The organism is Actinomycetota bacterium (genome assembly GCA_005888325.1).
Classification (GTDB): domain Bacteria; phylum Actinomycetota; class Acidimicrobiia; order Acidimicrobiales; family AC-14; genus AC-14.
In genome coordinates this window covers 43,955-101,625 of the sequence record VAWU01000062.1, presented here as the reverse complement: position 1 = coordinate 101,625, position 57,671 = coordinate 43,955, and the positions used below count along the sequence as shown (strand labels likewise).

Here is a 57,671-nt window from a genome sequence, read left to right as displayed (position 1 = left end):
CGTCGGGCTGGTAGCCGTGCTCTTTGTCGGCGGTCGCGAGGTGATCGCGGGCCGGATCACGGTCGGCGCACTCATCGCCTTCAACTTCTACATCCTCCAACTGGGCTTCCCGCTGCGAATGACGTCGTTCGTGGTGGCGCAGCTGTCGCGCGCCTCCGCGGCGGCCGCTCGCGTGTACGAGATCCTCGCGACCGAGCCCGAGATCTTGGAGCCCGCGGACGCGCAGCCGCTGCCGCCCGGCGGAGGCGAGATCCGGTTCGAGGGGGTCAGCTTCGGCTACCGACCCGACCTGCCCGTGCTGCACGGTCTCGACCTCGTCGTGCGACCGGGCGAGTCGGTGGCGCTCGTCGGGCCCACCGGGTCGGGTAAGTCCACCGTCGCTCGCCTCGTGCCGCGGTTCTACGACGTCGACGCCGGACGCGTCCTGATCGATGGGGCGGACGTGCGCGATCTCAAGCTCGGCGACCTGCGCGACGCGGTTGCGATCGTGTTCGAGGACACCTTCCTGTTCACCGACACCGTCCGCGCGAACATCGCCTTCGCCGACGACGGTTCGTCCGCGGCGGAGATCGAGCGCGCCGCGCGCCTGGCGGGCGGGCACGAGTTCGTGACCGAGCTGCCCGCGGGCTACGAGACCCTCCTCGGGGAGCACGGCTTCTCGCTCTCCGGGGGTCAGCGCCAGCGGGTGGCGATCGCGCGGGCCATCCTCGCCGACCCCCGCGTGCTCATCCTCGACGACGCCACCTCGTCGGTCGACGCCACCAAGGAGCACGAGATCAGGGCCGCGCTCGACGAGGTGATGCGGGGGCGGACGACGATCATCATCGCCCACCGTCCCGCCACCATCGCGCTCGCGGACCGCGTGGTCCTGCTCGACGAGGGCCGCGTCGTGGCCGAGGGCAGCCACGACGAGCTGTTGCGCACCAGCGAGCGTTACCGCGAGGTGCTGGCCCACGTGTCGGACGCCGCCGGCCACGACCGGACCGCCCCCGACGCGGAGGTCGTCCCGTGAGGGTGCAACAGGTCACCGATCTGCGCCTGAGCGCGGCAGAGAGGCGACACGTCGTCCGGCGCACGTGGCGGTTCCTCCGCCCGGTTCGACTGCGCCTGCTCCTCGCCGTAGCCTGCGTCCTCCTCCAGGCGGCCGCCACGCTCGCCGGCCCCGCGATCGTGCGCTACGGGATCGACCACGGTGTGCAACCGCGCGATGTCGGCGCCCTCGACCGCGCCACCATCGCCTTCGTCGTCTCCGTCATCCTCGTCTACGTCTTCGGTCGGCTGACCATCACGGCCGTCGCCCGGATCGGAGAGGGCTTCCTCCGCGAGCTGCGCCAACGCGTCTTCGCCCACCTCATGCGGTTGTCGCTCGAGTTCTACGATCGCACGCGCACGGGCGCCCTCGTCGCTCGCATGACCGCGGACTGAACATCTTGGTGTTCGCGGGCGCCGTGGTCGTGATGGTCGGCATGAGTTGGGAGCTCGCGCTCGGGGTGCTCTTCGTGGTGCCGGTGCTCGTCATGGCGACGAGGTGGTTCCGGCGCGAGTCGAACGCCGCCTACCTGACGCTGCGAGACCGCGTCGGCGGCACGTTGACGTCGTTCCAGGAGGGTCTCGCGGGTGTCCGCGTCGTTCAGGCGTTCAACCGGGCCGACGCGTTTCGGCGCCGGTTCCGCGAGACGAACGAGCAGCAGTTCCGCACGCACCTGCGGGCCGAGACCATCACGGCGAGGTACACGACGGTGATCGAGCTGACCCAGGGCACGGCCATCGCGGTGACGCTCTTCTACGGCGGCTGGCTCACCGGCCGCGGCGTCGTGACCGTCGGTACCCTCGCCGCGTTCGTCCTGTACCTCCAAAACCTGTTCGAGCCCATGCAGCAGATGAGCCAGCTCTTCAACACCCTGCAGGCCGCGGGCGCGGCGCTCCACAAGCTCTACGGGCTCTTGGACGAAGACGTCGGGATCGACGAGCGATCGGGCGCGGTCGATCTTCCGCCCATCGGGTCGCTCTCCGTCGATCAGGTGTCGTTCCGCTACGACGACGGTGCCCTTGTGCTGGAGGGCGCGTCGCTGCTGGTCGAGCCGGGACAGCGGCTCGCACTGGTCGGGCCCACCGGGGCGGGCAAGTCCACCCTGGCCAAGTTGATGGTGCGCTTCTACGATCCGGCCTCCGGTTCGGTGCGCTACGGCGGCGTCGACCTGCGGGACGCCACGCTCGCCTCGCTGCGCCGGCGCATCGTGGTCGTGGCCCAAGAGGGCTTCCTGTTCGGCGGCACCATCCGCGACAACCTGTTGATCGCACAACCGGGAGCAACCGACGCCGAGCTCTGGGCCGCGATCGAGGCGCTCGATCTCGTGCCTCGTTTCGCCGGCTTCGCGGAGGGGCTCGGCACCGAGGTGCGCGAGCGGGGCGCCAACCTCTCGGGCGGCGAGCGTCAGCTGATCTCGCTCGTGCGCGCCGCGCTCGCCGATCCCGCGGTCGTGGTGCTCGACGAGGCGACCTCCAGCCTCGACCCGGGCACCGAGCGGCTGATCGAGCTCGCGCTCGAACGGCTCATGGAGGGCCGCACCGTGGTCGTGATCGCCCATCGCCTCTCGACCGCGGCGCGCGCGGACATCGTCGCGGTCGTCGAGAGCGGGCACGTGGTGGAGGTGGGCAGCCACCGCGAGCTCATCGGCCGCGACGGTCCCTACGCCGGGCTCTACGCGTCGTGGTCGGGCCGGCGCTGACCTCTACTCGGGTGAGGCCGGCTACTCGCCGCCTTCGTACTTGAACGACAGCTTCACCTTGGCGCGGTAGGCCCGCACCTGGCCGCCCTCGATCTGGAGGTCGAGCTCGGAGACCTCGGCGATCCGCAGCTCACGGAGGGACTGCGACGCGAGGGCGACGGCAGCGGCGGCCGCCTTCTCCCACGACTCGGTGCTGGTGCCAACGAGCTCGATGATCTTGTAGACGCTCTCGGCCATGGGGTGGCTCCCTTCCGCTGACGGTCCCGGCGACCGACGCCGCCAGTCTTCTACAGCTGCGCCGGCGCGTCGTCGGTATCGAAGGTGGCCGACGATGGCGTCGACGATCACGCGTTGCCTCGACGGAGCTCTCACGCGAACGCGCCGTTGTCGATGCCGGCCCGACCAACTACGATTCGACGAACATACGTTTGCACCCACGACGCCCTACACAACGGAGGTTCCGATGGCAAAGGTGAAGCCGATCCCCGACGGTTATCCGCGGGTCATCCCCTACCTGCACATCAACGGCGCCGCCGACGCGATCGAGTTCTACGGCGAGGTCTTCGAGGCCAAGGAGCGGATGCGCATGGCCGGGCCCGACGGCAAGGTCGGCCACGCCGAGCTGGAGCTCGGCGACTCGGTGATCATGCTGTCCGACGAGTTCCCGGAGATGGGCGCGTCGAGCCCGAAGACCGTCGGCGGCACGCCCGTGACGGTGATGGTCTACGTCGACGACGTCGACACCGTCTTCGATCGCGCGGTCAAGGCCGGCGCCACGTCGCTTCGCCCGGTCGAGGACAAGTTCTACGGCGACCGCGGGGGCGAGTTCGAGGACCGCTGGGGGCACCGGTGGAGCATCGCCACCCACATCGAGGACGTGCCACCCGACGAGATGGCCAGGCGCGTCGCCGCGCTGGAGGGCTGACGGCCCGTCCGTCCGCGCCACACTCACTGATGTAGACGGCTTCCGGTCGACGTTCGAGCTCATATCCGACGAGACGTGGAGGGCCGTTGAACGCGCGCTACGGATGGATACTCGTGATTGCCGTGGTCGTCGGATGGGACGTCGTTGCCGTGCTCACCGACGGGCAGAGCCTCACCAGTGCCTTCCGGCACTTCGCACACGCGCACCCCGCGCTGCGCTGGCTGCTGATGTCGGTGGCGCTCTTCCTGGTCGTGCACCTGTTCGAGCCCGTGTCGTGGCAGCGCTATGACCCCGTCGACCGGCTCTACCTACGGTTGTACAAGCTCCAGCACCCCGCGTCCCGATCCAGGGTCGACGACTCGGTGACGATGCGGGAACCCGGCCGGAGCCACGACGACTGACGCTCGGGCCGTCACTGCCACAGCGCCGCCAGCTCGCCGGCCACGGGGTCGTCCTCCACGACGGCCTCGCCGACGCTCGTGGCGTCGAAGGTGGCGACCGCCGGCGCCAGGAAGCGACTCGGCTGGCCGTAGCTGTGGGCGTCGTCGAGCGGGTTGCGCCGGAAGTAGTAACGGAGCGGGTACGACACCACGAGCGTGTCGCGCGCTCGGGTCAGGGCCACGTAGAACAGCCGGCGCTCCTCCTCGACCTCCTCGGCCGAGCCGATGGCCATGTCGGAGGGGATATTGCCGTCGGACGCGTGGATGACGTGGACCACCTGCCACTCGCCACCCTTGGCCGAGTGGATGGTGGAGAGGACGAGGTAGTCGTCGTCGAGGTGGGCCGGGCCGGCCATGTCGCCGGTGCTCGACGGCGGGTCGAGGGTGAGCTCGGCCAGGAAGCGGCTGCGGCTGCGGTAGTCGGTGGCCAGCGAGCGCAGGTGCTCGAGGTCGGCGAGCCGCACCGACGCCGTGCTCGGGTACCGGCGGGCGAAGAGCGGCGCGCACGCGCCGGCCAGTCGCTCGATCTGGATGGCGGGCGCCAGGTCGCCCGACGCGCACTCGCCCAGCGCGTCGCGCAGGCCCTCGAGCCCGGCGGCCGCGGCGGCTGGGAACCGGGGATGGTCGTCGGCGAGGAGCCGGGCGAGCGCCGTCCCCCCGGCCACGCCGAGCTCGTCGATCAGCCGGCGGGTGCCGGCCGGGCCGACGCCGTCGAGGAGGCCGAGCACCCGGTGCCAGGCCAGCTCGTCGCGCGGGTTCTCGAGGATGCGGAGGATGCACAGCAGGTCTTTGACGTGCGCGCTCTCGAGGAACTTCAGACCGCCGTACTTGACGAAGGGGATGTTGCGCCGGGCCAGCTCGAGCTCGAGCCCGTCGCTGTGGTGACCGGTGCGGAACAACACCGCCTGCTCGTGCAACGCGACGCCGCGTTCGCGGTGCTCGAGCACGCTCTCGCACACGAACGCGGACTGGGCCAGCTCGTCGACACACGTGGCGAGCGCCGGGCGACTCCCCGGCGGCCTCGTCGACCGGAGCTGCTTGCTGTAGCCCCCGTGCGCGTCCTTCATGACGGCGTTGGCGCTGGCCAGGATCGCCGGCGTCGAGCGGTAGTTGCGGTCGAGGGTGACGATGGTGGCCCCCGCGAAGCGCTCGGGGAACTCGATCATGTGACGGGCCGACCCCGACCGGAACCCGTAGATCGCCTGCGCGTCGTCGCCCACGGCCGCCACGCACACACCCGGTCCGGCCATGGCGGCGACGATGTCGGCCTGCACGACGTTGGTGTCCTGGAACTCGTCGACGAGGATGTGGTCGAAGCCCGTTCGCAACAACGGACCGACGTTGGGCGATGTCGCCAACGCCCGCCAGTAGAGGAGCAGGTCGTCGTAGTCGACCACGTTGCGGGCCCGCTTGCGCTCGACGTAGCCGGCGAAGACGGCCTTGATCCCGTCGATGTCGTCGCGACACCACGGGTATGCGCGGTCGACGACGTCGGCCAATTTCTCCTGGGCGTTGACGACCCTGGAGTAGACGGCCGCCAGTGTGTCCTTCTTCGGAAAGCGCCGGCCCCGCTCGCCCAGCCCGAGCTCGTGGCGCACGAGGCCGAGCAGGTCGGCATTGTCGCCCTGGTCGAGCACGGTGAAGCCGGAGCGGAGGCCGACTGCCGCGCCGTGCCGGCGCAACAGCCGGTTGGCGACCGAGTGGAACGTGCCACCCCAGACCCGGCGGGCACCTTCCGCCTCGGCGAGCTGGGCCGCTCGCGTGAGCATGTCGCGCGCCGCTCGCCGCGAGAAGGTCAGCAGCAGGATCCGCTCGGGGCGGGCGCCGCCGGCCAGGAGGCGCGCGACCCGGCAGGCCAGCGTCCGCGTCTTGCCGCTGCCGGCTCCCGCAACGATCAGCAGGTGGCCGTCGTCGTGGAGCACCGCCCGGCGCTGCTCGGGGTTCAAGTCGTCGAGCCAGCCAAACACCTGTTCGATGATAGTGCCCTCGACACGTCGTCGGCGTGGACCGCTCGGTCCCGCCGAGGGGTCAGGCCCAGCCGAGCTCGTCGAGCCGCTCGTCCGAGATGCCGAAGTGGTGGGCGACCTCGTGGATCACCGTCGTCTGCACGAGGTCGACCAGCTCGGCCTCGTCGGCGGCTCGCTCGCTGATCGGGCCCTGGAAGATCGTGATGCGGTCGGGCATGGCGCCGCTGTAGGACAACGGCGAGCGATTCGTGAGCGCGACGCCCTCGTAGAGCCCCAGGAGGGTCCCGCGCCTGCCCCCGAGCTGCTCCGACGTCGGCCATTGCTCGACGATGACCGCCACGTTCTCCATCACCGCGGCGAGCTCGGCCGGGAGCCGGTCGAGTGCCTCGGCGACCAGCTGCTCGAACGCATCAGGGCTCACACGCACGCCGCGATTGTCCCGTGCAACCCCGTTCTTGTCGTACTGAACCGCCGCGACGGCGGTTACGTGCGCCAAGAAGCGGCGCTTCGTCCCAGCGGTCAGCGGATCCAGGCCCCGGGCTCGGAGGTGCGGTAGCCGAGCGCGCGGTAGGTGGCGTCGACGATCGGCTGACCCCGGTCGTTCAGCAGCGTGCCGAGCCCGTGCTTGTTCATCGCGTAACCGAACGACAGGCGACAGGCGGGGTCGGCGAAGCCGATCGATCCCCCCATGCCCGGGTGACCGAAGGCCTCTTCACCGAGCGTGCAGACGCCGTTGGGGCCGAGCTCGCCGACCGTCTTGAAGAAGCCGAGGGTGAACCGCGACGGCGCGAGCATCACCGCGTCGACGCCGGCCGAGCTGACCGCAGCCATGCGCGCGATCGTCTCCGGACGCACGAGCGGAGCGCCGCCGTTCGCCAAAGGCCGGTACATCCCCGCCAGGCCGCGTGCGTTGGTGACACCACCGGCCGCTCCGAGCTCGGCCGCGCGCACCGCGCGGCTGTTCGGGTCGGCCATGAGCCCGCCGTTGTTCAACAGCACCAGTCCGGGCACCGACTGCGGAGCCAACAGGGCGGCCTCGAAGAACGGGGGCAACGGCTGGTCCGCCGCAGGGATGGCAGCGATGGCCGAGGCCACGCGCGGCTCGTGCGCCTCGGGCAGGCCGATCCAGAAGTCGAGGCCGAGGGGGCGGGCCACGTGCTCGGCGAAGAACTGCCCGAGCGACTGCCCAGAGACCCGGCGCACGACCTCGCCGACCAACCACCCGAAGGTGAGGGCGTGGTAGCCGTGGCGGGTGCCCGGTTCCCAGAACGGCTCCTCGGCCGCCAGCGTCTCGACCATCAGGTCCCAGTCGGCGAAAGCTCCGTTGGGCAGGAACTCCCGCACGGCCGGGAGGCCGACCTGGTGGTTGAGGAGCATCCGCACGGGGACGTCGGCCTTTCCGTTCTTAGCGAACTCGGGCCAGTAGCGCGCCACGGGGGCCTCGAGGTCGAGCTCTCCCCTGTCGGCGAGGAGGTGGGCACACAGCGAGGTAGCCCCCTTGGTGCACGACCACACCACAGACACGGTGTCGGCGTCCCACGGTCGACCGGTGGCGACGTCGGCCGTGCCGCCCCAGAGGTCGACGACGACCTCGCCGTCGACGGTCACGCACAGGCTGCCACCGACCTCGCCCCGCTCGGCGAAGTTGCGCTCGAACTCCTCGCCGACCTGGGCGAAGCGGCTCTCGCACGAACCCTGGACCGCCACCGCCACCTCCGTTCCGCTCCGGCTCTCGGCCGTCCCCCTGGACGCCCGCATTGATCGAACCACCGGGCGGTGAGCCGGTCCAGTAGGGAGTTCCTCGACCGCTACCGTGGCCGGGCGATGCCAGGCGCGCTGTCGCCGGCGCGGGGGTGGTTGCCGACGGCGGTGGTGTCGTCTTCCGCGCCGCGCGCGTCGCCGGCCGTCATCTCCGCCAGCACGGCTGCCGCGTCCTCGAGGCTCGCCCTGATCGCATCGAGATTGAGCGAGCGTTCGTCGTTCTGCATCTCGACGCTGCTGCCCATGGTCGCTCCCTTCGCGAGTGCCATGGACACCAGTCTTGCGTCCGTCACGCGGCTGAACGCGGATGATCGGCTCGCACTCACGCGCGCACGCGATCCGCGACCTCGCTCTCCGCGCGAGCCAGCATGCTGGGATCGACCGGCCGACCACGAGGGTCACGCACCGCGGTTCCGTGACACGGCGTGTGCGGAAGGTTCAGCGTGTGCTCAGGCGCGACACCCCACAATGCCCCTTGAGGGGAGAGCGTGAAGGCGCGAGACGGGACAACGCACCGAAATCGGGTGCGGCCCGACATCTCGTGCACCTCGCGCCCGGGACCATCTGTCATTCGGTTGACGCGTTTTCACCCACGTGGCCTCGGCACGACACACACAGGTCGCAGGGCGCTGAGGTGTGCGCGGGAGGGGTAGAGAGCGCGGCCCTCGGAGGAGAGGAAAGGCATTGGCCCTCACGGAGTACGAGGAACGGGTGATCGCGGAGCTCGAAGCGCAGCTCCGACCCGATGACGCAGCCGCGGATGACTCAGTGTGGTTCGCGCACTTCGATGCGTCCGGTTCCCGGTTGCCGCGCCGAAGCCGCGGACGGCTCGCGCTGCTCGTTGCATGCTTCCTCGGAGGGATCGCGCTCCTGGTGGCGGTACGTCACGCCTGGTTCGCGGTTGAGATGTCGAACGTGTCCGGCCTTTCGACCGCATCGATCACGAGCGCGCTCGGCGTCGTCGGATGCGCGACCGCGCTTGCGTCAGCGCTGATGCTCTGGCAGCTGGTTCGCGTTCCTCACCACCCGCGGTAGACGCGCGTCGATCTCCTCGGTCACGATGCCGGGAGGACACGCTCCTGCTTGCGACTCCCCCGCTTGCCGAATCGCAGGTAGAGCGAGGGGACGATGAACAGGTTGAGCAACGTCGTCGTCAACAGCCCGCCCAGGATGACGACGGCCATCGGGTGCTCGATCTCGTTCCCGGGGATCGTGCCGACGACCGCCAGCGGCACCAGGGCTAGTCCGGTGGCCAACGCGGTCATCAGGATCGGTGAGAGCCGCTCCCGTGCCCCGCGCAGGACGAGCTCAGGACCGAACGTCTCGCCTTCGTGCTCCTCGAGATGTTGATAGTGGTTGATCAACATGATCTTGTTGCGCGCCGCGATGCCGAAGATCGTGAAGAAGCCGACGAGCGAGCCGAGCGAGAGGATGGCGTGGCTGAAGAAGTACGCCGCCAGCACGCCGCCCACCAGCGCGGACGGCAGGGTGAGGAAGCCGAGAGCCGCCAGGCGGAAGCTCCGGAACGACACGAGCAGGAGGAGGAAGACTCCGATGAGGGCGGCGATGCTGAAGCCGACCAAGCGGCTCTGCGTGGCCTGTCGCTCCTTGAACTCTCCCAGAAACTCCGCGTGGTACTGGAGTGGGAAGTCGACCTTCTTGACCGCGCTCTCGATGTCGCGGGCGACGGAGCCCAGGTCACGTCCCTCCACGTCCGCGCCGATGTCGATGCTCCTGGAAGCCGACTCTCGATGGATGACGTTCGGCGTCGGCTTGATGGCCACATCGGCCACCTCGTCGAGACGCACGTGACCGCCGCCCGGCGTGTCGATCGGGAGCGCCCGGATGTCGGTGAGGCTGTTGCGCGTCGCAGGCGTGGACCAGACCTGGACGTCGTAGGCCTTGCCGTCCCTGAACAGGTCGCCCACCTCTTCGCCCGAAACCATCGTGGCCGCCGCCCGGCGCACGTCGCCGGGCTTGATCCCGTAGCGTTGGGCGGTTTGGAGGTTCACCTCGACCTCGATCTGCGGCACATCTTCGACGAGCTCGACGTGCGCGTCGACCGCGCCCGGCACCTTTGAGATGACGTCCTTCACCTGCTGCGCCTTGGTGCGGAGGATCTCGAGGTTCTGGCCGAAGACGCGCACGACGATGGGATTGCCCACTCCCGTCAGGACCTCCTCGATCCGCTCGTTGAGGTAGGTCTCGACGTTGCGGAACAGCCCGGGGTAGCCATTCACCACGTCCTCGACGCGCGCGACCGTCTTCTCGTAGTCGGCCTTGGGGTCGATGCTGATCCAGAGCTCGCCGAAGTTGACGCCGGCCACCTCCTCGGCCAGGAAGGCCTGGCCGATGTGGGCGCCGAAGTTGCGCACGCCGGGGATGCTCCGCAGCTCGCGGCTCACCCGCTGCGTCATGCGGACCTCTTCGGGGTCCGACGTGCCCGGCTTCGTGATCCAGTGGATCAGGAAGTCACGTTCCTTGAAGGTGGGGAACAGCGACTGGCCGAGCCGCGGTACCACCAGCGCGCCGACGGTGAGGAACGCAGGGCGGGGTGAGCGGATGAGCGGCCAGAGCACGCGGTCGTACGCGCGGTGCAGCGCACGCACGAGCGGCGACTCCCGGCGTTCGACGGGGGCCCTGCGCAGCAGGATCAGACCCATGGCGGGTGTCACCGTCATGGCGACGACCATCGACGCGAGCACCGCCAGCCCGTAGGAGATGGCGAGGGGCCGGAAGAACGAGCCGGACAGACCCTTCATGAACAGCACCGGCAGCAGCGTCATCACGTCGATCAGCGTGGCGTAGATGATGGCGCTGCGTACCTCGAGCGAGCCCTCGAGCACGATGCGCGCGGTCGACTTGTCGCTGCCCGTGTTCCGGGCCTCGCGCAATCGGCGCACGATGTTCTCGATGTCGATGATGGCATCGTCGACGACCACCCCCACGGCGATCACCAGGCCGGCCAGGATCATGGTGTTGATCGTCTGCCCCCGTAGGTGCAGCACGAGCAACGCGGCCATCAGCGACATCGGGATGGCCACCACGCTGATCAGCGCGCTGCGCCACGAGAAGAGGAACATCAGCAGGATCAGGACCACGAGAGCACAACCGAGGAGCAGGGCGTCGGTGAGGTTGTGGATCGCCAGGTCGATGAAGTCGGCCGACCGGAAGATGGTGGGATCGATCGTGATGCCGGTGAGGCCGGGCTTCATCTCGTTCAGCGCGGCCTCGACGTTGTGGGTGACGTCCAACGTGTTGCCCCACGGAAGCTTCATGACGACGAGCATGAGGCCGCGGTTGTCGTTGATGACCGCGTCGCCGAAGAGCGGCTGATGATCCTCGACCAGGTTGGCCACGTCGTTGAGCACGAGCGGCCTGCCATCGGGCCGCGTGCCCACGGATATCTGGCCCATGTCGGTGGGCGTGACGAGGGGAGCGCGGTGCTGGACCTGGACTCGCTGGTTGGCGGTCTCGATGGCGCCGCCGGTGCCGATCACACCCCCGCCCTCCGAGAACTTCAACAACCCCACGTCGAGCGCGTCGGCGGTCGCGTCCATGACCTGCTCGAGCGAGACGTTGTTCGCCTGCAGGCGCTGCGGGTCGGCCTGCACCTGCATCATCTTCAGCTGCTCGCCCCAGATGGCGACGTCGGCGACGCCGGGCACGCGCAGCAGACGCGCCCTGATCTTCCAGTAGGCGGTCATGGACATGTCCGGAAGGGACCACGTCTTGGAAGACAGTCCGATCTTCATGACGCGCGCTGTCGCGGACACGGGCTGGATCATGATGGGCGGAGCGGCCCAGGTCGGCAGCGTGGATGTGACGGTTGCCACCCGCTCCTGGACGACCTGCCGCGCCTTCAGGAGATCGGTGCCGGGCTTGAAGATGAGCTCGATCGAGGACAGCTGGGGAACCGACTTCGACCGCATGATGTCGAGACCTTCCAACCCGTTCAGCGACTGCTCCAGCGGAACGCTGACCAGGCTCTCCACCTCGGCCGCGGTCAGCCCGAGGCACGCGGTCTGAATCTCCACGCGTGGTGGCGCGAACTCGGGGAAGACGTCCACCCGGCTGTGACGCAGCTGACCGGCGCCGAAGAACATCATCGCCGCGGCGAGAGCCACCACGATGAAACGGAATCTGAGGCTCGTCTTTACGATCGAACGCATCATGGCGGCGCGGTTCCTCTATCCGTCAGTCTTCTCGGTCGGTCAGTCTTCTTTGAAGAGTCCGAACTCGGTGCCGAACAGCTCCTCGGCGCCGACCGTCACGATGGTGGTGCCGGAGGGCGGGCCGTCGACGAGGATGGCGTCGTCGCCGTCGATCCGGTCGACCGTGATCGGAGCGCGGACGAAGGTGCGGAGCCCGGGGTTGGCGTACGCCCACGTCTTGCCGTTGGCGTCATAGAGCACGGCGGCATACGGGATGACCTTCTGTGTCGCGCCGCTCTCGGCTTGTGCCTCACGAACCTTGACGGTCTGGACGTCGATCCGCTTGACCGCCTCTGCCGACAGGATCACCCGCTTGAGGTCGGGCTGTCCCTTGACCGCCTCGAGCTTGACGGTGGCGTGGCCCGTCGCCTCCGGCTCCTGGGCCGCCTTCGAGCAGGCCGAGAGCGCGAGACCGGCGACCATCGCGACGACGATCCATCGTGTGCCGCGTTGCATCGAACGTTCCCCCTATGAGTGCGTCGTCGTTGTGGATGTCGTCGTCACGTCGACCATGCCGTCGGCGTCGACCTTGCCGTCGCCGCCACCGTCGATGGCGGTGAGATCGAGGAGCTCGTGCCGCATCTGGTCAGCCTCGATGCGGGGCGCGAAGCGCAGATACAGCGCCGGTACCACGAACAGGCTGAGCAGGGTCGAGGTGACGAGGCCGCCGATGACGACGACCGCCATCGGGTGCGCGAGCTCGTAGCCGGGACCGTCGCCGAGCACGATGAACGGAAGCAGCGCGAGCGCCCCGCCTGCCGCCGTCGTGAAGATCGGCACCAGTCGTTCCCGCGTGCCGCGCAGCACGAGCTCGTCGCGCGAGATCTCGCCGCCGTGTTCCTCGAGTCGCTGGTAGTGCTCGACCATCAGGACGACACTCCGGGCCGCGATCGCGTACACCGCAAAGAAGCCCACCAGAGAACCGAGCGAGATCCGGTCGCCGTTGACGAGCGCCGCCACCAGGCTGCCGACGAGCGCGGACGGCAGGGCGAGAAACAGCACGGAAGCCAGCCGCCAGCTCCCGACGGCAGCTTGCAGCAGCAGCAGGATCCCGATCGCGGCGGCGACCCACAGCGCGATGAACCGCGTCTTCGCCGCCTGACGGGCCGCGTAGTCGCCGAGCAGCTCGGCATGGTTCTCGATCGGGAACTTGACGCTGCGAAGGGTCGCCTTGATGTCGCTCGCGATCGCGCCGACGTCCCGCCCGCTGACGTCGGCCCCGACGTCGATGCTCCGCGAGACATCCTCGTGTCGAATCACTTGCGGTACAGCCGTCACGCGCACGTCGGCAACGTCGCCCAGGGCCACGTGCTCGCCGGTGGGCGATTCGATCAGGAGGTTGCGGATGTCGGTGAGGCTGGCGCGAGTCTCCGGCGTGCCCCACACCACGACGTCGAACACCTTCTGCTCTTCGAAGAGCGAGCCGACGCCGAGGCCCGAGAGCAGCGTGGCCGCCGCCCGACGCACGTCGCCCGGCTTGATGCCGACGCGTTGTGCCTTGGCGAGGTCGACCTTCACCTCGAACGACGGCTCCACGGCGTCGCGTTGCACCGTGGTGTTGGACACGCCGTCGATCTTCGAGATCGCCCGCCGCAACTCGTTCGCCTTGCGGCGCATGACGGACAGGTCGGAGCCGAAGACGCGCACCGTGATGTCCTGCCCTGTCCGCCCGAGCACCTGCTCGATTCGTTCCTTCGGGTACGTGAGCACCGAGTGCTCGAGGCCGGGATAGCCGTTGACCACCCTCTGGATCGAGCTCACGGTCTTGCCGTAGTCGGCTGAGGGATCGATGTTCACCCAGAGCTCGCCGGAGTTGACGCTGACCACCTGGTCCGCCAGCACCGCCCGCCCGACGTGCGCGCCGACGTCGCGGACGCCCGGCAGTGATCGCAGCTCGCGGCTGACGCGAGCCGTGATGCGGTCCATCTCCGGCAACGAGGCGCCGGGTGCGCCCTCCCAGTGGACCAGCAGGTCCCTGTCCTTGAACGTGGGGATGAGCGAGTGCCCGCGTTCGAGGAACGGCAACACCGCCACGCCCACCAACGCGACGACGCCCACCGCGCCGAGCGCGAGACGAGGGCTTTCGACGAACCTCGGGAGAAAGCGATCGTGACCCCGACGGAGCCGCTGGACGACCGGCGACTCGCGGCTCGCAAGGGGCGCCTTGGCGAGGAGCAACAGGCTGAGCGCCGGCGTGACGGCGAGGGCGACCACCATCGACCCCAACACCGCCGCCGCGTATGCGAGCGCGATCGGAGGCGCGAATGCGCCGGCCTCGCCCTTCAGCACGAAGACCGGTGCCAGGGCGAGCAGGACGATGATCGTCCCGAATGCGAGCGGGCTGCGCACCTCCATCGAGGCCTCGAGCACGGTCGTTGCCGCGGATCCGTTGCCCACTTCGGCATGCTGACGCAGGCGCCGCCTGATGTTCTCCGTGTCGACGATCGAGTCGCCGACCACCACCACGACGGCGAGGACGAGTCCCGCCACGACCATCGCGTTGATCGTCGCCCCTCCCAGATGGAGCACGATCACTGCCAGGGCCAGCGACAACAGCGCGGTCACCGCTGCGATCAAGGCGGTGCGCCACTCGAACAGGAGCGCCAGGAGCAACAGGACCAGGAGCGCGAGGCCGATGAGCAGCGCCTTGGCGACGTTGTGGGTGGACTTCGCGATGTAGTTGGCCGGCCGGAAGAGTGACGAGTCGACCTGAATGCCGGCGAGACCGGGCCCCATGGCGCGGAGGGCCTCGTCGACGCCCTTCGTCACCTCCATGACGTTGGCCTCGGGGAGCTTCTCGACGACGAGCATGAGCCCGGGGCCCTTGCTGAGGACGGCGTCGCCGATGAGGGGCTGATGGTCCTCGACCACGTTCGCCACGTCACCGAGCGTCAGGGCCGGGCTCGCACCGTAGGCGCTCTCCGTTCCCTCGATGGCCACCTTGGCCAGGTCCGCCTGAGTCGTGATCGGCGACTTGTGAAAGACCCCGAGCCGCTGCTGGGGCCCGTCGACGAACCCGCCGGTGCCGGGCGTGTTCGCCTCCAGGCGACCCAGCGGCGAGAACCACAGCGCGTTCCCGGTGGTGGAGATCACCTGGTCGAGTGAGACCCCGCGCTCGTCGAGCGTCTGCGGATCGACCTGCACCTGCAGCTGCCGCTCCCGCTGTCCCCAGATGGCCACGTTCGCCACGCCGGGCACGCCCATCAAGCGGGGCCGGAGCGTCCAGCGGGCGAGCACGCCCATGTCGATGAGCGAATGCGACTTCGAGGTGAGACCGATCATCATGACCCGGCTCTCCGACGACAGTGGCTGAAGCATCTGCGGCGGCAGCGAGACGTGCGGGAGCGCGACCGCCTGCGTCAAGCGCTCGTTCACCACCAGTCGCGCCCGAGCGAGGTCCGTCCCCTTCTTGAAGATCAGCTCGATCGAGGACAGCCCCGGAACCGACTTCGAGTGGATGAGATCGAGGAAGGGCACCCCGTTCAGCAGGTCCTGCTCCAGCGGGACGGTGATGAGCTGCTCCACCTCCGGCGCGGAGAGCCCGAGCGCCTCGGTCTGGACGTTCACGGTCGGCCGCACGAACTCGGGCAGGACGTCCCTGGGCATGTCCCGGAGCTGGGTGATCCCGAGGAACAGCACGACCGCGGCGACAGCGACCACCAAGCCTCGGGATTTCAGGCTCGAGCGGACGATCCAACGCATCATGGCTGAAAACCTCCCTGCACCGGACCGGCAATACCGGATCCGCTGGTTTCGGATATGAGTCCCGCGCCGAAGCGGTCTTGGGGCCGGCAAACGAACGAGCTGGTAACGCCAAGTCGAAGGGTTTGAACGTCGTTCTTCAGCGTGGCTTCAGGAGCCGCGTCGTACGGTGCCCATGGCTCGGAAAAGAGGGGAAGGAACGTGAAGACAGACCTGGCTGCAGCGCAGAGCATCGGACTGCAGGCCGCCGGAAAGAGTCTGCCGATCACCAGCGGCAAGAACCGAAATGAGCCCGCGAGTGACGAACGCTCCCGAAATGAAGACGGACGTTGTCGCTCGCCAGGCGCGAAAGACCATCACCGCGCTCGCGGCTGCGACAGCAAAAGAGGAGACCCGAGCGCGCGAGCTATAGGCCTCCTGAGGGTCGCGAAACCAACTCGAAGGACGAAGACCCGGAGGCGAGAGCGGCTCGAACGCGAGCGCGGAGAGAGCAGCGATCAGTCATCGCGGCGCCGTTCCCCCCCTTTCCCACCAAACCGCCGAAACCCCCGCTCCAGCGGTACCCGATTCGGACGTTATGACGCAGTCGGATCGTTGTCAACCGATCTTTTCCCGACAATGACGGCGCCGTCTCTCGGGCGGGCCGGGGATGGGCGACGCGAACGGAGCCGGCCGGTCACCTGCAGGTTCGCCGTCCCCGCGCCGCCGCGGTGGTGGCCGGTCATGGTCTTCGATCCGGACCGGGCCGCTCGAGCCGTTTGACGGCAAAGCCGCGATCTCGGATTGACTACGGTTTGTAGTCATTCTGGGTCGGCGCGGCGCTGACCGCGTCAATTGCCAAGTCTTCCTTGTCCGGAGGACGTTGGACGCTTTCGCACGGGTGTGCGCCCAGGGTGATGGACGGCGGAACGTCCGCGCATCGAGGGGCGAAGAGCGGGAAGGGGGGACCTGGTGCGGCGTTCCTGCGTCGGCGTTGTCGCCGCCTCTGTCCTCGCGCTTTTGGCTTCGGCGTGCCTCGGCGGTGACAAGTCGCCGACTACGGAGAAGGACTTCTCCAAGATGAAGTTCTCCCGTTCCACGACCGTCGACAACACCTTGCTGCCGCTCGTCCCCGGGACGCAGCTCACCTACGAAGGGCGGGCGAACCGAGGGACCGGGGTTCTTCCCCATCGCATCGTCTCCGTCGTCACCGACCTGACCAAGGTGATCCACGGCATTCGCGCCGTCGTCATCTGGGAGCGCGACTTCAACGAGGGTCAAATGGTGGAGTCGGAGCTCGCCTTTCAGGCCCAGGACGACGAGGGCAACGTCTGGAACCTCGGCGAGTACCCCGAGGTGTACGAGCAGGGCAAGCTGGTCGGCGCCGAAGACACCTGGATCACCGGTCTGCAGCGGGCGCAGCCGGGCATCCTCATGCGGGCGAAGCCGAAGATCGGGTCGCCCGGCTACCTCCAGGGCTGGGCGCCCGAAATCGAGTTCCGGGACCGGGCGAAGGAGCTCAAGGCGGGCCAGCGGAGCTGCTTCTCCGGGCGTTGCTACAGCAACGTCCTCCTGACCGACGAGTGGAACCCGCTCGACCCGCCGGACGGCCATCAGCTCAAGTACTACGCGCCGGGGGTGGGCACGATTCGAGTCGAGCCCGGGGCCGGTGACCAGGACCAGGAGACCCTGGTGCTGGTGGGGAAGGTGCGCCTCGACGCCAACGCGTTGGCGGAGGCGCGCCGAGCTGCGCTCGACGAGGACGCGCGCGGCTACACGGTCAGCAATGACGTCTACGCCAAGACCCCCCGTGCGACGCACACCGCGCGCGTGGACAAGCCCCAATAGGCGTTTCGGTGAATCGAACGGTGGAGACGGCGAACGTGTGTAGCGCGATGACCGACGCAGCGCCCGCTCAGCGGGAATTCAGCGGGCTCTCCGTACATTCTGTCCAATGCTGACGGAGCCCGGTCCGGACGGGGTGGCGACCAGCCTGGCGGAGCCAGAGACCAAGCGCCACCGACTGCCTCGCGCCCCACTCCACTTCCGCCGCGAAGCCGGCCCGCGCCCGGGCGCGCGCCGCAACACCGCGCTCGCCATCGCGCTCGCGGCCGTGGTCACCGCGTCGGCCGTCGGCTGGGTCGCCGGTCGACGGATCCAATCACCGGCCGAGATCGCGTCGAGGACGGCACCGCCGCCCGCGTCGCTCATCACGGTGCCGGTCGAGCTGCGCACGCTGACATCCGACGTGGTCGCCCGGGGGACGGTGCGCTACGGCTCGCCCCAGACCGTGACGCTCCCGGCATCGCCGCTCAAGCCGGGCACGAGCATCGTGTCGATCGCGCCCGTGAAGGGGGCAGCGCTCAATGAGGGAAACGTCGCCTTCTCGGTCTCGGGCCGGCCCGTGCTCGTGCTCCAGGGCGCGCAACCCGCGTACCGCGATCTCGGGCCCGGCGCGGTGGGCGAGGACGTCCGCCAGCTCCAGGCGGGTCTGACGCGTCTCGGCTTCAACCCCGGCGCGCTCAACGGCGTGTACGGCGCTTCGACGGCCGCCGCGGTTGCGGCCTGGTACCGGGCCGCGGGCTGGACACCATTGGGGCCGACCGACGAGCAGCTGCAGTCACTGAGGGCCGCGGAGTCGGACGCGTTCGGTGCCCGCTCCGAGCGCGCCAACGCAGACGACGCCCTCACGACCGCCCGCAACAGCCGGACCACTGCGAACGCCGGCGTCCGCAAGGCCACGAGCGCCCTGAACGCGGCCAATCAGGCCAAGCGGGCGGCACAGCTCCAGCTCGACACGGCGCGCGCCGACCCCCAGACCACGTCGACGGAGCTCGCGGCGCTCCAAGGCGCCCTCATCCAGGCAACCGCTGCGGTCGACGTCGCCCAGGCCGACGTCGACGCGGCGAAGGACGAGGTCGCCAACGCGAACGCCGCGATCAAGGTGGCCGAGAGCCGGGTGGCCCTCAACGCCGGCCGCGTGAAGCAGGTGGACAGCGCGGTGAGTCAGGTCAACGGGAAGCTCGGCATCCAGCTTCCCGCCAACGAGGTGCTGTTCTTCGCCAGCCTGCCCCTTCGGATCGACGACGTGACCGTCAAGGCGGGAGACGAGTTGACGGGACCGGTCATGACGGTGAGCAACTCACTGCTGGCGGTCGATGGCGCGCTGTCGCTCAACGACGCCAAGCTCGTCCGCAAGGGCGCGGCGGTCACGATCGACGCGCCCGACTCCGACTTCCGCGCGGCAGGCACCGTGAGCGCGCTCGCCGACACGCCCGGGACGCAGGGGGTCGAGCCCCAGCGGTACTACTTCGGAGTCACGTTCACCCAGGACGCGCCCGCCGCGCTCGTGGGCGCCTCGGTGGTGGTGACGATCACCGTGAGCAGCACCGAAGGCAACGTCCTCACCGTGCCCATCGCCGCGCTCTCGGTCGCGGCCGACGGCACCTCACGGGTGCAGGTCCGCGAGCGCGGCGCAACCCGGACGGTGACGGTGAACCCCGGGCTCGCGGCGAAGGGCATGGTGCAGGTCACGCCCATCAAGGGCACGCTCGCCGCCGGTGACCTCGTCATCGCCGGCAGGGGCTCGGCCCCGGCGGCCGGCGCCGCATGACGTCGGTGGCTGACGGTCGTCGTGTCGGTCGCGTCACGGCGACCCTTCTCGTCGGTGCCTTGCTCTTGCTTGCGGGCTGCAGTGGTGGCGGTGGCTCGAAGAAGCCCTACAGGACGATCGAGGAAGAGCTCGGCCTCGAGCGCGAGGGGATCGTGCAGCGCCAGGCCACTGCCGGGAACCTCATCCGGGCGTGCATGGGGCGGGTGGGGTTCGACGGGTACACCGCGGAGCCGAAACCCCCCGGCGCGGACCTGAGCGACGAGGACTACGAGAAGCAGTACGGCTACGGCATCACGACGGTGTACGGCAAGGAAGAAGGGGCCGCCAACCAGACGTACCGCGACTCGATGAGCCCTACGGACCAGGTCGCCTACGACCGTGCGCTCTACGGCGACGATCCCACTGCGACGTTCGCCGACGCAGTCGACAACGGAGACTTCACCCGCGTCGGCGGCTGCACCAAGGAGGCGACCGACAAGGTCTTCGGCGGTGCGGCGGTGATCCAGAGCCTCCAGACCAAGCTCGACGCGCTCGACGACCGGATCCAACAGGATCCGCGCATGGTCAAGGCTGTCGGCAAGTGGAGCACGTGCATGCAGAAGGCCGGCTACGAGGACCTCGCCGCGCCCGACGAGGTCGACACCGTCCTGCACAACAAGCTCGAAGCGATCGTCGGGCCGCCCGAGAGCCCCAAGCCCGACTACGACAAGGCCGCTTTGTCCGCATTGCAGAACGAGGAGCGCGCCATCGTGGCGGCGGACGTCAAGTGCGAGGCCAAGAACATCGACGACGTCGAGCTGAAGATACGCAAGTGATCAGCAAGGTGCCTCCTCCGTGATCGACCTCTCGGGGGCGCCCGCCGACGGCCATCGCCTCGCGGGCGGCCTCGACAAGCCGGTCGTCCGGCTCTCCAAGGTCTCCCGCACCTTCGGGGCCGATCCTCCGGTCCACGCCCTGCGCGACGTCGACCTCACGATCTGGCCCGGCGAGTGGGTGTCGATCGTCGGTCCGTCCGGTTCCGGGAAGTCGACGCTGCTCAACATCGTCGGGCTCCTCGACCGCCAGACGGCCGGCATGTACCGCCTCGTCGGGGTCGACGTCGCCGCGCTCGACGACCTCGGCCGCGCCGGGCTCCGGGGACGCACGATCGGTTTCGTCTTCCAGGCCTTCCACCTGCTGCCCCATCGCACCGTGCTCGAGAACGTCATGCTCGCCGAGCTCTACGTGGGCGCTCCCCGGCACGGCCGGCAGGAGCGCGCCCGCGCCGCCCTCAACCGGGTGAGCCTCGACGACCGCGCCGACTTCCTTCCCACCAAGCTGTCCGGCGGCCAGCAGCAACGAGCCGCCATCGCGCGCGCGCTCGTCGGGGAGCCCAGCCTGCTGCTGTGCGACGAGCCCACCGGTAACCTCGACTCGCACAGCGCCGAGAGCCTGCTCGACGTGTTCGCCCAGCTCTCCCACGACGGGCTCACGCTGGCCGTCATCACCCACGACGACAAGGTTGCGAGCCGTGCCGGGCGCCAGGTGCGCATCGTCGACGGTGCGCTGGACGAGCTGACGCCGCCGAGCGCGGGCAACGGCCAGGTGCACGGGTCGTGAAGCTCCGACGTCGCGGCCGATCGGGGCCCGCCACCGCGAAGCCCCGGCTCGCGGCCAGAGATCTCTTCGAGGAGTGCCTCGCCAGCCTCCTCGCCCGTCCGGGCCGCGCCGTCTTGACCGTGCTCGGCACCGTCGTCGGTGTCGCCGCGCTGGTCGCCACCCTCGGCCTCTCGAAGACGGCCGGCAACCAGATCGTCGGCCGCTTCGACGCGCTCGCCGCCACCGACATCGTCGTCACCCCCAAGACCGGACGCACCGGCCGCGCCGTCAGGCAGAACGTGCTCCCCTGGGACGCCGAGCAGCGCGTCGGCCGGCTCAACGGCGTCGTGGCCGCCGGCACCCTGACGGATGTGAACGTGAGAGGCGAGCTGGTCCGGGCCGTGCCCGTGAACGACCCACAGGGCCAGACCCAGTTCCAGGTACCCGTGAAGGCCGCTTCCCCGGGCTTGTTCCGCGCCGTGCGAGCCAGGCTCAGCACCGGCCGTCTGCCCGACGCGGGACACTCGGCGCGTGGCGATCGGGTGGTCGTGCTCGGCCCCAACGTGGCCGCGCAGCTCCATGTGACGCGGGTCGACAACCAGCCCGCGATCTACATCGGCGATCGTCTGTACGTCGTCGTCGGCCTGCTGTCCACGGTCCAACGCCAGCCGTCGCTGCTGGGATCGATCGTGATCCCCGAGGGCACGGCCCAACGTGAGTTCGGCCTCACCGCACCGGGATCGGTGCAGGTCGAGACGCGCATCGGCGCCGCGAGCGTCATCGCCGGGCAGCTGCCGCTCGCGCTCAACCCCGCCGACCCCCGGGTCCTCAAGGTCGCCGCGCCTCCCGAGCCCCGCCGGGTCCGCGCCGGGGTGCAGCGCGACCTCAACTCGCTGTTCCTCCTCCTCGGCGGTGTGTCGCTGCTCGTCGGCGCGATCGGCATCGCCAACGTGACCCTCGTGTCGGTGCTCGAGCGGGTCGGTGAGATCGGGCTGCGACGCTCGCTCGGCGCCGCACGCCGCCACATCGCCGCGCAGTTCCTGATGGAGAGCACCACGCTCGGCCTCGTCGGCGGCGTGGTGGGTGCCGCGGTGGGCACCCTGGTCGTCGTCGGTGTGGCGGCAAGCCGCGCCTGGACACCGGTCCTGGAGGCGTGGGTGCCGCTGGGCGCTCCCCTCCTCGGGGGTGCGGTCGGCCTCTTGTCCGGTCTCTACCCTTCCGCCCGTGCCGCCGCGCTCGAACCGGTGGAGGCGCTGCGCTCCACGATGTGAGGGCGGGGGCGTGATTCCCTGCGGGATCGGTGGAGGTAGCGCGGCCTGGCGCGAAGCGGTACCGTCGGTGGCGGCTGGGGGTGGTGATGTTGTCCATCCCGGAGGGGGAGGGGGGAAGTGTCGACGATCCAAGGGCTCACTCCCGCGGTGCCGTGCCTGTTTCCCGGTTGCACTGAGACGGTGCGCTTCGATCTCGCTTCCGCCAACGGCAATGGCCCGACGCCGCGTGCGCACGCGAGATGTCCCAACGGTCACCCCCATTACGCCGAGGACACCGTGCGGTACGGGACCGACCGCGAGGCCTGAAGATCCGGTGCCCGTGTAGACGGTCGCTACCGACCGCCCGCGGACGCCCACGTCTCGACCAGCGGGTTGCGTCCGTCGAGGCTCCCTTCGGAGCCGTAAGGACGAAACCGGATGAATGCCGACTCGTGATGGAACGGCTTCCGGCGCTGCGCGGCGATTGCCACGGGATGGGCCGCCTCGCGTTGGCCATACGCATAGGCCGAGAGCGCGTCCGTCGACTGCCAGAGCGAGAAGGTGGAGACGAGCGGAGGGCGCGCCAGCCCGGTCGCCCAGATCAGACCCGGCGCACCGACGACGGCGCCCTCGGCCTTGGCGCTGGCGCGTAAGAAGCGGACGACCTGGGTGACACGGAGTCGGCCGAGCGTGAGCGCGGCCGCGGGCCCGTCGAGCTCGACGTCGTGCTTCGTCGGCACGTCGCTCGGGAGCCCCGGCCACGAGCCCGACGCCCGCAGTGGATCGAGTCGAACATGCCATCCACCTGCGAGCGTTGCGGCCATCGGGTGATCGGAGAGAAACCCGTCGAGGGCGTCGTCGTCGTCCCAGAACGCGATGAGCCCGACGCGGCTGAAGGCCGGTGAGGGGAGGACTGCGCCGCTGAGCGGCGCGGTGAGGGCCACGTTGGCGTGCCGCAGGCCAGGTGTGGAGGTCGGACGCGGGGCCCGGCGGAGCACCCTCAACGCCGATCGGACGCCGACGTCCGAGAGGTGAACCGATGCGATCATCGCATCCAGCATTCAGCGCGTCGGCGGCGAGGGTCAATCCGTGGACATCGGCAGGAGGGCAAGTGGTCCGCTCGCGTCGTTGGCGATCCTCTCGACGGACCGACACGCGCCCGAGAGACTGAACCGCGGGATGGGCGATCGCAACGAGGCGAACCGCCGCTGGGCCGACATGCTGGCCGAGTGGGCGATACCCGACGAGCTGCTGCAGGCCGCGCCCGCTTCGCCCTTCTTCTTCGATCCGACGGTGTTCATCGCGGCTGCAGACGAGGCGCTCGCGCGTGCGGGGGATTCGCCGTCGGACGCGGCGGCGCGAGAGTCCCTGCCGGAAGGCGGCGCGGTGCTGGACGTCGGTGTGGGAGCCGGTGCCGCGAGCCTGCGGCTCGCGGCACGAGCCGGGCACATCGTCGGTGTCGATCTCAGCCGTGAGCTGCTCGACGTGTTCGCAACCCGCGCGCAGGCTCTGGGCGTCGAATCGACGACGGTCGAGGGCGGGTGGCCGGACGTCGCGGCGCGAACATCACCTGCGGACGTGGTGCTGTGCCACCACGTCGTCTACAACGTGGCCGACCTGGCCGGCTTCGCGGACGCGCTGACGGCTCACGCCACGCGGCGGGTCGTGGTCGAGCTCACGACGACCCATCCCCTGGCCTGGATGGCCCCCTACTGGGAGGCCGTTCACGGACTGGGCCAACCCGATCGCCCGACAGCCGATGATGCCGTGGACGTGCTGGCCTCGCTGGGGCTCGACGTGCGGCGGCAGCGCTGGCAACGACGGCTCCAGATGATCGGCGAGTCGGATGCCGATCACGTGGCCCGCATCGCCCGGCGTCTGTGCGTTGGCCCGCACGACACGCTGAGGTCCGACGGCTCCTCGAGGAGACGCCGCCACCCGACGCGCGCGAAGTGACGACGCTCTGGTGGGAGCCCACGGGCGGCTGAGCACGTCTGGGTAGGGTGCCTCGTGGACATCGGCGCTCACCTCCCACTGATGGACTTCGGTGCTCATCCGTACACCCTGGAGCATCTCGTCGAGTACGCGCGCGCGGCGAGGGCGCTCGGCTTCAGTGCTCTCGCCGCCAACGACCACCTCGTGTTCTCCGTCCCGTGGCTGGATGGTCCAACCGCCCTCGCGGCGGTGATCGGCTGCTCCGGTGACATGACCCTGGCCACGACGGTCGCCCTGCCCGTGGTTCGGGGGCCGGTCCCGCTGGCGAAGACGCTCGGGGCGATCGACCGACTCTCGGGCGGGCGACTCATCGTGGCGGTCGCGCCCGGTTCGGCGCAGCAGGATTACCAGGCCGTCGGCATCGACTTCGAGGAACGCTGGGCGCGCCTGGACGAAGCTGTCCAGGCACTGCGCGCGCTCTGGCAGAGCGACGCGGAGCCGTTCACCGGTCGCTTCTACTCGACACGAGGGATCACCCTCGACCCTCGTCCCGCGCGTCCCGACGGCCCGCCCTTGTGGATCGGTAGCTGGGGCTCGAAGGCGGGTCTGGGTCGAGTGGCCCGCCTTGCTGATGGCTGGTTGGCATCGGCGTACAACACGACACCGGCGCTCTTCGGTGAGGGCAAGCAGTACCTCGACGGCCAACTCGCACATCACGGCAAGGACCCCGCGACCTTCCCCAACGCGCTCGCGACCATGTGGTTCTACATCACCGAAGACCGCGGCGAGGCCGACCGCGTGATGCGAGAGCGGGTGGTACCCACGATCCACCGCCCGGAGGAAGTGCTAAGGGAGCGCCTTCCCGTCGGGCCCGCTGAGCTGTTCGCCGAGAAGCTTTCGGCCTTCGCGCGCGCGGGCGTCCAACGCGTCTTCATCTGGCCGGTGGCGGACGAAGCGCGACAACTGGCGCGGTTCTGCGAGCACGTCCTCCCGACGATCTCGTGACGAGCCATACCGACGGTTGTGCCGCGCATGCCTCCTCCGGTCACGTTTGTGGTTCGATGGCGACGTGGACGGCATCCACGATCTGGGTGGGATGCAGGGATTCGGACCGGTCGACGTCGAGCCCGCCGAACCCGTCTTCCACCACCCGTGGGAAGGGCGCACCTTCGCGGTGGCCACCAGTGCGCTCGCCGCGGGGGGCTTCAACACGCCGATGTTCCGCCACGCCATCGAACGGATGGACCCCGTCCACTACCTCTCCTCGTCGTACTACGAGCACTGGCTGACCGCGCTCGCCACGCTCCTCGTGGAGGCGGGAATCGTCACGCGCCGTGAGCTGGAAGAGCGGGCCGGCGCCTATCGCCTGTCGCGACCCGCACGGGCGACGCCGGACGACGTCGATGTGTCGCCGCCGGGTGAGGCGTCACGATTCTCCGTGGGCGATCGGGTTCGAGCGCGCGACATCCATTTCGACGGGCACACGCGTTGCCCGCGCTATGTGCGAGGGCGCAGGGGCGTGATCGTCCGCGTCGATGGCGTCGCTCCCCTACCCGAGATCGAGGCCCATCGCCGGGAGCAGGTCGCCGATCACACCTATGGCGTCGGCTTCGAGCTCACCGAGCTGTGGGGCGGTGACGCCGATCCCAACGCCGCCGTCCACGTCGACCTCTACGAGCGCTATCTGGAGCCGGCATGAGGGGGGCCCCGTGAGCGACGACCACGGTCATCATCCAACCGCGCTCACCGAGATCGAACGTCGGGCGCGCGCCCTGGAGGAGCTTCTGACCGAGAAGGGCATCGTCGACTCCGCGTTCATCGACGCCGTGGTGGAGGCATACGCGCATGACATCGGGCCCATGAACGGGGCCAGGGTAGTGGCCCGAGCGTGGGTCGACCCCGACTACAAGCTGCGTCTGCTGGCCGACGGCACCGCAGCCATCGCCGAGCTGGGCTTCGGCGGCGCGGAGGGCGACCACATCGAGGTGGTGGAGAACACGCCGGCGGTGCACAACGTCGTCGTGTGCACGCTGTGCTCCTGCTATCCCTGGCCGGTGCTCGGCCTTCCCCCGAACTGGTACAAGAGCCCGCCGTACCGGGCGCGCATGGTACGAGAGCCTCGGGCTCTCCTTCGGGAGATGGGTTGCGAGGTGCCCGACGAGGTCGAGATCCGCGTGTGGGACTCGAGCGCAGAGATGCGCTACATGGTGCTTCCCCAGCGGCCCGCGGGAAACGAAGGTGCCACCGAGGAGGAGTTGGCGGCACTGGTCAGCCGCGACGCGATGATCGGCGTGCAACGGCTTTGAGCGATCCGGTCTGGCCCGAGGCTCGCCAGATGGGCGGAGTCGCCTCGCTGCCGCGCGACAACGGCGAGCTCGTGTTCGATGCGCCATGGCAGGGGCGGGTGCTGGCCATGGCCGTCGGGCTCGTTCAGCGGCTCGGTCTCAGCTGGGAGGATTTCCGCGCCCGTCTCATCGACGCGATCGCCGACCATCCGGATCGTCCCTATTACGAATCCTGGACCGCGGCACTTGAAGCGCTCGTGATCGACCTCGACGTCGCGCAAGCGCGCGACCTGTCGGAGCGAGCCCTCCACATCGAACCATGATGTGTCGCACGTGATGGCGCTACCCGCCCTCGGGCGTTACGCCCTCGTCTCCGTTGGCCGGGGGCGGTCCTTCGCCTCGCTCCGGAACGCTCGGTCGCGCGGGCACCACGAAGATGGCGAGCGCCGCCAGCACGATCCCTGAGCCGCCGAGGCCCGCAGCGGTGAGCAGCCGCACGCGAGCCTTCCGGCGACAGACGTGATTGGGGAGGCGACGGTTGGGGATCGCGGGGTTGCCGAGCTTGGTCAGGTAGCTGTCGCGATTCCACCGTTGGCGCGTCGCAGCCTGGAGGCGCCGCACAGGAGCGCCGCAGTGATAGGAGGGATTGTTCGGAACCGAGGCCCTGACGGGCACGAGTGCAACGGCCGCCGCGACGACGATGGCAGCCCCGGCGAGCACGAGAAGAATCGCCTTCATTTGACCGTTCATACTCCGAGAAGCGTTGGCTCGCTAGTGTCGCCGCGCCGCGGTGCGCCATCATGCACTGGTGATCGCCGAGGACGAGCGCATCTACCACGTCGCGTTCGACGGTGACTGGACGGAGGCCCAGAGCACTGGCGAGTACCGAGCATCGACGCGGGGTGCCCGTCTGGAGGACGTCGGCTTCATCCATGGGTCGTTCCGCAACCAGGTGGAGCGGATCGGCGCGCTGCTCTACGGCGACGTGGATGAGGAACTTGTCGTGTTGGTGATCGACCCCGCGCGCGTCCACGTCCCGATCAAGACCGAGATCCTCGAGGGCGGCGCCGAAGCGTTCCCGCACATCTACGGACCGCTGCCGGTCGACGCGGTGGTTGCGGTGCTGTCAGCCCACGCGAACAGCGACGCAACGTTCACCGTGGAAGTGATGGCGCCGGCTGGGCGATGAGGGTCTTGAACCCCCGACCTCTGAGGGAGACGAGAGTAGCGCGGGCTCCGGCGCGCGCAGCGGGGCGCGAAACGTCGACGTGAGGCCGGCGGGCAGGCGCGCGGGCTCGACGACGAACCGCATGCCCGACAACAGGACGCCCCGATGGGGGCCGGCCAGTGGCGCGAGCGCGTCGCCGTCCGGCACCTCCAGCTCGACACGCGCCAGCTGCGCCCGCCCGCGCAGGCGGCCGGGGACGACGACGGGGCCGTCGCCCCGTCGTTGCAGCGCCCGCATTGGAACCAACAGGGGCGGCGCCGGTCCCCACGGCCGCCCGCGCACGACGATGTCGCGGTCCTCCCAGACGACCTCGCGCTCGTCGCCGTGCGATCGCCAGCGCAGGGCGCCGACCTCCTTGGGGAACCCCCAGTTGAGGCGACCGCCGACGCGCGCCTCGGCGGTGGTGACGACCATCGTCGTGACGCACAGACCCGGCCGGGCACCGAGGCGGGCCGGCTCTCCCACGGCCAGCTCGAGGTACGGCCCCACCGGTGAGTCGCTGTAGCGCACGGCCGTCACCACACACGGGCCCGGCAGCCGGTGGATGCCTGCAGGCAGCGTGGAGGCGAGCTTGCGGCGCCGCACCACGCCCACGACGCACTCCCCCACCAGGGCCCACGGTGCGTGCGGCGTGCTCACGCGCGTAACCGTACGCTGCCCATGGTTCAATCGGTGCATGCGCATCGCCGTCATCGCGCCCCCTTGGGCGCCGATCCCTCCGACCCTCTACGGCGGCATCGAGCTCGTCGTCGACCGGCTCGCCGTGGGCTTTCAGGACGCCGGGCACGAGGTGCTGCTCTTCACCACCGGCGACTCGACGTGCGAGGTGCCCCGGCAGTACGTGCTCGACCGCGCCGAGGGCGGGCGCATCGGCGCCGCCGCCATCGAGCTGCGCCATGTCATCGCGGCCTACGACGCAGTGCAGGGCTTCGACATCGTGCACGACCACACCCTGATGGGCCCGCTCTACGCCGAGCGCTACCCCGGACTGCACGTCGTCACGACGATCCACGGGCCCTTCAACGACGAGCTGCGCGCCATCTACGGCCGCATGGCCCCGCGCGTGCCGATCGTGGCGGTCTCGCACGCGCAGCGCAAGCCGGCCCCCGAGATCCCCATCGCCCGCGTGATCCACCACGGCATCGACGTCGAAGCGTTCCCCTTCGGCGCCGGCGACGGTGGCTACTGCGTCTTCCTCGGCCGGCTCTCGCCCGACAAGGGTGCGGGCCGCGCGGTCGACGTGGCCCGCAAGACGGGAGTGCCGCTCAAGATCGTCGGCAAGATGCGCGAGCCGATCGAGCACGCCTACTTCGAACGTCAGGTCGCGCCCTACCTCAACGACGAGATCGAGTACCTGGGTGAGGTCGACCACGAGGAGAAGCTGCAGCTGCTCGCGGGTGCGACGGCCATGCTCTTCCCCATCCGCTGGAACGAGCCGTTCGGCTTGGTGATGATCGAGGCGCTCGCGTGTGGCACGCCCGTGCTCGCCTTCCCCGAGGGCGCCGCGCCCGAGGTGATCGAGGACGGTCGCACCGGCTTCCTCTGCCACGACGAGGCCCAGATGGCCGAGCTGCTCGAGTCCGTCGGCACGATCGACCGGAGCGCGTGCCGGGCCGCGGTCGCCGGCTACTTCTCCACCGGCCGGATGGTGCGCGAGCACCTCGACCTCTTCGCCGACGTCATCGGCAGGTGATCGGCGGCGCCGACCTCGACCACATCGCGGTGGCCGTCGAGCACCACGCCGACGCGTGGCCCCTGTATGTCCGCGATCTCGGTGGCACCTGGTACGCAGCGGGCCCCGGCTACGGGTTCAACTGGGCCCAGCTCGCGTTCGGCAACGGGATGCGCCTCGAGGTGCTCGAGCCCGCCGAGGTGGAGCGCAACGACTTCCTGCGCCGCTTCCTCGACCGCAACGGCCCCGGCCCGCATCACCTCACCTTCAAGGTCGGCGACATCAGGCAGGCACTCGACGCGGCCCGGGTGGCCGGCTACCCGCCGGTCAACGTGAACCTGAGCGACCCTTCGTGGCAGGAGGCGTTCCTCCATCCGAAGGACGCCCACGGCGTGGTGGTGCAGCTGGCGCAGGCCGCGCACGACGACGAGTGGTCGCCTCCGCCGGCGGAGTTGCCCGCACCGGGCACCGACCCGGCGGCGCTCGTACGCGTGAGCCACGCGGTCGCCGCGCTGCCGGACGGGCTGCGGCTGTTCCGCGAGCTGCTCGGCGGCCGCCGCGTCGACGAGGGCGGCGACGACATCGCCACGTGGGTGGAGCTCGCCTGGCCCGGGCCGGGTCGCGTGCGTCTGCTCGAGCCCACCTCGCCCGCGAGCCCGCTCGGGGCTTGGCTCGACGGCAGACGCGGGCGCGTGCACCACCTCGCGTTCGCGTTGCGCGACCCACGGGCCGTCCAGGGCGCCGTCGCCGATGGTGCCGGCCAGCTCGCGATCGCGGCCGACCGGGGCCAGGGCACGCGACTGCTGCTGGCTACCGCGTCGTCGGCGTAGTCACGGCCACCATGATGCCGTCGCGGCGCAGTCGTTCCGCGATGCGTCCGCGCAGCGCACGCGCGACCGCATGGTTCCGGGTCGGCACCGTCTTTGCCGCGACCCGCACGGTGACCCCATCGGCTGCGACGGTCTCGACCCCCCAGACCTCAGGGGGCTCGAGCACGATGTCGGTCCACGCGGGATCCTCCGCGAAGGCCTGGGCCTCCTCGGCGATGGCGCCGAGCGCGGTGGCCGCGTCCGATGCGTAGGGCAACACGATGTCGACGAGCGCGCGCGCCCAGTCCTTCGCCGCGTTGCCGACGGTGCGGATCTCGCCGTTCGGCACGTACCAGACGGTGCCGTCGACACCCCGCAGGCGTGTCACCCGCAGGTTGACCTCCTCGATGGTGCCGCTGACCTTTTCGGTCACGGTCACGACGTCGCCCACGCCGTACTGGTCCTCGACGAGGATGAAGAACCCCGAGAGGAAGTCGCGCACGAGTGTCTGCGCGCCGAAGCCGAGCGCGATGCCGATGATGCTGGCGCCTGCGAGCAACGGCCCGAGATTGAAGCCGAGGAGGTCGAAGACGTAGATGGCTGCGAGCACCCACACCGCGATGCGAACGAGACTGGCGACGACGCCGCCGATCGTCGTTATGCGCTGCGCGGCCCGGGGTGACTCGATGTAGAGCGCCGACCGGGTGCCGAGTGAGTTGACGAAGCGGCGCGCCAGCGCGCCACCGACGCGTGATGCGACCATCGCGATCGCGAGGATGAGAGCGATCTTGACGAAGTACTGACCGGTCTGGGCCCCTAGTCGGCTGAGCCCGATCTTCCGGAGCAGCTCATAGAGGTAGTCGTCGTTGCGAAGCATCCCCCCAGCCTCGCGCCCCGGTGCCGCGGATCAGCGGTTCGCGGCCAGGTAGCTCCGGTAGACGGCGAGGAGGGCTTGTTTCTGCGAGTCCGAGAGCGCGGGGTCGGCCCGAATGCTCGACTCGGTGTCGAGCGCGTGCTCGCCGTCGTCGGTGGCGCCGTCGTCGTCGCGCTCGAGCAGTCCCGCCTGTGCCAGCAGTGTCTCCGCCGAGAGGTTGAGCGCGCGCGCGATCGAGCGGAGCACGCGAACCGAAGGTTCGTGCATGCCCCGCTCGATCTGGCTCAGATACGGGTTGGAGACGTTGGTGCGCTCGGCCAGCTCTCGCAAGGAGAGGTTGGCCAGCCGGCGCTGGCTGCGAATGAGCTCGCCCAGCGCCGACAGCTGACCCTGCCAGGTGTCCTTGGCCACCATCGACTTTGCCGGTAGCCGTCGGACGCCGTCAGGCCGACTTCTTGGTCGCGACGACCGGCTTCGGCTTGGTGGTCGGGGCCGTCACCGTGCTCTTCGACGTGACGGGTGCGGCGGCCGCGAACAGCTCCTGGGCGAAGCGCCGCTGCGAGTCGAGCAGCTTGGCCGCGAAGTCGAACGCGTCGTCCACGACGGTGGACGCCTCGGGGATGCGGTCCGCGAACGGCAGTGCGGGCAGCTCGGGCACGAAGCCCTCGACGGTCTCGGCGAGGGTGCGGACACCGTCGACGGTGGCCTCCTGCGCCTTGTTGAGCAGATCGAGGACCTGGGTCTGGACGGATTCGGTGATCTCGGAAACGGGCACGGGAAGCTCCTCTGGGAAGTGCAGCCGCCGCAACTGACTGCCTGCGGGGCTCTGGGTGGTTGTGCAAACTATACTTTGCATTTGCGAGATACGTCAAGTGCGATCCGGCCCGGGGCGTGCTAGGCAAGGTGGCGATGGGTCGCATCGGTCTCGTGTTGGGAGCCGGCGGCGTGGTGGGTCACGCCTTCCACGCCGGCGTCCTCGCCGCCCTCCAGGAGGAGACGGGTTGGGATGCGCGCCACGCCGACCTGATCGTGGGAACGTCGGCCGGCTCCGGCGTGGCGGCACTGCTCCGCGCCGGTCTCTCTCCCGCCGACCTGCTCGCGAGGGCGACCGGCTCGGCGCTGTCGGCCGACGGCGCCCGGCTCGCGGCGCGGGTCGGTCCACCGCCGGCGACCGTGCCGTCGGCGGCACCGGCGATCGACTTCCTCTCCGGGATGGCCGCGCCGACCCGGCTCCTTGCCGCCGCTCGCCGCCCGTGGGAGGTTCGCCTCGGCACCCTCGCCGCGGCCGTGCTGCCTGCGGGGCGCGTTTCGTCAGAGCTGATCGCCGTCCCCTTCCGGTCGTTGTTCGACACGCAATGGCCGGCACGCCCCACGTGGATCTGCGCCGTCCAGCTCGACTCCGGACGCCGTGTCGTCTTCGGACGCGACGGCGCGCCGCCGGCGTCGATCGCCGACGCGGTGGCCGCGTCCTGTGCAATCCCCTCGTTCTTCACGCCGGTCACGATCGGCGGGACGCGCTACGTCGACGGTGGCGCGCACTCCCCGACCAACGTCGACGTGGTGTCCGCGGAGGCCTTCGATCTCGTCATCGTGAGCTCACCGATGTCGACATCCCGCGGTGGGACGCGCGTCGCGCTCGACACCGCGGCCCGCCGGCTCTTCCGCGTCTACCTCGGCCGCGAGGCCGAAGCCGTGCGCCGAAGCGGCGTGCCGGTGGTCGCGTTCCAGCCGAGTGCGACCGACACGAGCGTCATGGGTGTGAACGCCATGGACGCGACCCGTCGCAAGCCGGTCGCCGAGCACATGCACGGCGCGACCCGGCGACGGTTGCAGGAGCCGAAGCTCCGCGACCGGCTGGCGGCGCTCAGGTCCCCGTGACGCCTGCCGCCTTGAGCAGCTCGCCCATGCCGTCCTCGATGCCGCGGCACAGCACGCCGATGTCGGGTGCCGCGTCGTAGTCACCGGTGACGCCGAAGTTGATCATCCCGTTGTAGGAGAAGATCGCGATGCCGATGCGCATCTGGCCACCCAGGGGCACGAACGGGAACGCTTCCAGCATCTGGCGGCCCACGGCATAGAGCGGGAACTGCGGGCCGGGAACGTTGGTGGTGACGGTGTTCACGTTGCGCTGCGACGCGCGTGACGCGACCCGGGTGCCGACGGCGAGGAGCATCGGCGGGGCGAAGCCCGTGAGCGAGGTCAGCACCTCGCCCGCGACCGCCTGCTTCGACTCCTTCAGCCCGTCCATCTGCACGCGTATCGAGGTCAGGCGTTCGACCGGGTCGACGATGCCAACAGGCAGCTGGGCGAACATGGCCGACACGCGGTTGTTGTACGTCCCCCGCTCACCGGGCGTGCGCACGGAGACGGGCACCAGAGTCGTGACGTCGCGGCCGTCGACGGTCTCACCGCGTGACAGCAGCAGGTCGCGGAAGCCCTGGGTGATGGCCGTCAGCACCACGTCGTTGACGGTGCCGCCGAGGCTCGTGCGCACGACCTTGATGTCGCCGAGGGTCGAGCGGGCCCAGTCCCACCGCCGGTGCGGTCCGATGGGCCCGTTGAGCGACGTCTCCGGGCTGCCGCGCACCGCGGTGACGAGCGAGCGCAGGCCCTTGCCGACGTCGCCGAGCTGGGTGCGCAGGGCACGGGGACCGCGCAGCCCTGAGCGGAGCGCCCTGAACTGCTCGTAGGGGTTGACCACGCGGTCGCGCACCGCGTCGGTGAACAGCGCGGTGTTCGACGGCTCGGGGGCGGGTTCCCAGACCCCGGGCTCGGGCGGCGATGGCGACGGGTCCTGGTCGAGCACGACGGTGAGCAGGTCGGTGCCGGAGACGCCGTCGACCATGGCGTGGTGGACCTTGGAGATGATGGCCCAGTGGCCGTCCTCCAGGCCCTCGACCATCCACATCTCCCAGAGGGGCTTGGTGCGGTCGAGCTGCTGTGACATCACCCGTCCGACGAGGTTGCGCAGCTCCTCGTCGCCTCCGGGCGGCGGCAGCGCGGTGTGGCGCACGTGGTAGCCGATGTTGAAATGGGGGTCGTCGACCCAGAGCGGCCGGCCGAGGTCGAGCGGCACGAAGCGAACCTTCTGGCGGTAGCGGGGCACGACCGGGAGCTTTCCCGCCACCATCGCCTCGAGCTCCGATGCGGGTGGTGCGGGCCCTTCGAACACGGCCACCGAGCCGATGTGCATCGGGCTCACCGGTCCCTCGAGGTGCAGGAAAGAGGCATCGAGCGGGCTCATGCGGTCCATGTGGGGGCCCCGATCTGTTTCGCCGGTCGCCCGAAGTTCAGGCGCCCGTCGACGCTACTCCGCCGGTTCGCGCCGAGGGGAGGGCGCCTCCCGGAAGTGGCTGCCGAGGTCACCGACCAGGTCGACCACGGTGGCCCGCTCCGTGAAGTGCCACGCGAGTCCGGCCGCGTCGCGTGCGAAGGCGTCGTGGTACCGCCCGCTCAGGATCGGTCGGGGCGACCGGGCGTCGACCCCGTGGATGACGGTGAAGGAGCAGCGCGACCTGGCCCGCCCGCGGCGCTCGTCGACCTCGACGACGAGGTTGGAGATCACGTGCTTCGTGCGCGGCGACCCGTCGTACAGGCGCACGCCGTCGTAGACGCGCCGGACCGCCTCGGCACCACGCAGGCCCTCCGGGTGCTCCGGCGAGCGCCAGACCGCCCGGTCGAAGAGCCGGGCGACACCATCGAGATCGCCTGCGTCGAGCCGCTCGGCGTACGCGTGCACGAGCGCGGTCACGGCCTCGAGGCCGGTACGTGCGTCAGACACACGCCTTGCGGAAGCGCTCGTCGTACCCGCCGGCGAGCGCGTGGAGCGCGCCCTGCACGTCGCCGCTGAAGGACGGGCCGTGCATGAGCCCGAGCGTGCGGGGGTGCAGGTCTGTGAGCGATCGGATCGTCGGCGCGGTCGCAGGCGTGAGGCACGTCGCGAGGAACATCTCCTCGGCCACGAGCGCGGGCTCCACGATGTCGTCCTCCGTCAGCGCGGGGCTGTTGCCCGTCGCGGTGAACAGGTCACCGCACAACAGCGTGCCGGTGGTCTCCTCGAAGAGGAGGTGGGCGTCCCAGCCGTGGGGCACGTGCGGCGTGTCGAGATGACGCACCCGCTTACCACCGAGGTCGATCACCTCGCCGTCGGCCACGGGCCTCGGCGGGCGGTCGGCCAGGTCGTTCACCGACACCATGCACCCGACGACGGTGTGGGCGACCTCGGCGCGTGGAGCCGCCGCCAGCCATTCGTTCATCGACCCGCACTCGTCGGACTCGACGTGGCCGAACGTGATCCATCGCAGGCGCTCGAGCGGAACGACGCGTGCCGCCGCCTCTGACACCAGGGGGAAGAGCTGACGCGGACCGCAGTGGAAGAGCAACGGCTCCTCCGCGTCGATCACGAACTGGTTGAACATGAAGTCGGCCTCGGGCACGTAGGTCGACAACCGGTAGATGCCGTCGGTGATCTCGTTGACGGTGGTTTCCATCAGAGTCGGAGCTCCTTGGTGAGGGGGCCGGTGCGTTTGCCCCGGCCAGATGGTGGTGGTCTGTGTCGTTGTCGACGCTCCTTCGGAGCGTGTGTCAGCGACGCCTCCTTCGGGGCTTGAGGTGGTCCATGAGCATGTCGATGGCTTCGTCGACGAGCCGGATCCAACGGTCTCCGGTCGGGTCGTTGGCGTGCTGCTGGGCCACCAGTCCCGCGACGACCGCCGTGGTGAGGTCGAGATGGCGGGGCTCGGTCAGCCCAAGGGCTGCGAGCTGCGCCTTCGCCCCGTCGAGGGCTTCGACCGCGAGCGCGTACGACTGGGGCGATGGCTCGAAGCCCGGGATCGTGCGCTGGAAGAGCAGCTGGTAGCGGGCCGGGTCCTCGCTGGCGAAGGCGACCCAGAGGCGGAGACCTTGGCGCAGCGCTTCGGCGGGGTCGTCGGAGAACCGGGCCGCGGCCAGCCGATCGAGCAGCTCGCGACAACCCTGGGCGAACAGCGCGTCGTAGATCGCGTGCTTCGAATCGAAGTAGGAGTAGAGCGACTGGGCCCGCATGCCCACCCGGCGTCCGAGGTCGCGCAGCGACAGCCCCGCCGGCCCCTCTTCCCGGACGAGGGCCCACGCCGCCTCCAGGATCTCCGCCCGGGTGGCCGCATTGCGTTCGGATCTCCTGTCGCGCATCGGTATAACTGACACTGTTCGGAGACTCGCACGATGACAGGCATCTGTCAAGAGGTACCGTCCGGCATGGCCGTGAAGAACCGCCAGCTGGTGCTGGCCGCCCGCCCGGTGGGGATGGCGGACGACTCGTGCTTCCGGCTCGAGCAGGCCGAGGTGCCGGCCATCGGCGACGGCGAGGCGCTCGTGCGGGTGGTCTACCTCTCGATCGACCCGACCATCCGCGGGTGGATGAACGAGGCGGACACCTACTTCCCTGCGATCCGGTTGGGCGAGGTGATCCGCGGCGGAGGCATCGGCGAGGTGGTCGAGTCGCGGAACCCCGGATACACCGCAGGCGATCTCGTCTTCGGATTGACCGGATGGCAGGAGTACGCGGTGGCCGACGGGGGTGCGCGCGCGATGACCGTGCTCCCACCGGGCATCCCCCTGCTCGACGCACTGAGCGTCTACGGGGTGACGGGGATGACCGCCTACTTCGGTGTGCTCGACGTCGGGCGCCCACAGGAGGGCCAGACCGTGGTCGTGTCGGGCGCGGCCGGCGCCACCGGCTCCGTCGCCGGCCAGATCGCCAAGATCAACGGTTGCCGTGTCGTCGGCATCGCGGGCACCGACGAGAAGTGCGCGTGGGTCACGAACAAGCTGGGCTTCGACGCATGCATCAACTACCGCACCGACGACGTCGCCGCCCGCCTGCGTGCGACGTGCCCCGACGGTGTCGACGTCTTCTTCGACAACGTCGGTGGCGAGATCCTCCAGGCCGTGCTCGAGCGGATCAACCTCGGAGCGCGCGTGGTGCTCTGCGGCGCCATCTCGATGTACAACTCGCCCGAGCCACCGCCTGGTCCGTCGAACTACGTGCAGCTGGTCATCAAGCGGGCCCGGATGGAGGGCTTCCTCGTGCTCGACTACGTGTCGCGCTTCCCCGAAGCCCAGCTGCAGATGGCGAGCTGGGTGGTCGACGGCAAGATCCAGCACGCCGAGGACGTCATCGCCGGGCTCGAGAACGCGCCCGGCGCGCTGAACCGCCTGTTCACCGGAGCCAACACCGGCAAGGTCATCGTCCAGGTGAGCGAGGAGCCCTGAGCGCGGGCCGGCGATCCTGGTGGGGTTGGGGGTGGGAGCACGAGGCGCTCGCACCTCAGCAGGTCGCCAACCTGGCTGCGGCAGTGGCCAGCCGCTTCGGTGTCGACGACCTCGACGTGCGCCCTCCGCCCACGCTGACCGACATCGCCCTGCGCGCGCCGCGTGTGTCGCCGCCGACTGCGCTGGCCGAGCTGTGCTCGTCCGTCCCCTACGACCGCGCCGGCCACACGTACGGCAAGTCGTACCGCGACGTCGTGCGCGCGTTTCGCGGCGATCTTCCCAACCCGCCCGACCTCGTGGCGTTCCCGCGCGACGAGCGCGACGTGGTGGCGTTGCTCGACTGGTGCGCGGACGCGCGTGTCGCCGCCATCCCCTATGGCGGCGGGTCGTCGGTGGTCGGCGGCGTGGAGTGCGATGTGGGCGACGACTTCGGGGGCGTGGTGTCGATCGACCTCACGCGGCTCGACCGTGTCGTCGAGATCGACCGGGTCTCGCGCGCGGCGCGCATCCAGGCCGGCGCGCTGGGCCCGGTGCTCGAGGACCAGCTGCGCCCGCACGGCCTCACGCTCCGCCACTTCCCGCAGTCGTTCGAGTTCTCCACCCTCGGGGGTTGGCTGGCGACGCGCTCGGGCGGCCACTACGCCACGCTCTACACGCACATCGACGACCTGGTGGAGTCGATCCGGGTCGTGACGCCCACGGGGATCAGCGAGTCGCGCCGGCTGCCCGGCTCGGGCGCGGGGCCCTCGCCCGATCGCCTGTTCCTGGGCTCCGAAGGCATCCTCGGCGTCATCACCGAAGCCTGGATGCGGGTGCAGGACCGCCCCACGTTCAAGGCATCGGCCGGCGTCCGCTTCCCGACCTTCGCCGCGGGCGTGGCCGCCACGCGGGCCGTGGCCCAGGCCGGTCTCTTCCCTACCAACTGCCGGTTGCTCGACGCCGGCGAGGCCGCCACCTCGGCCGGTGTCACCGACGGGTCCGCCCTGCTGGTGGTGGGCTTCGAGTCGGCGGACCACCCGCTGGACGCGTGGATCGAGCGCGCCGTCGCCTGCTGCGCGGATCACGGCGGCACCGTGCCCGAGCGCATCCGCTCCTCGTCGACCGAAGGCGCCGCCGGTGCGTGGCGCGGGTCGTTTCTCCGCGCGCCCTACGGACGTGACGCGATGGTGGCGATGGCGTGCATCGCGGAGACCTTCGAGACCGCCTGCACCTGGAGCGGCTTCGACACGCTGCATGCGGGTGTCGTCGAATCGGTCGAGAAGGCGCTGCAGGAGATCTGCGGCGGCGGGTTCGTGACCTGCCGCTTCACCCACGTCTATCCCGACGGGCCCGCGCCCTACTTCACCGTGCTCGCGCCGGGGCGACGGGGCGCGGAGCTCGAGCAATGGGCCGACATCAAGGCCGCGGCCGCCGAGGCGGTCATCGCCAACGGTGGCACGATCACCCACCATCACGCGGTGGGTCGCGACCACCGACCCTGGTACGACCGCCAGCGCCCGGATGCGTTCGCGGGTGCACTGCGCGCGGCCAAGCGCGCCCTCGACCCCGCCGGCATCCTCAACCCGGGCGTGCTCGTCGATCCTTGAGCGAGCGTCGCACCGCACGCCGGTTGAGCGCCCGCGCCCGCGAGCCGCAGCGGGAGGACGCCACCGACGCGCTGGTCGATGGCGACGTCCCGTACACGCGCGGCACCGCGCGTGCCGCCCTCGCCCATCGCCCGTTTCGGGTCGTGTGGGGCGGCACGTTCGCCTCCAACGTCGGGACGTGGATGCAGAACGTCATCCTCGCCGCCTTCGGCTACGAGCTCACCCGCTCGACCACGTTCGTCGGGGTGCTCTTCTTCGCGCAGCTCGGACCACTCCTCTTCCTCGCCACCCTGGGAGGCGCGCTCGCGGACATCGTCGACCGCCGGCGCCTGCTCGTCGCCATGCAACTGGCCCAGCTGGTTCTCTCATTCGTGCTCGCGGGCCTGGCCGCAGCCGACCACCCGTCGCGCGTCGCGCTCGTGGCGTGCGTGCTCGCCATCGGCGTCGCCAACGCGCTGAGCGCGCCGGCGCTCTCGGCCGTCCTGCCGACCCTCGTCCCCCGGCCCGATCTGGCCGGCGCCGTGTCGCTCCAATCGGTGCAGATGAACGCATCGCGTGTGATCGGTCCCGCCATCGGCGGTGTCCTCTACCCCGCGTTCGGCGCCGCGCCCGTCTTCGCCGCCAACGCGCTCACCTACCTCTTCGCGGTGGCGGCGATCTGGGTCACGCCGTTCCCCCGCCGGGCCCGCGACGCCTCGGAGGAAGGAAGGGGGCGCCTGCTGGCCGGGTTCCGAGTGGTCCGGCACGACCCGCTCGTGCGACGCATCCTCACCACCATGGCGACGATGTCGCTGTTCTCGCTCGCGTTCGTCGGGCTCATGCCCGCGCTCGCGGCGGACAACCTCGGCATGCGACCCCGGAGCCTCGGCTACGGGCTGCTCTATGCCGGGTTCGGGTTGGGCGCGGCCCTGGGTGCGGTGTCGATCGGCACGCTCCTCGCGGGCCGTTCCAAGGCGCGCATCGTGCGGCTCGGCTTCGTTGCGTTCTCGGTGCTGCTCGCGTGCTTCGCCCTCGTTCGGTCGGCTGCGCTCGCGTACCCGGTCGCCATCCTGCTCGGCATCGCCTACTTCGCAGTGGTGACATCGCTGTCCACCGTGCTGCAGGAGAACCTCGCCGACCACCTGCGCGGCCGGGTGATGGCGCTCTGGATCATGGCCTTCGGCGGCACGGTGCCCATCGGCGTCCTCGCCGCGGGGGCGGTCGCCACCCACACGTCGATCACGGCGGTCGTGCTCTTCGGCGCGGCGGTGGCGCTGGTGCTCGCCTGGTACGCCGACCTGGTCAAGGCGGGTGGACCCGGCCCCGCCTGAATGGCTGCCTGACCGCCCTCGACCGGCAGCACTTCATGGGCACGGCGCTCAATCGGCGGGCTCGAACTGCCGACCTCTCGATCAGTCCACCGTCGCGCGGGGGGCCAGCCGACAGCTTCAGGGGAGTCCCCGCTGAACGATCCGACCAGCCATCTGCCGGGCAAGGGACGGGGTCGACGACGGCCGCCCCCGCTCAGGTCGCGGTCCCGATGCCGCCTCGCGCGCCCGACCGGCAGCGCGACCCTCCGCGACCGCGGGCCGGCCGAGGACGGGTTCACCCTCGTCGAGCTGATGGTCGTGGTGCTCATCCTGGGGATCCTGATCGCGATGGCTGGGTCGACCTTCTCCGAGGTCCGCAACCTCGCCCAGAACCGGTCGGCCCAGGCGCACGCCCGGAACGGGCTGGTCGTCGAGAGGACCTATTACAGCGATCAAGCGAAGTACACCGACACCGTGGTGGACCTCACCGCCACCGAGCCTTCGCTCACGTACGTCACGACGGCTGCCGCGTTGACCACCGGCAGCATCGTGTACGTGAAGACGTTCAGCGTTGCGAACCCCGACGACACGGTGGTCGTGGGGTCGCGCAGCGCCGCAGGCAAGTGCTACTGGCTGCGCGATTCGTCGGCGACCCCACCGGGCACGCAGTACCTGTCGAACAGCACCTGTGCGGCACCGGACAACACGACGGTGATGTTCGCCGGCTGGTAGCGGCCGCCGGGGCGGCTACGCACCGGGCGGTGAGACAAGGAGCGCGGAGCGGAGGAACTCGAGCAGCTGCTTACGCCGCTGCAGCAGCGAGCGGGCCGTCGGCTCCACCCCGAGCGCGCGCAGCACGTCGACCTCCGTCGCCACGCCGATCACGGCCGAGTAGGCCGTGAGCAGCAGCAGCCGGGAGTCGTGGCGGCGCACGTTGCCGGCCTCCATCTCGGCGTCGAGGAACTCGGTCGCCCGGGTCACCAGCGGGTCGAGGGCCTCGGTGAGGCGGGTGGCGGCGGGTGGGCCCAGCCGGCCGACCTCGCGCACGAGCCCGAGCAGCTCGGGGCGGCGGGCGGCGAGCCGGAACACCGATCGCACGATCGCCTCCACCCGTTCCCATCCCGGCCCGGCCCGGGCGAGCGAGTGCTCGAGCGCGGCCGCCAGCTCGGCACCGGAGCGGTCGATCACCGCGTCGAGGAGCGCGGGCTTGGACGAGAAGTGGTACAGGATCGTCTGCTTGCGAACGCCGAGGCCGGCGGCGAGATCGTCGAGCGAGGTGGCCTCGTAGCCCCGGGTGCCGAACGACGAGAGCGCGGCGTCGAGGATCCGGTCGGGCGTTCTCACTTACCAGATGGTAGAGAAGAGGGGTGATCGACGAGGCCCTGGGCGGCCAGCGGATCGCCGTGACCGGCGCCACCGGCTTCCTCGGCACGGCCGTCGTCGAGCGCCTGCTGCGGACCGTGCCCGGCTGCGAGGTCGTGATCCTCGTCCGCCCCGGTCGCCGGGCCTCCGCTGCGGATCGCGCCCGGCGCGAGATCGTGCGCAACGACGCGTTCTCGCGCCTCCGTGACGAGTGGGGCGCCGCCTTCGAGGACGAGATCGCCCGCCGCCTCCACGTGGTCGCGGCCGACGTCGCCGTCGACGGGCTGGGCCTCGACGACGAGGGTCGCGCGCAGCTCGGAGGCTGTGACACCGTCATCCACTCCGCCGCGAGCGTCAGCTTCGACTCGCCTCTCGACACCGCGGTCGAGGTCAACCTGCTCGGGCCGACACGCATGGCCGCTGCATTGCAGGAGCTCGGTTCGAGCGCGCACCTCGTCGCCATCTCGACGGCGTACGTTGCGGGCGCACGCCGGGGCCGGGCGCCGGAGGCGCCGCTGAGCGAGACGCCGTTCAGCACCGATGTCTCCTGGCGCGCCGAGGTTGAAGCGGCCCGCCGGGCGCGCGCCGACTTCGACGCGGAGAGCCGGCGGCCCGCGCACCTCGCCCGGTTCTCCCGCGCCGCACGCCACGAGCTGGGCGCGGCGGGCACGCCGCTGCTGGCCACCAAGGCCGAGCGGAGGCGCGAGCAGTGGGTGGTCGACCGTATGGTTGAAGCCGGTCGAGCGCGCGCCTCTGCCCTCGGCTGGCCCGACGCGTACGCCTACACCAAGTCGTTGGGCGAGCGGGCGCTGCTCGAATCGCGGGGCGATGTGCCGGTGACGATCGTGCGGCCCTCGATCATCGAGTCGGCGCTGGCGGAGCCGTACCCGGGCTGGATCCGCGGCTTCCGCATGGCCGAGCCCGTGATCATCTCCTACGCGCGCGGCCTGCTGCGGGAGTTCCCCGGCCTGCCCGAGGGCATCGTCGACGTCATCCCCGTCGACTACGTGGTGGCGGCCGTCATCGCGGTCGGGGCCGCGGGGCCCTCGCCCGAGGGGCCCACCGTGTTCCAGGCGGCGACCGGCAACCGCAACCCGCTGCGCTACCGCCGTCTCGTCGACCTCGTGCACGACTACTTCACCGAGCACCCGCTCTACGACAACGACGGCCAGCCCATCGTCGTCCGCAAGTGGACGTTCCCGGGCCGGGGACGCGTGCAGGGCCAGCTCCAGCGCAGCCTGCGCGCGCTGAACACCGCCGAGCGGGTGCTGACCTCACTTCCCGTGCGGGGGAAGCGGGCCGACCTGTCCGCCCAGCTCGAGGAGCGCAAGGGTCAGGCCGAGCGCGCCCTCGGCTACGTCGAGCTCTACGGCGCGTACGCGGAGACGGAGGCCGTGTTCGACGACACGCGCCTGCAGGCGCTCTGGTCGACGCTCGACCCTGCCGATCGGGCCACGTTCCCGTTCGACACGAGCGCCATCGACTGGACCCACTACGTGACCGACATCCACCTTCCGTCGGTCGTGCACCACGCCCGGGTGCGCACCACGGGAGTGGCGCGCGAGGGCCTGTCGCGCCACGAGCGCGGTCGGCGCGCCGTGCTCTCCCCCGACCGGCACATGGCCGCGTTCGACCTCGAGAACACGTTGATCGCGTCCAACGTGGTCGAGTCGTACGCGTGGCTCGCGACCCGTCACCTGCCCGACGACGAGCGGGCCCGGTTCACCGCGCGCATGCTCAGGGAGGCGCCCTCGTTGCTGAAGCTCGACCGCCGTGACCGGGGGGACTTCCTGCGCCACTTCTACCGGCGCTACGACGGCGCGCCCGCGGCGCGGCTCGAGCATGACGCATGGGAGCTGTTCAGCGACCTGCTCCTCATGAAGTCGTTCCCGGCGGGCATCCGGCGGGTCCGCGAGCATCGCCGCTTGGGCCACCGGACCGTGCTCATCACCGGCGCCCTCGACTTCGTCGTCGCGCCGCTGCGCCCGCTGTTCGACGACGTCGTGTGCGCGAGCCTCGGGCGCCACAACGGCCGGCTCACGGGCGAGCTCGAGACCGCGCCACCGACCGGGGAGGCGCGCGCGCTGGTGATGGCCGAGTACGCGGACGCAGAGGGCCTGTCGCTCGTCGAGTCGGTCGCCTACGCGGACTCGGCCAGCGACCTGCCGATGCTCGAGGCCGTCGGCCATCCCGTCGCGGTCAACCCCGAGACCAAGCTGGCCGCCATCGCGCGCAAGCGAGGTTGGCACGTCGAGCACTGGGCGAAGGCGCCTGGCGCACGACGGGCGCCGTTGCCCATCGGGCCGCGCGCATGACGCCGCTCGTCTCCCCCTCATCCTTCGGGAGGGCGGGGTGAAGGCGCTCGTCTTCGAACGGTCGCTGCCGCGCCTGGCCGCGGCGCGCGTCGCCTGGAAGGCGGGGCCGCTCGCGTTCACGCGCGACGCGGAGGAGCCCCCGCTCCCCGGGCCGGACTGGCGGCGGGTGCGGCCCCGTCTGGCAGGTATCTGCGGTTCCGACCTGGCGACGGTGGAGGGACGTTCGTCCCGGTGGTTCGAGCCCATCGTGTCGTTCCCGTTCGTGCCCGGGCACGAGATCGTGGGCGACCTCGACGACGGCACCCGTGTCGTCGTCGAGCCCGTGCTGGCCTGCGCGGCCCGCGGCATCGACCCACCCTGCGAAGCCTGTTCCGAGGGCGCCACCGATCGATGCGAGCGTCTCGCCTTCGGCCACCTGCAGCCCGGTCTGCAGACGGGCTTCTGCACCGACACCGGCGGAGGTTGGAGCACCGCGCTCGTCGCCCACGAGAGCCAGCTGCACCGCGTCCCCGACGGGATGAGCGATGAGGCCGCGGTGATGGTCGAGCCCGCGGCGTGCGCGATCCACGCCGCGGTCGCGCCCGGCGTCACCGGCGACACCGTCGCCGTCATCGGCGCGGGCACGCTCGGTCTCTGCACGATCGCCGCGCTCCGCACCCACGCGCTGCCGGGCCGCCTCATCGCCGCCGCGAAGCACCCCGAGCAACGGCGGCTGGCGCGCGAGTTGGGTGCCGACACCGTCGTCGAGCCCGCCGAGCTGCGTCGCGCCGTGCGGCGGGCGACGGGCTCGATGGCCCTCGACACCGGCCTGACCGGTGGGGCCGACGTCGTCGTCGACTGCGTCGGCAGCGAGGCGACGATCACCGAAGCGCTCGCGGTGGTCCGTCCCGCGGGCACCATCGTGCTCGTGGGCATGCCCGGTCGGGTCAACCTCGACCTCACGCCACTGTGGCAACGTCAGGTCATGCTGGTCGGGGCCTACGCCTACGGCACCGAGGTCGACATCGGGCGCCGCACCTTCGACCTCGCCTTCGATCTCGTGCAGGAGGCCGGGCTGGAGCGGCTCGTCTCCGCCGTCTACCCGCTCGAGCGCTTCAGAGAGGCCATCGACCACGCCACCGCCGCAGGGCGGAGGGGTGCGGTCAAGGTGGCGTTCGACCTGCGCCAGGAGCGAGAGAGGAACCGCTGATGGGCAGGCCCGGGTTCGTCCTCGAGGTCGACCGCTCGACCCCGCCGACGCTGTTCTTCCACGGGGAGGGCTTCCGTCTCGAGCCGCTGCCGGTCGGGTCGCGGGTCGTCTACCCGGCGGAGCCCCTGGAGCCGATCGAGGACCCCGACGACGCCATCCGGCACGCGCTCCTCCACCCGCTCGGGGACCGCGAGCCGCTGCCGGCCCTGCTCTTCCCGGGCATGAAGCTGACGATCGCGTTCGACGACATCTCGCTGCCGCTTCCCCCCATGCGCGCGCCCGACGTACGCCAGCGCGTCATCGAGGCCGTGCTCGACCTCGCGGCCGAAGCCGCGGTCGACGACGTCGTGCTGATCGCCGCGCTCGCCCTGCACCGACGCATGCACGACCACGAGCTGCGGCACGCGCTCGGAGCTCGGGTCTTCGACGCGTTCGAGCCCAACGGCCTGCTGTTGCAGCACGACGCGGAGGACCCCGCGAACCTCGTGCACCTCGGCCACACCGACCAGGGCGAGGACGTCGAGATCAACCGGCGTGCAGCCGAGAGCGACCTGCTCGTCTACGTCAACATCAACCTCGTCGCCATGGACGGTGGGCACAAGAGCGTGGCGACGGGTCTCGCGTCCTACCGGTCGCTGCGTCATCACCACAACGTGCAGACCATGCAGCACAGCCGCTCGTTCATGGATCAGGAGCGCTCCGAGCTGCACTCGTCGAACTGGCGCATGGGCCGTCTGATCGCGGCGTCAGGCGTGAAGGTCTTCCAGATCGAGACCACGCTCAACAACGACACGTTCCCCAAGCCGTTCGCCTTCCTCCAGAAGCGCGAGTGGGAGTGGTCGGCCCGTGATCGTGCGTCGTACTTCGCCGCGGCCAAGGCCCTCGACCGCACACCGCCGCGGATCGCGCGCTCGCTCTTCCAGACGCAGCGGGCTCCGTACGGGATCACGGGTGTGCACGCGGGTGAGGTCGAGGCGGTTCACGCCGCGACGACGGCCAACGTCTACCGCCAGCAGCTGGTGCCGGTCGAGGGACAGACCGACGTGCTCACGATGGGGCTGCCCTACATCTGCCCCTACAACGTGAACTCGATCATGAACCCGATCCTCGTGATGTGCCTCGGGCTCGGCTACTTCTTCAACCTCTACCGGGGCAAACCGCTGGTGCGACAGGGCGGCGTGCTGATCATGAGCCATCCGACGCCGTGGGAGTTCCACCCCGTCCACCATCCGAGCTACATCGACTTCTTCGAGCAGGTGCTCTCGGAGACGACCGACCCCGTGGAGATCGAGGCCAAGTTCGAGGAGGACTTCGCCACCGATCCCTGGTACGTCCACCTCTACCGCACCAGCCACGCGTACCACGGCGTCCACCCCTTCTACATGTGGTACTGGGGGGCGCACGCGCTCCAACACCTCGGTGGCGTCATCGTGGTGGGTGGCGATCCGAAGGCGGTGCGACGTCTGGGGTTCAAGCCGGCATCGAGCCTCCGCGACGCGCTGGAGATGGCGGAGGACGTCGTCGGGCGCGACCCGTCGATCACGCACATCCACAACCCGCCCATCCTGCTGGCCGACGTGACATGAAGGGCTCGTTCCCGTTCACGGCGCCCACCTGGCCGGGCGGCGTCGAGCGCCGTCCGCTCGAGCGACGCACCGGCACCGACTACGACATCGCGTGGGCCCGGCGCTACCCCGCACGCGTCGCGCGCGCGCTCATCGTCGACCAGGTGCTGCGGCCGGTAGTGCGCGTGCTCGGCTCACCGCAGCTCCACGGCCTCGACCGCCTCGAGGCGCTCGAGCCGCCGGCGATCTTCGCCGCCAACCACAAGAGCCATCTCGACACCCCACTTCTGCTGACCTCGCTCCCCGACCGGTTCCGCCACCGAGCCGTCGTGGCCGCGGGCGCCGACTACTTCTTCCCGAACCGCGTCACCGGGGCGGTCTCCGCACTGGCCATCGGCGCCTTCCCGATCGAGCGCCGACGCGTCAGCCGCCGGTCGGCCGATCTCGCGGCCGAGTTCCTCGACGACGGGTGGAGCCTCGTCATCTTCCCCGAAGGGGGTCGCAGCCCCGACGGCTGGGGCCAGGCCTTCCGCGGCGGGGCTGCCTACCTGGCGTTGCGCACGGGCCTTCCCGTCGTGCCCGTGCACCTCGAGGGCACCCGCCGTGTGCTCAAGCGGGGAGCCAAGCTGCCGACCCCTGCGACGGTGCACGTCACCTTCGGCGCGCCGCTGCGACCGGGCGACGGTGACGACGCCCGCTCGTTCGGCTCGCGCATCGAAGCCGCGGTGGCGACGCTGGCCGACGAGCGCGCGACCGACTGGTGGACCGCCCGCCGGCGCGCCGCCACGGGTGAGACACCCTCGCTCGCGGGTCCGCGCACGACGTCATGGCGGCGGACGTGGGCCCTCGACGAGTCTCGGCGCCAGCCCGCCGAGCGCCGCTGGCCCCGCTGACCCCTCTCCCCTCCGTCCCACCCCCGTTCTCTGAACGGGGGTGGGACGGGCGTCGAAATGTCACACGGATCCGGCACCGCCCTGCGGTACGCTGTCGTCCAGAAGCACCGGGGCAGACGAGGGCAATGGCGCTCCCTTCATCGAGGAAGCGCCCCGGCTGTGATCGACAGTCCAGACCCCAACTGATCCCTCGCGAGGTGAGTCTTGCGCCCTGAGCTCGACGCCTGCGGCATCGGCTTCGTCGCGGACGCCCATGGTCGGGCCTCGCGTGCGATCGTCGAGGCCGCGCTCCACGGACTGGCGTGCGTGCGCCACCGGGGGGCGGTGGCCGCCGACGCGAAGACGGCGGACGGGTCCGGTGTGCTCCTGCCCATCCCTCCCGCCATCTTCGGTGAAGACAACGGCGTGGCCATGCTCTTCGTCCGCGGCGACGACCCTCGCGAGGCGGTGGAGGCCGCGGCGGCCGAGGAGCGCCTGCGCGTCGTCGAGTGGCGCGAGCCGCCCACCCACGACCGCGAGCTCGGCGAGCAGGCGCTGGCCTCGCGGCCGCGCATCGTCCAAATGGTGTTCAACGCCGAGCGCGCCGACGAACGCGCCGCCTTTCGCCTCCGTCGACGCATCGACGCGTCGACCGAAGGAACCTACGTCGCGTCGTGCTCGTTCCGCACCATCGCGTACAAGGGCCTGGTGGCGGCCGATGCGCTGCCGCGCTTCTACGACGACCTCGCCGACGAGCGCTTCGCCACCTCGTTCGTGGTGTTCCACCAACGCTTCTCGACAAACACGCTCCCGTCGTGGGAGCGTGCGCAGCCCTTCCGAATGCTGTGCCACAACGGCGAGATCAACGCGGTGGCGGGCAACGTGAACCGCATGCGTGCACGGGCCGTGCTCGGCACGGAGGCGGTGGGCCTCGGGCCCGAGGAGCTGTTCCACCCTGTGATCGACGACGACGACTCCGACTCGGGCAAGCTCGACTCGGTCATCGAGCTGCTCGTGCGCGGCGGCCGCGACATCCGCCACGCGGTGGCGATGGCCGTGCCCGAGGCGTGGGAGGGCGAGCGCGACCTCAACCCCGCGGTGCACGGCTTCTTCCGCTACCACGCCTCACTCATGGAGCCGTGGGACGGTCCCGCCGGTCTGATCGTCACCGACGGGCTCGGCGTGGGCGCCGCGCTCGACCGCAACGGCTTGCGGCCGCTGCGCTACGCCATCTGTTCCGACGGCCTCGTGGCGTGCTGCTCCGAAGCGGGCGCGGTCGACGTGTCGGGGCACGGCCAGGTGACACGTGGTCGCCTCGGCCCCGGCCAGATGCTGTTCGTCGACCCGAGCCGGGGCGTCCTCCTCGACGCGGAGTGCAAGGAGCGGGTCGCGGCTGCGGCCCCGTACGCGCGCTGGGCCGCCGACGGCCTGCGCCCGGTCACGCGCGGTCGCGCGGTGCAGGAGACACCACCGCCCGACGAGCTCGAGCGTCGTCAGGCCGTGTACGGCTACTCCAAGGAGGAGCTGGCCATGGTGCTGAAGGCCATGGCCAACGACGCCAAGGAGCCCACCTTCTCGATGGGCGACGACTCGCCCCTGCCACCGCTCGCGGGCCGGCCGCGACCCGTGCACCACTACCTGCGTCAGCGCTTCGCTCAAGTCACGAACCCGCCGATCGACCATTTGCGCGAGCGCCTGGTGATGAGCCTGCGCACGATGCTCGGGCCGCGTCAGCCGATCCTCACCGAGGGCCCCGAGGCCGCGCGTCTGCTCACGCTGCGATCGTTCTTCGTCTACCCGACGACCGTCGATCACCTCGCCGACCCCGAGCACGCGATCTACGGGACGGCGCGTCTCGACGCCACCTTCGCTGCGTCCAAGGGCCCCGGCGGCCTGCGCGAAGCGGTCGCGTCGTTGTGCGACGAGGCGGAGAAACGCGTGGCCGAGGGGATCGGGATCATCATCGTCGACGACGGCAACATCTCCACGGAGCGGGCGCCGGTCCCCGCGCTCCTCGCGGCGGGCGCGGTCCACCAGCGGCTCATCGCTTCCGGGCTGCGCGGTGACGCCAGCCTGATCGTGCAGGCCGACGACGCCCGCGACGTCCACTACATCGCGTGCCTCCTCGGCTACGGCGCCGACGCGATCTGCCCCCGCCTCGCGCTCGAGACCGTGCTGGCCGAGGCCGAGCGCAACGAGGACTCGGAGCTGCTGGGCACCCAGGCCCAGAACCAGCTGCAGGCAGCCATGGAGGGCGGGGTGCTCAAGGTGATGTCGAAGATGGGCATCTCCACCGTCGACTCGTACCGAGGCGCGCAGATCTTCGAGGTCATCGGCCTCGCGCCCGAGGTGGTCGACACCTGCTTCACCGGCACACCTTCGATCGTGGGCGGCATCGGGTGGGACGCGCTCGGCGACGACGTCCTCGCCCGCCACGCCGACTCCAAGCTCGGCGACGCGGGCTACTACCGGGTGCGCAAGCGGGGCGAGTACCACACCCACAACGACGACGTGGTCAAGGCGCTCAACGAGATGAAGGCGGCCCACCTCCTGCAGAAGGCCATCGCCGACGGCAGCGACGAGACGTACGAGCGCTTCGCAGCTCTCGTGCACGACCGGCCCCCGGCCGAGCTGCGTGACCTCATGGAGCTCGTGCCGGCGGGCCCCGCGATCGCGCTCGACGAGGTGGAGCCCGCGCTCGAGATCACCCGCCGCTTCTCGACCGGCGCCATGTCGCACGGGTCGCTCGGTCGCGAGGCGCACGAGACTCTCGCGCAGGCGATGAACCTGATCGGCGGCAAGTCGAACTGCGGTGAAGGCGGCGAGGATCCCTACCGCTACCGCACGCGCGGTCAGAACGTCGACGACAAGAACAGCCGCATCAAGCAGATCGCGTCGGGCCGCTTCGGCGTCACGCCCCAGTACTGCGCGTTCGCGGACGAGCTCAACATCAAGATCGCCCAGGGCTCGAAGCCCGGCGAGGGCGGCCAGATCCCCGGCGCCAAGGTGAGCGACGAGATCGCCCGCCTGCGCCACACGCAGACCGGCGTCGACCTCATCTCCCCGCCACCGCACCACGACATCTACTCGATCGAGGATCTCGCCCAGCTGATCTACGACCTGAAGCAGGTCAACTCGCTGGCCGACGTGTCGGTCAAGCTGGTCGCGGAGGACGGCGTCGGCACGATCGCCGCGGGCGTGGCGAAGGCGCTCGCCGAGGTGGTGCAGATCAGCGGGGCCAACGGCGGCACCGGCGCGTCACCGCTGATGTCGATCAAGCACGCGGGCCTGCCGTGGGAGCTGGGCCTGGCGGACACCCAGGGCGCGCTGGTGGAGAACAGCCTGCGCGCCCGCATCCGGGTTCGCGTCGACGGGGGCTTCATGACCGGGCGCGACGTGCTGATCGCCGCGCTGCTCGGCGCGGACGAGTACTCGTTCGGCACCGCGGCCATGATCGCAGAGGGCTGCATCATGGTCCGCGCCTGCCACAAGGACACCTGCCCCACGGGCATCGCCACCCAGAAGACGCACCTGCGGGCCAAGTTCGGGGGCACCCCCGAGGGCGTGGCCGCCTATTTCCTGTTCATCGCCGAGGAGACGCGCCGCCTGCTGGCGTCGCTCGGCCTGCGATCCCTCGACGAGGCCATCGGGCGCGTCGAGTGCCTCCGCCAGAAGGTCACCGGTGACCCGCGCGCCGATGCGATGGACCTCACGCCGCTCATCACGCCTCCGGGGAATCCCGATGCGCCGCGACGCTTCGTCGCCCCGCTCGAGCTCCAGCGTCCGCGCTCCGCGCTCGGCGACCGGCTGCTCGCTGATGCGTTCCACGCGATCTGGGACGGCGACGACGTCGAGTTGCAGTACCAGATCACCAATGCCGATCGCACGGTCGGCGCCGCCCTCGGCGGTGCCATCGCGCTCGAGTGGGGCGACGCGTCCCCGCGCGGCACGGCCACGGTCCGGTTCGACGGGTCGGCCGGCCAGAGCTTCGGCGCCTTCCTCACCCACGGCATCGAGTTCGAGCTGGACGGCGAGGCCAACGACTACGTCGGGAAGGGCATGGCCGGCGGGCGCCTGGTCATCCGGCCGCCGGCCGACGACAACGGCGCCCCCGTGCTCGCGGGCAACACCTGCCTCTACGGCGCGACCGGTGGCCAGGTGTTCATCGCCGGGTCTGCGGGCGAGCGCTTCGGCGTGCGCAACTCCGGGGCGACCGCCGTGGTCGAGGGCGTGGGTGACCACGCGTGCGAGTACATGACCGGGGGCGTCGTCGTGGTGCTCGGCGACGTCGGCTACAACGTCGGCGCGGGCATGACCGGCGGCATGGCCTTCGTCTGGGACCCCGACGCCCTGCTCACGGCGCGGCTCAACACCGCGCTCGTGCAGGCCGAGCGACCCGACTCCGAGCACCTCGAGGAGCTGCGCTGGCTCGTCGAGCGCCACCACGAGCTCACCGGCTCACCGCGTGCGGCCGAGCTGCTCGCCGACTGGGCGACCGCCGCCGCGCATCTCTGGGTGGTGGCGCCCGTCGACCGCGTGCGGCGCATCGAGGTCCAACAGGCGGGCCGGGTGGCGGCCAGCGCGTAGACCGCGTTGTTGTCGTACGCAGCCGTGCTGAGGACGGTTGCCGACGACAAGAGGGAGGAAAGGAGATCGACCGTGAGTGATCAGGAGCCGCCGGGCTGGACTCCCCCGCAGCAACCACCGCCCACCGAGCCGCCGACGGGCGAATCCCCCGGCTGGCCGCCCCCGCCACCCCCGCCGCAGCAGCCGACCCAGCAATGGGGGCCACCACCCGGGCCGTCGCCGTACCAGCACTACGGCTACCCCGGCTACGCGGGGCCCCGGAAGACCGAGGGCAACGCCATCGCCGCGTTCGTCTTGGCGATCTGCGCGTTCATCGTGTGCCCGCTCATCCCCGCCATCGTCGCGCTCTTCCTCGCGTCCTCCGCCAAGCGCAACATCGACGCCTCGAACGGCGCGCTCGACGGTGCAGGGCTCGTCTCGGCGGCCAAGATCATCGCGTGGATCAACATCGGCTTCGTCGTGCTCGGCATCGTCCTCGCGGTGGTGTTGATCATCGTCGCCGCGGCCACGAGCGACACCTCCAACTCGTTCACGAGCGTGCAGGCGCTCGTCGGCACGTCCGCCTGAGCCTGAACGGGCCTGACCGTCAGGGGCGCGTGCCCACCTCGGCGTGGGCCGTGCCGCGCAACGACCAACGCCGGTCGTCGCGCCAGCCGTCGTCCCAGCGCTGCAACACGATCTCGGCGTCGGCCCGCTCGCTGTTCGTGCACGTCGCGGTGGCACCGTCGGGATCGGTGTAGCCCAGCGCCACCGACGCGTCCACGGGCACTGTGACGTCGACCAGCAGGCGTCGACGACCCGACACCACCTTCACGCTCCACTGCGGCAGCGCGACCTTGGCCCGGGCGCGGGCCGCGGCCCTCACCGAGTCGTCGGGCCAGTCCTCGCCGTCGAGGCGCAGCTGCACGAGCGGCACCGGTGGGATGGCCACCGGCCCCCGCTTGCGGGGCGCGCCCGCGACCACCTCGAGCACGTCGCCGCCGCCCAGGTCGGCGTGCAGCCAAGCCCAGCGTTCCGCATTGCCGTGGCCGTAGATGCGGGCAAGCGCGCCGACGGCGTCGTCGAGACCGACCGTCCGCCCCGCAATCGACACCGTGCCCGTGAACCGGGCGGTGGGGAACGGCACGATCTGTGACGCGGGGAGCACCTCCTTCTCCCACGACCACGACGGGAAGGTGTACAGCGGCGCCGACGTGTCGGCGTAGGCGAGGTCCCACGTGAGATTGCCCGCGGCGCCGCGCAACACCGCGCCGTCGACGTGCGCCCCGGCCGCCGAGAACCACGCGTCGCCGCCGGGATCGGGGGGAGCGGGCCCGAACCGCTCGCCTCGAGGGGGCCCGTCGAACGGGAACACGGCGCACCAACCGTGGGCGTAGGGCGCGCCCTCGTCGGGCGCCACCATTTCGTGGTGCAACCAATAGCCGTCGGTCGTGCGTGGGTCGGTGAACGTGGCGTACCAGACCTCGAGGCGGTGGGGCTGGCCCCGCCAACGCGGCGGTCCGAGGTCGCTCGCTTTCGTCGTCATCACCGACAGTTGAGCACGCGTAGGCTGGCCGCATGGCTGTCACCGCGGGTACACCGATTCAGCTGATCGACGAGGTCTACGGCCGCCTACCCGATCGGGTCACGACCGCCCGTGAACGGATGAAGCGGCCGCTGGCGTTGACCGAGAAGATCCTCTTCAACCACCTCGCCGATCCCGAGGGGCAGGGCGTCACCCGGGGCCGCGACTACAGCGAGCTCTACCCCGACCGGGTGGCAATGCAGGACGCCACCGCCCAGATGGCGCTGCTGCAGTTCATGACCGCGGGTCTCCCGCAGGTCGCGGTGCCGACCACGGTCCACTGCGACCACCTCATCCAGGCCCACGACGGCGCCGCGGTCGACCTGCTCGCCGCGGAGCAGGCCAACCAGGAGGTGTATGACTTCCTGCGCACGGTCTCGGAGCGCTACGGGATCGGCTTCTGGAAGCCGGGGTCGGGCATCATCCACCAGGTCGTGCTCGAGCAGTACGCGTTCCCCGGCGGCATGATGATCGGCACCGACAGCCACACGCCGAACGCCGGCGGCCTGGGCATGGTGGCCATCGGAGTGGGCGGCGCCGACGCGGTCGACGTGATGACCGGCGGCACCTTCGGCGTGCGCTGGCCCAAGCTCGTCGGCGTCCACCTCAAGGGTGCGCTCAGCGGCTGGACCGCGGCGAAGGACATCATCCTCAAGGTGGCCGAGATCCTCACGGTGAAGGGCGGCACCGGCGCGATCGTCGAGTACTTCGGGCCGGGCGCGTCCTCGATCAGCGCCACCGGCAAGGCCACGATATGCAACATGGGCGCGGAGATCGGTGCGACGACGTCCCTCTTCACCTACGACGACCATGCCGCGATCTACCTGAAGGCCACCGGCCGCGAAGAGATGGCCGACCGCGCCGAAGCGGTGCGCGAGCACCTGGCCCCCGACCCCGAGGTCGCCGATGACCCCGAGGCCGTGTTCGACCAGGTGATCGAGATCGACCTGTCCACGCTCGAGCCGCAGCTCAACGGGCCCCACACCCCCGACCTGGCCCATCCGGTGTCGCGCATGGCGAGCGACGCCAAGGCCGCAGGCTGGCCGCTGAAGATCAGCTCGTGCCTCATCGGATCGTGCACCAACTCGTCCTACGAGGACATCACGCGCACCGCGCACATCGCCCGTCAGGCTGCGGCCGCGGGGCTCCGCGTGCGAACCCAGCTGATGGTGACGCCGGGCTCCGAGCGGGTGCGCGCCACCATCGCGCGCGACGGCCTGCTCGCCGACCTCGAGGCGATCGGAGCGACCGTGCTCGCCAACGCGTGTGGCCCGTGCATCGGCCAGTGGCGACGCGACGACGTGGTCGACGGCCAGATCAACGTGATCGTGAACTCCTACAACCGCAACTTCCCCAAGCGCAACGACGGCAACGCGTCCACCCTCGCCTTCGTGACGTCGCCCGAGCTGGTGATGGCGTACGCGCTCGCCGGCACGCTCGACTTCAACCCCCTGGCCGACGACATCGACGGTGTGCGCCTCGAATCACCCCTCGGCGAGGAGCTGCCGTCCGCCGGGTTCGAGAGCGGTGAGGCCGGCTTCGTCGCCCCGCCTGCGGAGGGCTCGGCCGTGGAGGTGTCGGTGCGCCCCGACAGCGACCGGCTGCAACTGCTCACGCCCTTCGAAGCATGGGACGGGAACGACCTCGAGGACCTGCCGGTCCTGGTGAAGGCCAAGGGCAAGTGCACCACCGACCACATCTCGCCCGCAGGGCCGTGGCTGCGCTACCGCGGGCATCTCGAGAACATCAGCCGCAACCTGTTCTCCGGAGCGGTCGACGCGTTCACCGGCGAAGCGGGCCAGGGACGCTGCCCCGTGCACAGCGACATCGAGCCGTTCCCCGACATCGCCAGGCACCTGAAGGACAAGGGCATGGCGTGGGTCGCGGTGGGCGACGAGAACTACGGCGAGGGGTCGTCGCGCGAGCACGCGGCGATGGAGATCCGGTTCATGGGCGGACGCGCCATCCTCGCCCGTTCGTTCGCGCGCATCGCGGAGACGAACCTGAAGAAGCAGGGCGTCCTTCCCCTCTGGTTCGCCGACCCTTCCGCGTACGACGAGGTCCACGAGAACGACCGCATCTCGGTGCTCGGGCTCTCGGGCCTGGCACCCGACACGCCCGTACGCGCGCGCATCCACCACGCGGACGACACCACGACCGAGATCGAGTGCACCCACACGCTCTCGCAGGAGCACGTCGAGTGGTTCAAGGCCGGTAGCGCGCTCAACATCATCCGGCGGCAGCAGGAGCAGTCCCGCTGACGTCCGCCGTCTACAGCGTGCAGTCTGACTTTTGCGGCGCATGAGGCGACTGCGACGCTAGGGAAGTCGTAGTGACCCGTTGACCGTGAACTCGTCGGTAGACCCCGCCAGGTCGCCTCTGCGCGTCCCCTGCCACCGAAGCAAACCCTTTGCGCTGCGATAATCGCCAAGGCCGCCTTGAACCTCGAGGTTCCATGTCGCGGTGAACAGCCCGTTGGCATCCCAGATCTCGGTTCCTCGCATGTAGCCGTACAACGCCCCACCGGCTGAAGGGCTCCAGCCTGAACGTCCCCATGCGGGTCCTCCCCGGGTGCGAGTGAAGGGCGCGAGCAAGGTTGTCAAGGACGACCAGGCGCGGCGAACCCGGTACCGCCGACAGCTACTGCCCCAACGGCGTCACGAAGATGTCCACCGTGTTGTTGCCATCGCCCTCCACGAGGTCGGTGGCGAACGACTCGAAGGCAACCGCCCTGCCGTCGGCCGTGATCGCCGGCTCACGACTGAACGAGTCGGGGTCGCCGCCAGCCGTGTCGACGCTGGCGCGGGTGGTGGCGGCGCCCACGAGGTCGCGCACGAAGATGTCCGTGGTGCGGTTCCCGTCGTTGGCCACGAGGTCCGACGAGTCGGAGGCGAACGCAACGCGGCCGCCGTCGCCGGAGATCGAGGGGTCGAAGCCGCCTTTGTCGGCGTCGCCGCCACCCGCGTCCACGCTGACGCGGATGGTCGTGCCCGCGACGAGGTCGCGCACGAAGACGTCGACACAAGAGACGGGGCCCTGCTCCGAGAAGCATACGTTGTTGTCGTGCGCGACGAGGTCAGACGCCAGCGAGGCGAAGGCGATCCGTCGGCCATCGGCGCTGATGTCGGGTGAGTCGCTGAAGTTGTTCGGGTCGCCCCCAGCCGTGTCGACGCTCGCCCGCACCGTCGTGCCCGCCACCAGGTCCCGTACGAAGATGTCGGCCTTGCCGTTGGCGTCGCCCGCGACGAGGTCCGACGCGTAGGACACGAAGGCCACGTAGCGCCCATCGGCGCTGATCGACGGGTCGAAGCTCGAGTTGTCGGCGTCGCCGCCTGCGGTGTCGACGCTCACCCGGGTGGTCGTACCCGCCACCAGGTTCCGCACGAAGACATCGGGGAAGCCGTTGGTGTCGCCTTGGACCAGGTCGGAAGCGAGCGATGCAAAGGCCACGACGCGACCGTCGGCGCTGATGTCGGGATTGGTGCTGTGGTCGTTGGTGTTGCCTCCGCCGCTGTCCACCGAGGCGCGGGTGGTGACACCCATGCGAATGTTGCGGACGAAGATGTCGTCCTTGCCGTTGGTGTCGCCGTCGACCAGGTCGGAGGCATTGGAGAGAAAGGCGACCTTGGTACCGTCGGAACTGATCGAGGCGTCGGAGCTGTCGAAGTTCGGGTCGCCCCCGGTCTTGTCGAGGCTGACCCGGATCGTCCTGTTCTTCTTGAGGTCGCGCCGATAGACGTCGTGCAGCCCATTACTGTCGCCGTTGACCAAGTCGGAAGCCAGCGAGGCGAAAGCCACGAAGCGCCCGTCCGCGCTGACCGAGGGCCCCACGCTGGAGGAGTTCGGGTCGCCCCCGTTGGTGTCGACGCTCACCCGCACCGTGCAGCCAACCAGCAGCACGGCCATCCCGACACCTGCCGCCATCCTCTGCACCCGCATGGCGTACCTCCGGAGCGCTGGTCGCAGCGTATCGCTCCGGCGCCCTACGTCGCCCGACGATGTGAGCACGGGCTTCTTCTTTAGAAGAAGGCGCTCGGGAAGCTAGCTGATTGAGCGCTCCCGAAGCAGGCAAGATGTGTGGATGCACAATCGCGACCGCGCCGTCGAGAAGGCGCCGACACGCGTGTTT

Annotated in this window: 52 protein-coding genes (1 of these 52 cut by a window edge); 31 read left to right on the top strand and 21 right to left on the bottom strand. The window is 70.3% G+C overall.

Annotation, left to right across the window (positions count from 1 at the left end):
* The 3 genes in view from E6G06_18095 to E6G06_18085 are tightly spaced (at most 8 nt apart) and all read left to right on the top strand, a layout consistent with a single transcriptional unit that may run on beyond the window.
* On the top strand, positions 1-1,012 hold the 3' portion of the coding sequence (locus tag E6G06_18095) for an ABC transporter ATP-binding protein (GenBank protein TML87459.1). Its footprint begins 731 nt before the window's first position; 1,012 of the gene's 1,743 nt are visible here — the last part of the coding sequence; its start codon lies off the left edge, out of view; it ends in the stop codon at positions 1,010-1,012.
* Positions 1,009-1,425: an ABC transporter ATP-binding protein gene (locus tag E6G06_18090; GenBank protein ID TML87458.1), complete on the top strand. Its 417-nt coding sequence runs from the start codon at positions 1,009-1,011 to the stop codon at positions 1,423-1,425. Before E6G06_18095 ends, E6G06_18090 begins: the two co-directional genes overlap by 4 nt.
* Before the next feature lie 8 nt (positions 1,426-1,433).
* Positions 1,434-2,729 (top strand): ABC transporter ATP-binding protein, encoded by a 1,296-nt coding sequence (locus E6G06_18085; protein ID TML87457.1) that lies wholly within the window; start codon positions 1,434-1,436, stop codon positions 2,727-2,729.
* Between the two features lie 21 nt (positions 2,730-2,750).
* Here E6G06_18085 and E6G06_18080 read toward each other — a convergent pair whose 3' ends face one another.
* Positions 2,751-2,966, bottom strand: coding sequence for a dodecin domain-containing protein (locus E6G06_18080; GenBank protein ID TML87456.1), 216 nt, complete (start codon positions 2,964-2,966; stop codon positions 2,751-2,753).
* 226 nt (positions 2,967-3,192) lie between these two features.
* Here E6G06_18080 and E6G06_18075 point away from each other — a divergent pair, with 226 nt between their 5' ends.
* Both E6G06_18075 and E6G06_18070 read left to right on the top strand, forming a co-directional pair.
* Entirely contained in the window at positions 3,193-3,654 is a 462-nt protein-coding gene (locus tag E6G06_18075; protein TML87455.1) for a VOC family protein, read from the top strand.
* An 86-nt stretch (positions 3,655-3,740) separates the two neighbouring features.
* Positions 3,741-4,055, top strand: coding sequence for a hypothetical protein (locus E6G06_18070; protein TML87454.1), 315 nt, complete (start codon positions 3,741-3,743; stop codon positions 4,053-4,055).
* An 11-nt stretch (positions 4,056-4,066) separates the two neighbouring features.
* Here the strand turns inward: E6G06_18070 and E6G06_18065 are convergent, their stop codons facing one another.
* The 4 genes from E6G06_18065 to E6G06_18050 all read right to left on the bottom strand — a co-directional run bounded on the left by E6G06_18065 (position 4,067) and on the right by E6G06_18050 (position 8,067).
* The gene (locus tag E6G06_18065) at positions 4,067-6,061 is read right to left on the bottom strand and encodes an ATP-dependent helicase (GenBank protein TML87453.1); all 1,995 of its coding nucleotides are present in this window, start codon (positions 6,059-6,061) and stop codon (positions 4,067-4,069) included.
* A 61-nt stretch (positions 6,062-6,122) separates the two neighbouring features.
* Entirely contained in the window at positions 6,123-6,410 is a 288-nt protein-coding gene (locus E6G06_18060) for a metallopeptidase family protein (GenBank protein TML87564.1), read from the bottom strand.
* Positions 6,411-6,580: 170 nt separating this feature from the next.
* Entirely contained in the window at positions 6,581-7,774 is a 1,194-nt protein-coding gene (locus E6G06_18055) for a beta-lactamase family protein (GenBank protein TML87452.1), read from the bottom strand.
* A gap of 95 nt (positions 7,775-7,869) precedes the next feature.
* Positions 7,870-8,067, bottom strand: a complete 198-nt coding sequence (locus E6G06_18050; protein ID TML87451.1) for a hypothetical protein — start codon at positions 8,065-8,067, stop codon at positions 7,870-7,872.
* 391 nt (positions 8,068-8,458) lie between these two features.
* Between E6G06_18050 and E6G06_18045 the strand changes: the two genes are divergently transcribed.
* A complete protein-coding gene (locus E6G06_18045; protein ID TML87450.1) occupies positions 8,459-8,857 on the top strand; it encodes a DUF3040 domain-containing protein in 399 nt (132 codons plus the stop codon).
* Positions 8,858-8,877: 20 nt separating this feature from the next.
* Here the strand turns inward: E6G06_18045 and E6G06_18040 are convergent, their stop codons facing one another.
* The 3 genes from E6G06_18040 to E6G06_18030 are packed head-to-tail and all read right to left on the bottom strand — an operon-like array spanning position 8,878 to position 15,741.
* Entirely contained in the window at positions 8,878-11,994 is a 3,117-nt protein-coding gene (locus E6G06_18040) for an efflux RND transporter permease subunit (GenBank protein ID TML87563.1), read from the bottom strand.
* 42 nt (positions 11,995-12,036) lie between these two features.
* Positions 12,037-12,492 carry a hypothetical protein gene (locus E6G06_18035; GenBank protein TML87449.1) on the bottom strand — a complete coding sequence of 152 codons (456 nt, stop codon included), beginning with the start codon at positions 12,490-12,492 and terminating at the stop codon, positions 12,037-12,039.
* 12 nt (positions 12,493-12,504) lie between these two features.
* Positions 12,505-15,741 (bottom strand): efflux RND transporter permease subunit, encoded by a 3,237-nt coding sequence (locus E6G06_18030; protein ID TML87448.1) that lies wholly within the window; start codon positions 15,739-15,741, stop codon positions 12,505-12,507.
* A 1,056-nt stretch (positions 15,742-16,797) separates the two neighbouring features.
* Here E6G06_18030 and E6G06_18025 point away from each other — a divergent pair.
* The 5 genes from E6G06_18025 to E6G06_18005 all read left to right on the top strand — a co-directional run bounded on the left by E6G06_18025 (position 16,798) and on the right by E6G06_18005 (position 22,179).
* Positions 16,798-17,565, top strand: coding sequence for a hypothetical protein (locus E6G06_18025; GenBank protein TML87562.1), 768 nt, complete (start codon positions 16,798-16,800; stop codon positions 17,563-17,565).
* Positions 17,566-17,671: 106 nt separating this feature from the next.
* Complete coding sequence (locus E6G06_18020) at positions 17,672-19,330, top strand: hypothetical protein (protein ID TML87447.1); 1,659 nt, start codon at positions 17,672-17,674, stop codon at positions 19,328-19,330.
* Positions 19,331-19,389: 59 nt separating this feature from the next.
* A complete protein-coding gene (locus E6G06_18015; protein ID TML87446.1) occupies positions 19,390-20,145 on the top strand; it encodes a hypothetical protein in 756 nt (251 codons plus the stop codon).
* 22 nt (positions 20,146-20,167) lie between these two features.
* Positions 20,168-20,929 carry an ABC transporter ATP-binding protein gene (locus E6G06_18010; protein TML87561.1) on the top strand — a complete coding sequence of 254 codons (762 nt, stop codon included), beginning with the start codon at positions 20,168-20,170 and terminating at the stop codon, positions 20,927-20,929.
* The gene (locus E6G06_18005) at positions 20,926-22,179 is read left to right on the top strand and encodes an ABC transporter permease (protein TML87445.1); all 1,254 of its coding nucleotides are present in this window, start codon (positions 20,926-20,928) and stop codon (positions 22,177-22,179) included. Before E6G06_18010 ends, E6G06_18005 begins: the two co-directional genes overlap by 4 nt.
* 332 nt (positions 22,180-22,511) lie before the next feature.
* Here E6G06_18005 and E6G06_18000 read toward each other — a convergent pair whose 3' ends face one another.
* On the bottom strand, positions 22,512-23,207 hold the full coding sequence (locus E6G06_18000; protein ID TML87444.1) for a spheroidene monooxygenase: 696 nt from the start codon (positions 23,205-23,207) through the stop codon (positions 22,512-22,514).
* A 169-nt stretch (positions 23,208-23,376) separates the two neighbouring features.
* Between E6G06_18000 and E6G06_17995 the strand changes: the two genes are divergently transcribed.
* The 5 genes from E6G06_17995 to E6G06_17975 all read left to right on the top strand — a co-directional run bounded on the left by E6G06_17995 (position 23,377) and on the right by E6G06_17975 (position 26,701).
* Positions 23,377-24,114: a methyltransferase domain-containing protein gene (locus tag E6G06_17995; GenBank protein ID TML87560.1), complete on the top strand. Its 738-nt coding sequence runs from the start codon at positions 23,377-23,379 to the stop codon at positions 24,112-24,114.
* A gap of 54 nt (positions 24,115-24,168) precedes the next feature.
* The gene (locus tag E6G06_17990) at positions 24,169-25,098 is read left to right on the top strand and encodes an LLM class flavin-dependent oxidoreductase (protein ID TML87443.1); all 930 of its coding nucleotides are present in this window, start codon (positions 24,169-24,171) and stop codon (positions 25,096-25,098) included.
* Positions 25,099-25,162: 64 nt separating this feature from the next.
* Positions 25,163-25,792: a nitrile hydratase subunit beta gene (nthB, locus tag E6G06_17985; protein ID TML87442.1), complete on the top strand. Its 630-nt coding sequence runs from the start codon at positions 25,163-25,165 to the stop codon at positions 25,790-25,792.
* Positions 25,692-26,399 (top strand): nitrile hydratase subunit alpha, encoded by a 708-nt coding sequence (gene nthA, locus E6G06_17980; protein ID TML87441.1) that lies wholly within the window; start codon positions 25,692-25,694, stop codon positions 26,397-26,399. Before nthB ends, nthA begins: the two co-directional genes overlap by 101 nt.
* Before the next feature lie 29 nt (positions 26,400-26,428).
* Positions 26,429-26,701 carry a nitrile hydratase accessory protein gene (locus E6G06_17975; GenBank protein ID TML87440.1) on the top strand — a complete coding sequence of 91 codons (273 nt, stop codon included), beginning with the start codon at positions 26,429-26,431 and terminating at the stop codon, positions 26,699-26,701.
* Between the two features lie 19 nt (positions 26,702-26,720).
* Here E6G06_17975 and E6G06_17970 read toward each other — a convergent pair whose 3' ends face one another.
* Positions 26,721-27,116 (bottom strand): hypothetical protein, encoded by a 396-nt coding sequence (locus E6G06_17970; protein TML87439.1) that lies wholly within the window; start codon positions 27,114-27,116, stop codon positions 26,721-26,723.
* Between the two features lie 73 nt (positions 27,117-27,189).
* On the opposite strand from E6G06_17970, the gene E6G06_17965 reads away from it, so the two are divergent.
* Positions 27,190-27,567: a DUF952 domain-containing protein gene (locus tag E6G06_17965; GenBank protein TML87559.1), complete on the top strand. Its 378-nt coding sequence runs from the start codon at positions 27,190-27,192 to the stop codon at positions 27,565-27,567.
* On the opposite strand, the gene E6G06_17960 is transcribed toward E6G06_17965, so the two are convergent.
* Entirely contained in the window at positions 27,505-28,299 is a 795-nt protein-coding gene (locus E6G06_17960; protein TML87438.1) for a hypothetical protein, read from the bottom strand. The genes E6G06_17965 and E6G06_17960 overlap by 63 nt on opposite strands.
* Between E6G06_17960 and E6G06_17955 the strand changes: the two genes are divergently transcribed.
* Together E6G06_17955 and E6G06_17950 are read left to right on the top strand one after the other, a co-directional pair.
* Entirely contained in the window at positions 28,283-29,299 is a 1,017-nt protein-coding gene (locus E6G06_17955; protein ID TML87437.1) for a glycosyltransferase family 4 protein, read from the top strand. The two genes, E6G06_17960 and E6G06_17955, sit on opposite strands and share 17 nt — an antisense overlap.
* Positions 29,212-30,108, top strand: a complete 897-nt coding sequence (locus E6G06_17950) for a hypothetical protein (protein TML87436.1) — start codon at positions 29,212-29,214, stop codon at positions 30,106-30,108. Before E6G06_17955 ends, E6G06_17950 begins: the two co-directional genes overlap by 88 nt.
* On the opposite strand, the gene E6G06_17945 is transcribed toward E6G06_17950, so the two are convergent.
* Genes E6G06_17945 through E6G06_17935 form a run of 3 tightly spaced genes read right to left on the bottom strand, consistent with a single transcriptional unit; the run spans position 30,089 to position 31,736 of the window.
* Positions 30,089-30,964 carry a mechanosensitive ion channel family protein gene (locus E6G06_17945; GenBank protein ID TML87435.1) on the bottom strand — a complete coding sequence of 292 codons (876 nt, stop codon included), beginning with the start codon at positions 30,962-30,964 and terminating at the stop codon, positions 30,089-30,091. The two genes, E6G06_17950 and E6G06_17945, sit on opposite strands and share 20 nt — an antisense overlap.
* A 30-nt stretch (positions 30,965-30,994) precedes the next feature.
* The gene (locus E6G06_17940; GenBank protein ID TML87434.1) at positions 30,995-31,375 is read right to left on the bottom strand and encodes a helix-turn-helix transcriptional regulator; all 381 of its coding nucleotides are present in this window, start codon (positions 31,373-31,375) and stop codon (positions 30,995-30,997) included.
* A 28-nt stretch (positions 31,376-31,403) separates the two neighbouring features.
* Positions 31,404-31,736 (bottom strand): hypothetical protein, encoded by a 333-nt coding sequence (locus E6G06_17935; GenBank protein ID TML87433.1) that lies wholly within the window; start codon positions 31,734-31,736, stop codon positions 31,404-31,406.
* 134 nt (positions 31,737-31,870) lie between these two features.
* Between E6G06_17935 and E6G06_17930 the strand changes: the two genes are divergently transcribed.
* Complete coding sequence (locus tag E6G06_17930; GenBank protein TML87432.1) at positions 31,871-32,839, top strand: patatin-like phospholipase family protein; 969 nt, start codon at positions 31,871-31,873, stop codon at positions 32,837-32,839.
* On the opposite strand, the gene E6G06_17925 is transcribed toward E6G06_17930, so the two are convergent.
* From E6G06_17925 to E6G06_17910, 4 genes are all read right to left on the bottom strand, one after another.
* Complete coding sequence (locus tag E6G06_17925; protein TML87431.1) at positions 32,826-34,214, bottom strand: wax ester/triacylglycerol synthase family O-acyltransferase; 1,389 nt, start codon at positions 34,212-34,214, stop codon at positions 32,826-32,828. The two genes, E6G06_17930 and E6G06_17925, sit on opposite strands and share 14 nt — an antisense overlap.
* Positions 34,215-34,268: 54 nt before the next feature.
* Positions 34,269-34,742, bottom strand: a complete 474-nt coding sequence (locus tag E6G06_17920; protein TML87430.1) for a nuclear transport factor 2 family protein — start codon at positions 34,740-34,742, stop codon at positions 34,269-34,271.
* Positions 34,735-35,451, bottom strand: coding sequence for an MBL fold metallo-hydrolase (locus tag E6G06_17915; protein ID TML87429.1), 717 nt, complete (start codon positions 35,449-35,451; stop codon positions 34,735-34,737). The genes E6G06_17920 and E6G06_17915 overlap by 8 nt, the downstream gene beginning before the upstream one ends.
* 94 nt (positions 35,452-35,545) lie before the next feature.
* Positions 35,546-36,130 carry a TetR/AcrR family transcriptional regulator gene (locus E6G06_17910; GenBank protein ID TML87428.1) on the bottom strand — a complete coding sequence of 195 codons (585 nt, stop codon included), beginning with the start codon at positions 36,128-36,130 and terminating at the stop codon, positions 35,546-35,548.
* A 66-nt stretch (positions 36,131-36,196) separates the two neighbouring features.
* On the opposite strand from E6G06_17910, the gene E6G06_17905 reads away from it, so the two are divergent.
* Genes E6G06_17905 through E6G06_17890 form a run of 4 tightly spaced genes read left to right on the top strand, consistent with a single transcriptional unit; the run spans position 36,197 to position 40,820 of the window.
* Positions 36,197-37,213, top strand: a complete 1,017-nt coding sequence (locus E6G06_17905; protein ID TML87427.1) for an NADP-dependent oxidoreductase — start codon at positions 36,197-36,199, stop codon at positions 37,211-37,213.
* Positions 37,210-38,799: an FAD-binding oxidoreductase gene (locus tag E6G06_17900; protein ID TML87558.1), complete on the top strand. Its 1,590-nt coding sequence runs from the start codon at positions 37,210-37,212 to the stop codon at positions 38,797-38,799. Before E6G06_17905 ends, E6G06_17900 begins: the two co-directional genes overlap by 4 nt.
* Positions 38,598-40,109, top strand: a complete 1,512-nt coding sequence (locus E6G06_17895) for an MFS transporter (GenBank protein TML87426.1) — start codon at positions 38,598-38,600, stop codon at positions 40,107-40,109. The genes E6G06_17900 and E6G06_17895 overlap by 202 nt, the downstream gene beginning before the upstream one ends.
* A gap of 51 nt (positions 40,110-40,160) precedes the next feature.
* Positions 40,161-40,820 carry a type II secretion system protein gene (locus E6G06_17890; protein TML87425.1) on the top strand — a complete coding sequence of 220 codons (660 nt, stop codon included), beginning with the start codon at positions 40,161-40,163 and terminating at the stop codon, positions 40,818-40,820.
* A 15-nt stretch (positions 40,821-40,835) separates the two neighbouring features.
* Here the strand turns inward: E6G06_17890 and E6G06_17885 are convergent, their stop codons facing one another.
* A complete protein-coding gene (locus E6G06_17885) occupies positions 40,836-41,432 on the bottom strand; it encodes a TetR/AcrR family transcriptional regulator (GenBank protein ID TML87424.1) in 597 nt (198 codons plus the stop codon).
* Between the two features lie 23 nt (positions 41,433-41,455).
* On the opposite strand from E6G06_17885, the gene E6G06_17880 reads away from it, so the two are divergent.
* From E6G06_17880 to E6G06_17855, 6 genes are all read left to right on the top strand, one after another.
* Positions 41,456-43,765, top strand: coding sequence for an NAD-dependent epimerase/dehydratase family protein (locus tag E6G06_17880; protein ID TML87423.1), 2,310 nt, complete (start codon positions 41,456-41,458; stop codon positions 43,763-43,765).
* 37 nt (positions 43,766-43,802) lie between these two features.
* A complete protein-coding gene (locus E6G06_17875; protein ID TML87422.1) occupies positions 43,803-44,954 on the top strand; it encodes a zinc-binding dehydrogenase in 1,152 nt (383 codons plus the stop codon).
* The gene (locus tag E6G06_17870) at positions 44,951-46,540 is read left to right on the top strand and encodes a DUF2088 domain-containing protein (protein ID TML87557.1); all 1,590 of its coding nucleotides are present in this window, start codon (positions 44,951-44,953) and stop codon (positions 46,538-46,540) included. The genes E6G06_17875 and E6G06_17870 overlap by 4 nt, the downstream gene beginning before the upstream one ends.
* Entirely contained in the window at positions 46,537-47,412 is an 876-nt protein-coding gene (locus tag E6G06_17865; protein TML87421.1) for a 1-acyl-sn-glycerol-3-phosphate acyltransferase, read from the top strand. The genes E6G06_17870 and E6G06_17865 overlap by 4 nt, the downstream gene beginning before the upstream one ends.
* 204 nt (positions 47,413-47,616) lie before the next feature.
* A complete protein-coding gene (gltB, locus tag E6G06_17860) occupies positions 47,617-51,978 on the top strand; it encodes a glutamate synthase large subunit (protein ID TML87420.1) in 4,362 nt (1,453 codons plus the stop codon).
* Between the two features lie 72 nt (positions 51,979-52,050).
* Positions 52,051-52,545: a hypothetical protein gene (locus tag E6G06_17855; GenBank protein TML87419.1), complete on the top strand. Its 495-nt coding sequence runs from the start codon at positions 52,051-52,053 to the stop codon at positions 52,543-52,545.
* Between the two features lie 19 nt (positions 52,546-52,564).
* On the opposite strand, the gene E6G06_17850 is transcribed toward E6G06_17855, so the two are convergent.
* Positions 52,565-53,503, bottom strand: coding sequence for a hypothetical protein (locus E6G06_17850; protein ID TML87418.1), 939 nt, complete (start codon positions 53,501-53,503; stop codon positions 52,565-52,567).
* Positions 53,504-53,535: 32 nt separating this feature from the next.
* On the opposite strand from E6G06_17850, the gene E6G06_17845 reads away from it, so the two are divergent.
* Positions 53,536-55,803 (top strand): aconitate hydratase, encoded by a 2,268-nt coding sequence (locus E6G06_17845; GenBank protein ID TML87417.1) that lies wholly within the window; start codon positions 53,536-53,538, stop codon positions 55,801-55,803.
* 379 nt (positions 55,804-56,182) lie between these two features.
* Here E6G06_17845 and E6G06_17840 read toward each other — a convergent pair whose 3' ends face one another.
* On the bottom strand, positions 56,183-57,448 hold the full coding sequence (locus E6G06_17840; protein TML87556.1) for a hypothetical protein: 1,266 nt from the start codon (positions 57,446-57,448) through the stop codon (positions 56,183-56,185).
* Between the last annotated feature and the right edge of the window lie 223 nt (positions 57,449-57,671).

Coding starts and splice junctions, on each gene's coding strand:
- E6G06_18080 (TML87456.1), bottom strand. CDS start 2,966: ATGGCCGAGAGCGTCTACAAGATCATCGAGCTCGTTGGCACCAGCACC.
- E6G06_18075 (TML87455.1), top strand. CDS start 3,193: ATGGCAAAGGTGAAGCCGATCCCCGACGGTTATCCGCGGGTCATCCCC.
- E6G06_18060 (TML87564.1), bottom strand. CDS start 6,410: ATGGAGAACGTGGCGGTCATCGTCGAGCAATGGCCGACGTCGGAGCAG.
- E6G06_18050 (TML87451.1), bottom strand. CDS start 8,067: ATGGGCAGCAGCGTCGAGATGCAGAACGACGAACGCTCGCTCAATCTC.
- E6G06_18040 (TML87563.1), bottom strand. CDS start 11,994: ATGCGTTCGATCGTAAAGACGAGCCTCAGATTCCGTTTCATCGTGGTG.
- E6G06_18035 (TML87449.1), bottom strand. CDS start 12,492: ATGCAACGCGGCACACGATGGATCGTCGTCGCGATGGTCGCCGGTCTC.
- E6G06_18030 (TML87448.1), bottom strand. CDS start 15,741: ATGATGCGTTGGATCGTCCGCTCGAGCCTGAAATCCCGAGGCTTGGTG.
- E6G06_18025 (TML87562.1), top strand. CDS start 16,798: ATGAAGTTCTCCCGTTCCACGACCGTCGACAACACCTTGCTGCCGCTC.
- E6G06_18020 (TML87447.1), top strand. CDS start 17,672: ATGCTGACGGAGCCCGGTCCGGACGGGGTGGCGACCAGCCTGGCGGAG.
- E6G06_18000 (TML87444.1), bottom strand. CDS start 23,207: ATGATCGCATCGGTTCACCTCTCGGACGTCGGCGTCCGATCGGCGTTG.
- E6G06_17995 (TML87560.1), top strand. CDS start 23,377: ATGCTGGCCGAGTGGGCGATACCCGACGAGCTGCTGCAGGCCGCGCCC.
- nthA (TML87441.1), top strand. CDS start 25,692: ATGGCGTCGGCTTCGAGCTCACCGAGCTGTGGGGCGGTGACGCCGATC.
- E6G06_17975 (TML87440.1), top strand. CDS start 26,429: ATGGGCGGAGTCGCCTCGCTGCCGCGCGACAACGGCGAGCTCGTGTTC.
- E6G06_17970 (TML87439.1), bottom strand. CDS start 27,116: ATGAAGGCGATTCTTCTCGTGCTCGCCGGGGCTGCCATCGTCGTCGCG.
- E6G06_17955 (TML87437.1), top strand. CDS start 28,283: ATGCGCATCGCCGTCATCGCGCCCCCTTGGGCGCCGATCCCTCCGACC.
- E6G06_17960 (TML87438.1), bottom strand. CDS start 28,299: ATGACGGCGATGCGCATGCACCGATTGAACCATGGGCAGCGTACGGTT.
- E6G06_17945 (TML87435.1), bottom strand. CDS start 30,964: ATGCTTCGCAACGACGACTACCTCTATGAGCTGCTCCGGAAGATCGGG.
- E6G06_17940 (TML87434.1), bottom strand. CDS start 31,375: ATGGTGGCCAAGGACACCTGGCAGGGTCAGCTGTCGGCGCTGGGCGAG.
- E6G06_17930 (TML87432.1), top strand. CDS start 31,871: ATGGGTCGCATCGGTCTCGTGTTGGGAGCCGGCGGCGTGGTGGGTCAC.
- E6G06_17925 (TML87431.1), bottom strand. CDS start 34,214: ATGGACCGCATGAGCCCGCTCGATGCCTCTTTCCTGCACCTCGAGGGA.
- E6G06_17915 (TML87429.1), bottom strand. CDS start 35,451: ATGGAAACCACCGTCAACGAGATCACCGACGGCATCTACCGGTTGTCG.
- E6G06_17910 (TML87428.1), bottom strand. CDS start 36,130: ATGCGCGACAGGAGATCCGAACGCAATGCGGCCACCCGGGCGGAGATC.
- E6G06_17905 (TML87427.1), top strand. CDS start 36,197: ATGGCCGTGAAGAACCGCCAGCTGGTGCTGGCCGCCCGCCCGGTGGGG.
- E6G06_17895 (TML87426.1), top strand. CDS start 38,598: ATGGGCCGACATCAAGGCCGCGGCCGCCGAGGCGGTCATCGCCAACGG.
- E6G06_17865 (TML87421.1), top strand. CDS start 46,537: ATGAAGGGCTCGTTCCCGTTCACGGCGCCCACCTGGCCGGGCGGCGTC.
- E6G06_17850 (TML87418.1), bottom strand. CDS start 53,503: ATGACGACGAAAGCGAGCGACCTCGGACCGCCGCGTTGGCGGGGCCAG.
- E6G06_17845 (TML87417.1), top strand. CDS start 53,536: ATGGCTGTCACCGCGGGTACACCGATTCAGCTGATCGACGAGGTCTAC.
- E6G06_17840 (TML87556.1), bottom strand. CDS start 57,448: ATGGCCGTGCTGCTGGTTGGCTGCACGGTGCGGGTGAGCGTCGACACC.